The following is a 57,671-nucleotide window of genomic DNA, read 5'->3' as shown; positions in this document are numbered from 1 at the left end:
TTCTTTCGGAACAAAACTCTCTACTTTATCACCATTTACAGCTAAAACCTCTTGATTATTATATTTAAGATTTGCTATACCAGTATCAATGCCACTAGCATTTTTGGCTACATCAGTTGCATTACTTGCTTGTGTTTCTGCGAAGGAAATAGATGAATAATTAATAGTGCATAGACTAACTAATAAACATGCAAGGAACTTTCTTCTTTTAGTGTTTTTCTTAATATTCAGAAAAATCACCCCGTTCTTTTTTTAGTAAAATATGATAATGATTGATAAATGATTGCTAACTAATAAATTTACATAAATGCTTTTAAAAGTTCTTGAATTAACGGGATTACGCCACCTACAAATTTTAAAACTGCCATTGCGATTTCCATATTATTTCCTCCTTTTTATTGCTACGAAAATATGATTTATCTTTATGCCCTCATTATAGTGACCCCTTACACTTTTATCAATACACTCTGATATGCAATATTACATATAAAAAAACAAGCTGAATTCTTTTGAAAAATTATACAGAGATATTTTTTCCACTTGGTACATACTTGAAAAGGTGAAGCATTCTTTTGCATTTTATGAGTAATCACATAAAAAAAGCTGCTGCCTATAAAATACAGACAGCAACTTCAACTAGAGTGTCTTGCATAATCTACGCAAGACATTTTATAACTAATAAACTGCTATTGGCCCATAAGGACCATTAATAATTTCTATTTTTGTTTCAAAAATATCTGTCAAAAGTGTTGAGTCCATAACCTCTTCTACTGTTCCAAAAGCAGCAATTTGTCCATCTTTCATAGCACAAATTTTATCCGAGTATTTAGCTGCAAAATTTATGTCATGCATAACCGTCAAAATTGTTCTTCCAAATTCATTAGCTGCACGTCTTAAATGCTCCATCATTTGAACAGAACGAGCAACATCAAGGTTGTTCAAAGGTTCGTCCAAAAGTACATATTCCGTCTCTTGGCACAGTACCATCGCTACATATGCCCTTTGTCTTTGACCACCAGAAAGCTCATCTAAATATCTATTCTCTAAACTAGTTAAATCTAAGAAATCGATATATTTAGAAATGATAACCTCATCTTCTTTAGTCAACCTTCCCTTTGAATAAGGAAAGCGCCCAAATCCAACTAATTGTCTAACTGTAAGCCTAGTTACAAAATGATTTTCTTGTCGCAATATAGTCAAAACTTTTGCTAAGTCTTTTGATTTGGATTCAGAAACATCCATATTTGCTACCTGAATTTGGCCTTCATCCATATCTAAAAGTCTGCCAATCATCAAAAGTGTCGTTGACTTTCCAGCACCATTTGGTCCAATTAAAGAAGTAAAGCCTGCTTTTGGTATTTCAATATCCAAAGGTCCTATTTTTACCTTATCAGTATAGAACTTTTTAACATTATCAATTTTTATCATAAAGCCCTCTTCCTTAAAACTATAGTTAAGAATATGATTCCACCAAATAATTCAATAATAACTGAAACTACACCTTGAGCATGGAATACATGATACATTAAAAAGTATGCGCTCGTCATTATTAAAAATCCTATAGCAAAAGCCATCGGAAAAATATATCTATGATCATAAGTTGACGCTGCCTGATAACTCAAAGTTGCCACTAAAAAGCCGTAGAAAGTAAGTGGCCCAATTAGAGCTGTTGAAATGGACATTAAAATAGCTACTAATACAAGCGTATAAATTACACTAGGTTGGTATTTAACTCCAAAAGAAGTAGCAACATCTTTTCCTAGTGATAAAACATTCAAATTCTTAGAATGAGCAAAAATTAATACCGCTACAATTATGATCATAGGAATTACAATAGGAAAATATGCAGGATCTGCATGATTAACAGAACCAAATAGTCTTGCTTGTAAAATATCAAATTCTGAAGGCGCAAGTAGTTTTCTCATGAAAGTTGACACAGAATTTAGCCCGGTACCAATAATAATTCCAACTAAAAGCATAAGTTGTAAATTCCCGTATTTACCGGAAAGTAACCATCCATAAAGTATCAAACTCATGAAGACCATAACAACAACTTGGAATAAAAATGATCCAATTCCATTAAAATTTATTAACGCACTAGCACCAAAGAAGAATACTGTACTCGTTTGAATTGCTGAATAAAGTGATTCGAAACCTAAAAGCGATGGAGTAATAATTTTATTATTCGTAATAGATTGGAAAGCAACTGTCGACAAGCTATGGCAAACCGCAGCAATAATCATTGCAACAATAGCTACTATCCTTCTCTTAACGACTGGGATAAAAGAAGGTGAATCTATCGGAACTGGATTGTTATAAACTAAAAGTCCATATGAAGAAAGAAGACCTAAAGCAATCAATGTTATCAGTAAAATCCAATAACGTCTTGCTTCCTTCTTAAACCGAAAAGCGCTAGCTGATCTACTTTCATTATGAAGGCTAGAATCGATTTCGACATTTTCTTTTTTTCTATATTCTAATGTGATCATCGTAGCCTCCTTGGTTTTCTTTGTCTCAATAAAATAGTAATAAACACGACTGCTCCCACTGTTGCAAGTATTAAAGAAACAGGTAATTCAAAAGGCTGTATAATTGTTCGAGAAATGATGTCACAGGCAGTTATTGATCCCATTCCGATCACACAAACCCAAGGTAAATTACTCCTAAGATCATCACCTCTAAACATTGAAACGATATTTGGCACAATTAATCCTAAGAAAGGTAAGTGTCCAATAACAGCTGCAACAATTCCAACTGCAACAGAGATAAGAGCAGTCCCAAAAAGAACAATTCTATTGTAATTAACTCCAAGACTTGTTGCGACATCTTCTCCTAGTCCAGCTAAAGTCAATCTATTAGCATACATAAAAATAAGAAAAGTAATAATAACAATCAGCCATAAATATTCATACCTTCCCACCTGAATGTTAGCAAATGAACCTACAAACCAAGTTTCAATACTTTGCGTCTTTTGAAAAAGGAGTCCTAAAAAAGTAGACACTGCAGAAATTACTGCTCCAAGCATCAATCCAATAATCGGAACAATTAAAGACGAACGAAGCTTAACTCTTCTTAAAAATAGAAAGAAAATCATAGTTCCTATAAAAGAAAAAATGATTGCACCAGTCATTCTTTGAACTAAAGTCGGGGCAGGAAATAATAAATACACAAAAAGCAGGCCTAAGCCTGACCATTCAATAGTCCCCGTTGTAGTAGGTTCAACAAAGCGATTCTGTGTAATGAGTTGCATGACGAGCCCTGCCATCGCCATCGCAGCTCCAGTAAGCATTAATGCAGCTGTTCTCGGAACACGAGTTATGAAAAACATCTCTGTCCCGTCCTCTTGTCCACGTATATCATAAACTCCAGTAAACAGTGATATAATCCCTAAAATTATAACAACTATAACTGCTATTATAAAAGGTTTTGTCCATATTTTATTTTGATTATAAAACTGGGGTTGAGAAATATTCTCAACCCTAGAAATCATATTTTTTGACACTGTTTCGTACCCCTTTACACTACTTAGCTAAAGTTTTTGCCATATTTCCAAATAACTCTATATAAGTTTGAATTGATTCATTTGTGTAAGTATCTTCTGGTGCATAAATAACTTGTTTTTTAGAAACAGCAGTTGTGTTTTGAAGAGCAGGTGATTTAGAAATAACATCCTTAGCAGGTGTTGACTTAGCTGCATCAGATGTTGCAGCATCACGATCTAATACGAAAATCCAATCAGGATTTGTTTGTGCAATAGCTTCAACAGAAACGTCATCACCTTTATGACCTGCAGTAGAATTTGAAACTTCTAACGCTGGAGTCCAACCGAAAATTTCATACATTGGTCCCCAAACACGACCAGAATGTGGAGCAGCAAAACCAATATTACCACCAGTAACGATAACACTCATAACTTTATCTTTTCCGTTATAAGCAGATTTTGCTTTTTCAATAGATTTATCAAAATCAGCTACTAATTGTTTAGCTTCTTTATCTTTATTAAAGATTTTTCCTAAAGTAATTGTAGAATCTTTAAGTCCTTTTACTAAGTTTTCGCCAGGCTTAGTAGCTTTCTCAGAAACATCAAAATTAAGATCAATAACTGCTGCATTTGGTACTAATTTTTTGATTTCTTCGTAATGGTCAGCAAATCTTTGACCAACAATTACAAGTTCAGGATTTGCCGCTGCAATAATTTCTAGATTTGGTTCACGGTGATTCCCAATATTTTGAACTTTTTCATCCTTTTTATATGCTGAATCAGCAGGCATGATATCCTTTGGAGCAGCCGCTAATTTAATTCCCCAATCAGATAAAGTTTCAAACGTTCTGTTATCCAAAGCAACTACATTCTTTGGGTTTACAGGGACTTTAACAGTTCCATGAGCATCAGTGATTTCAACCGTTTTTGGCTTATCACTACCATTATCTTTATTATTAGCCTTCGAAGTTTCTTTACTTGAATCTGAGCAAGCCACTAACATTAAAGTAAAAATTGCTAGAATACTCACTAATTTTAAAAGCATAGATTTTTTCATATGTATACTCCTTATAGTGTGATTTATTTCGAAAATGATGACATCCATAGATTGAATTAGAAGGTAACTTTTATTCAATCGAATCGCTATTGATAATCATTTTCATTTGAACATCCTGTTAATTAGTATAGTCATTAATTCTGTGAAAATCTTGTGAATCGTATGAATTCATAAAATCAAGCATAAAAAGTAATATGTGCGGTCAGGACTGTTGATTAACCTTCATTAAATACTTTCTCAACAAATACGGGACAGAGACCTTCCCTTACAAAATACGCGCAGTAATAGCTAATATTTCACAGAAACTACTTTATTATCTTATTTTTATCATTCAACCATTGAATAGCCTCTGCCATGTATCGTTTGAATATATCTATCTTTCTTCTCGCACTTTAGCTTTTTTCTTACATACCCAATATATAAGTCTACTACATTCGGATTTACTACTACGTCATATCCCCAAACTTGATTCAAAAGCATTTCACGGCTTAATATCGTATTTTTATTCTTAATTAAAAATACAAGTAAATCGTACTCGCGCTTCGTAAGCGAGAGATTTTTGCCACCTTTTTTCACAATATTGCTAGATGCATCAACAAAGAGATCTTTAAACTGAAAAAAGTTTGTCTCATTTTGCTGGTTATAGTCACTTCTTCTTAAAATAGCTTGAACTCTCGCTACTAATTCTTCCTTCACAAATGGTTTTCTAATATAATCATCTGCTCCTGCTTGTAACCCTGCTATGCAATCCTCGCTAGAAATATTGTTGGTCACAATAATGATTGGTGTCGTTTTAACAAGTCGTATTTGTCTACAAATTTCTGGTCCCGATATACTTAATGAATCCCAATCCAATATGATAATATCCCAATCTTGCTCATATGCTATATTTAAACCTTGGTTTTCATTGTGAAGTTTTAAAATGAAATGGCCCTCTTGCGTTAAACCGCTTACGATTTTCTTTGCTGAAGACCGTTCATTTTTAATCACCAACACCTGCTTCACCGATGGTTCACCTCTACTTCAATATAAATTATTTAGATAAAAAATTATCCCGAAAAAATAATTTAAGATTTATAAATTTAAAACCCCTAAATAATCCATTAAAACAGTTTATTAGGAGAACTCTATATAATCTTACAATAGGTATGGATAAAAACACAAAACATATTAAGATTTGAATAAAGTGAAAACTTAATAAAATCTTACCAACCGGGCTTTGACGGGATAAACTTGTAATCATTAAGGGATACGCATTAAGGATAGAATTGAAAGAAGTGAAGAATTAGAAGCATTCTATTTTTAGAATCCTAACTTTTCCACAAACAAAAGAAGTATATTTGCCGTGGGTTAATTATTAACCCATAAACTTGCCGTGAATGTTACAACAAGACAAATAAAAATACCTATTATCAGCATCTGGCAGTTAATCTTACTATTTTATTCATTAAAGCTTTTATACGACAAGTTCAATAACTTTAACAACGGAGTTTTAGTATATAGGCTTAATGATAAAAGTGTTTGTAATGATATCCTTTGCTTTTAGAGGTACCGTCAGGAAAATGCGGATTTACAACACTAAGCCCATTTTCCCGACGATTCCTCCGCTTTCAACAACGTTAAGAAAATTTTATATGAAAGAAAGTTTTGTTCTTTTAACCAAAAACGGTCGTTTATGGTTAGATGAACTACTCACAGCTATTTATGTTATGCCATTTTTTAGATGTAATCAAAGGTAGTACAGTTGCATCATGAATTTGCCAAATTCCTTGTGTCTGTTGTCCCATATGGAAGGATCTCGTATATTTTTGCAGCAAGTGCCTGGGGAGATTCCTTTGCCCCTCTTTTAATCCAATCGTTAACAATATTATAGATCCCGCCTGCTAAAAACAGGATTTGCATTCTGCTTATGTCATGATTGCGCGTAATATCCACTTGAAAGACCTTTTCCATTGTGTAATTCAAATAATCAAGCATCATACTAGATATATTTGCATCAATTAACTTTCCTGACGGCTTCTGTGCAGACACAAAGCCCTCTATAATATATTCAATAATTAGCTGCATACTTTCATACGGATCCAAACTATCAACCTCTTTCAAGAATTGTTGAACAATTTCATCCACAGATACTTGTACGACGTCGTAAACGTTGCGGTAGTATTTGTAGAATGTGACTCTGGCAACTCCAGCCTTTTTGCAAATAGCTGTTACGGTTATATCTTGCAGTTTATGTTCATGCAACAGTGCGCTCAATGCCTCCATAATGTATCTCTGAGAGTGTATACTGTCTTCTCTTGACTTCCTCAAAGCTAACACATCCCTTCATTCTGTTCGTTTTAAGTGCAAATTATCACATTGTGCTTGAAAGATGAAAATTCACTGTTATACTTACACATGTAAGTACAATTGTTAGCATAGTGATAATGTCATTGTATAAAAGGCCATCATTGCTGTCAATGTGTACCATTTTCTTTGTTTCCTACTGGCAATTTTCCGCCATTTTGCAAGCTATAAATAGGTAGGGATATACCGATACAATTTACAATAGATATTTTAAAATCCTTTTATATGAATAATATGTGATTTTGGTGTTTGTGCGTTTCTAGATTACAACGTAAGAACAAGACAAATTTTCAACGAGAGTAGGGTGAGATTTAATTGGCAAAATATCTTTATAAGTTAGGACATTGGGCAGTAAATCATAGGAAAAAGGTTGTATTCAGTGCACTCGCAATTCTTATTGCATTTGTGCTTATTGGAGTCAACATGGGTTCCTCTTTCAATGATGAGATGAGCATTCCGAATACACCGGCAGATAAAGCAGGAAAAGTAATTGAAAAAGAGTTTAAAGCGATGCAACCAGCAGGTGCACAAGTAAAAGTAGTATTTCAAGCACCAAAAAACGAAACCTTGGAGTCAGCGGAAGTACAACAGAAAATTGCAGAAGTTCTAGGTGAGATTAAAAAAGATTCAGCTGTTGATTCTGTGGCAGCACCGATGCAACTGCAGAACCTTAGTGAAAATAAGAAAATCGGATATGCAGTTGTTACGTACAAAGTGAAAGCGGAAAAGGTCACAGAAGCTTCTAAGGATAAGATTTTAGATAGTATTGAAACAACAAGAGATGCCGGCATTCAAACGGAGCTATCAGGAGGCGATATTAAGTTTTCCGACTCAGAGACTTCAGGTATGACTGAAATTGTTGGAGTACTTGTTGCCTTCGTAGTCCTGACATTTACTTTTGTATCTTTTCTAGCAGCTGGACTGCCGATTCTCACTGCGATAATCGGATTAGCGATTGGAATGCTAGGAATCATGATTGGAACCAATTATGTGGAAATCCAATCTGTTTCCTTAACATTAGCTGCCATGCTGGGACTCGCAGTAGGCATTGACTATGCGCTTTTCATTATCAATCGCTTTAGACAGCAACTCGCACAAGGAGATTCTGTTCCAGAATCTATTGCCATTGCAACGGGAACAGCGGGAAGTGCCGTAATCTTTGCAGGATTAACTGTTATTATTGGTCTTTTGGGACTGTCTGTTACAAAGATTCCATTCCTAATAGCGATGGGCGTATCCGCTGCTTTTACTGTGTTCATAGCTGTGGTGGTTTCCGTCGTCATATTACCGGCCATATTAGGAATTATCGGCCATAAGATTGCCCCATCTAAACAAAATCGATTCTTGGAAAAGATGACTGGGGCAGGTAAGAAACGCACTGGTTCAAATAAATGGGGGGAATTTGTCGTAAGACGTCCTCTGGTTGTTTCGATTTTCGCAATCGGACTACTTGCAGTGATTACGATTCCATTTTTCCATATGAACCTTGGGCTGCTTTCTGATGGAACATCAAAGTCCACAGAAACGACAGAACGAAGAGCATATGATTTATTGAGGGAAGCATATGGAGAAGGAATTCATGCCTCTTTAGCGGTAGTGGCAAAATCGGAGGAAGCAACAGCTGAAACGCAAAATGTTATGAACACCATTGCAAAAGAATTGGGTAACCTATCTGACGTGAAAAGTGTGACACCAGCTATCCCTGGTCCTTCTGGAAAGATTTATATGATTTCCGTCACACCAAAAACAGGACCTGACGATACAAAGACGAAGAATTTGGTAAATGCGATTCGGGACAAATCAAACCAGACCGAGAAAGAAAATGGAATTGAACTAATGGTAACGGGCACAGCAGCGATGAATATTGATATTGTGCAAAAGCTGAGTGATGCCTTGCCAGTTTTCGCTGCTCTTATTGTGGGACTCGCATATGTACTCTTAGTTCTAGTGTTTAGATCTCTACTCATTCCATTAAAAGCAGTATTAGGATTTCTACTTTCTCTTGGTGCTACGTTGGGAGCCGTGGTATTTTTCGTGCAGGATGGGCATTTCCAAAATTTATTTGGTTTCCCAGCTGCCAGTCCAATCTTAGCTTTCTTGCCTGTTATTCTGATTGGCATCCTGTTCGGACTTGCCATGGACTATGAGGTGTTCCTAGTGAGCAAGATGCGGGAAGTATATACGCATACAGGCGACCCGAAGAGAGCTATTTTAGAAGGAATGCGAGAGAGCGGTAAAGTCGTAGTCTCAGCAGGATTAATTATGATGGCTGTATTTATTGGATTCATGTTGGCACCTGATAGCATCATTAAATCCATAGGCATGGCTCTTACATTCGGTGTTTTCTTCGACGCATTCATCGTGAGAATGACAATCGTACCTGCGGTCATGGCTCTCATGGGTAAGTCAGCCTGGTACTTGCCAAAATGGCTGGATAAAATTTTGCCTAACATTGATGTTGAAGGAGAAAGCATTATACATCACATGGAAAACAAAAGTGAAAAGATATATAAACAGAACAGTTAAAGTTAATTCATAGTTGTATTCATAAAAAAACCGCTTCCCTATAAAAGAGAAGCGGTTTTTTAGAGAAAGTATAGATTTTCCTTCGCTAATTATGTAAATATATAAAAGGACATGATTGCTGTAAATGTGTGCCATTTCCTTTGTCTCCCATTGGGGATTTACCGCCATTTTTCAAGTTATAAATAGGGAGGAATATAAAAAGTGAAAAAGAAACAACAAAAACAATCAACCTCTTGGCGTCCTAGAGGTTTTATTCAATGGTTTCTGACAGTTCTTACAGTACTAGCATTAGCTTTTATTGGTAGTTTGGCATATTATATTTGGAATCCATCAGATTTTAATGTCACATTAAGAATTTCTAATATAATGAGTCTTTTTGCAATGCTTGCATTGCAAATGCCAATGTTTTTAGTAATTCTAACATTATTTATAATTGTGCTATTAATATTAGCTGTATGGAAAAAAGCTTTAATCGCTCGAGCATTGTTGATTCCTCAATTATTACTAGTATTATTTTTAATAATAGAGCCAATTACTCAGACGTTAAACTATGCTAAAAACGAGAATGTTTCCGTTTCACTTAGTTCTCATTTTTTTGGTAAGACAGAGATAACATCAAAAGTCACACAGGACGTTGTATACGGTACAACCTCTGATAGTGTGGAATTAAAGCTTGATGTGTGGCCAGCTCATGGAGACTCAAAAAAATCACTTCACCCCGCTGTTATCATGTTACATGGAGGCGGCTGGGTTGAGGGTGATAAAGGTGGTTCACCTCATTGGTATCAAAGACTTAGTGAATTAGGATATACTGTTTTTGATGTACAATATCGTATGCCACCTCATGCGGGATGGAAGGATGAAGTAGGTGATGTAAAATCAGCAATAGGATGGGTAGTAGAACATGCGGATACTTACAAAATTGATCCTAAAAAAATAAATGTAATGGGGCAATCAGCAGGGGGGAATCTAGCTATGCTAGCCGCCTATAGTATGGGGGATGAACAGTTACCACCTTCTACTAGCGTTTCACCGGTACCTATTAACTCTGTGATTAATATATACGGTCCGTCTGATATGACAGAGTTTTACAAGAATAAACGAAGTCCTGACTACGCGGAAGATGTATTGAAAAAGTATATAAAGGGTACACCTTCACAATTCCCTGATCGTTACAAAATACTCTCTCCGATCAGTTACATTAATGAAAATACACCTCCTACTATTTCATTTTATGGAACAAGTGACCGAGTTGTCCCAGATGAACAAGGTAAATCTTTAGACAGGAAGCTGAGAGAAAATAACGTTTCACATGAATTCTATCTTCTTCCAGGAGCTGATCACGTTTTTGATGTAAAATCAGGTAGCTTGAATACGCAATTTGCTTTTGAAAAAGTAAAAGCCTTTCTTCAAAAATACAATTAATAAATATAGGTAAAAACAATTTAAGAAGGTTTGTTTGCATCATTGTAAAATATAAAAATAAATGAAACACGCATTTTGAAAAAACTTAATCAAAATGCGTGTTTTTAGTATAAATCTAGTAATTTTATCAATGGGTACAAGTTGCACTTCTAAATTGTGGAAATTCAATGAATATCATATACACGTAAGGTAGTCATTTCCCTGTCAAGTAGACAATAATAAAGATACGGTTTAAAATCTTTTATTTTTGGAAGCATTAGTTTACCACAAACAAAAAGAACCATAACCTCGCCAACCTGGCAAAGTTATGGTTCATATCATACAAAATAAAAAACCACCAAATATGTATTGGTGGAGACGGTGGGAGTCGAACCCACGTCCAAAAATATCGGCACTTAAGCTTCTACGAGTGTAGTCGATATATTAGCATTTCGCGAACTCTTCGGCCTATCGACAGGCTTCCAAGTTGCTAGTCTGGTTGTTCTCTTCCTTTGTCCTCAGACGGCGAACTCCGGCGTAGTCCACTTAGTTTGAGTCCCTTACCCTACCACATGGACGATGGAGGGAGGAACCTTTAGTGCAATTAAGCAGCTAAAGAAAGATTGTTTTGTTTGCCAATTATAGGCTTTGACGTTTTAACGAGGCCGATCCCCTCGACTCGCAACCTAAGCTCGAACTATCCCTGTCGAATCCGTAACGTCCCCATGATAAAAATGGAGCATACGAAGAAAATATCGTGATAGCTACTAAGAGCTGTTTTTCAATGTGCAACAACCTTACATAAATTATTATAACATACGCGCTCCATTTTACAAATGTAAATATCTGTATTACATCTTTTGGCGATCACGGAACGCGCGTGCAATTTCACGTTTAGCTTCTTTCTCTTTTAAATCGTGACGTTTATCGTATTGCTTCTTACCTTTTGCTAAACCAAGTGCCATCTTTGCAAATCCATTTTTCAAATAAATTCTAAGTGGAACTAATGCGTAACCTGTTTCTTTCGCAGCGCCCGCTAGTTTATCAATTTCTTTTTTATGCAGAAGTAATTTTCTCGTACGAAGTGGATCATGGTTGAAACGATTCCCTTGTTCGTACGTATTAATGTGCATATTATGAACCCATACTTCACCATTATGTACACGTGCAAACGCATCTTTCAAGTTTACGCGTCCAGCGCGAATCGACTTAATTTCCGTTCCTTGAAGGACAAGCCCTGCTTCGTATGTTTCTTCGATGAAATAATCATGAAATGCTTTTTTATTCTGTGCAATAACCTTACCTGTACCCTTTGGCATATAACGTCCCTCCTCTATTTTTACTATTGTAACAAATGTTAATAAAAAGCGAAAGTGGCTCGCTCAGAATCTTTGGACATTGGAACTCCCGACAGAGGAGCGCTTTTTGCTTCATCCGAGGGAGTGAAATGGCCAACAGATTCTAGCCACTGTAGCTAGATTCCATCAAAAAGCGAAAGTGGCTCGCTCAGAATGTGAGATGGATGGAGCTTCTGACCTTGAGGCGCTCTTTGCCTCTCGGGAAGAAGTGAAGCCGCCGAACATTCTAGCCACTGTAGCTGGATTCCGATAAAAAGCGAAAGTGGCTCGCTCTCAAGCCACGAAGAAAAAAGAAAACGGCCCCGCTTTTCATCAAAGCGAAGCCACTCTTTTCTTACTTACGCTTTTTCTTTTTCTTCTTGAATCCTGGTACGTTTTCGAAGAATGCTTTTTTCTTCTTACCGTTACCATCTTTTTTTCCCGGCTGGCTAGCAGAAGCGGATGCAGATGCAGATCCTCTTCCTTTTCCTTTACCACCACGGTCAAATTTTCTACCTGTGCCACGTTCACCGCCGCGCTCATTACTGCGCTCGCTACGTCCACCGCGTTTCTTTCTGCCTGTTCTTGGCTGCTCGATAACGACTGGACGATCTTTGAACTTACGGCGAGGTGTGCCTTTCATGCCAACGATTTCAAAGTCGATTGCACGCTCGTCTTTGTTTACCTTAATAACGCGAATTGTAATTTCGTCACCGATGCGGAATACGTTTCCTGTACGTTCTCCGATCATAGCGAAATGTTGCTCGTCATAACGGTAGTAATCATCCGTTAAATAACTAACGTGTACAAGACCTTCAATTGTATTTGGAAGCTCTACGAATAAACCGAAGTTTGTTACAGAGCTAATCATACCGTCATACTCTTCACCGATCTTATCAACCATATACTCTGCTTTTTTCATCTCATCTGTTTCACGCTCTGCTTCAACAGCACGACGTTCCATATTAGAAGAATGCTCTGCAATCTCAGGTAATTTTTCACGCCATTTTGCTTGCGTTTCGTTGTCGACTTTACCGTTAATAATGTATTCACGAATTAATCTATGAACGATTGTATCTGGGTAACGACGAATTGGTGATGTGAAGTGTGTGTAGAACTCAGTTGATAAACCGAAATGTCCTAAACTATCCGCATCGTAACGAGCTTGCTTCATAGAACGAAGCATAACTGTTGAAATAACTACTTCTTCTGGCTGTCCTTGAACCATTTCAAGAATTTGTTGTAGCGCGCGAGGATGCACTTCATTCGCACGTCCTTTTACGGCATATCCGAAGTTCGTTACAAACTCGAAGAAACGCTCTAGCTTATCTTCTTTCGGATCTTCATGGACACGGTACATAAACGGTACGTTCATCCAGTGGAAGTGCTCTGCTACTGTTTCATTCGCAACAAGCATAAATTCTTCAATTAACTTCTCTGATACAGAACGATCGCGCATAACAACATCAGTCGGTTTTCCTTCTTCATCTACTAATACTTTCGCTTCTTTAAAGTCAAAGTCAATTGCACCACGGCGCATACGTTTTTCACGTAGAATTTGTGCCAATTGCCCCATCTCTTTAAACATCGGTACTAATGGCTCATAACGCTTAATTAACTCTTCGTCCTCATCTTCTAAAATGCTTCTTACGTCAGCATACGTCATACGCTCTGTCGTTTTAATCACACTTTGGAAAATCTCGTGTTTAACAACATCACCTAAGTTGTTGATTTCCATTTCACAAGATAATGTCAGACGGTCTACTTTCGGATTTAATGAACAAATACCGTTAGATAGACGGTGTGGAATCATCGGAATTACACGGTCAACAAGATACACACTCGTCGCTCTTTCCGCTGCTTCAACATCAATTGGAGAACCTTCTTGAACGTAATGACTTACGTCCGCAATGTGAACGCCAAGCTTGTAGTTACCGTTCTCGAGCTTCGTTACTGTAACAGCATCATCTAAATCTTTTGCATCTGCACCATCAATCGTTACGATCATTTGGTCACGTAGGTCGCGGCGATCTTTTAAATCTTCTTCTGAAATCGTTTCTGGTACACTGTTTGCATGCTCCATCACTTCCTCAGGGAATGCTAAAGGTAAATGATGTTTATGAATGACAGATAAAATATCTACTCCTGGATCATTTTTATGACCTAGAATTTGAATAACTTCACCTTCTGCGCTTAAACGATTCTCTGGATAGCTCGTAATTTTCACAACTACTTTATGACCTTCTACAGCACCCATTGATGCGCTTTTCAAGATAAAGATATCACTCGTCCAGCGCTTATTGTCAGGTATAACAAATCCAAAGTTTTTCGATTCTGTATATGTACCAACTAGTTCTTTCGTTCCACGTTCTAAAATGCGTACAATAGACCCTTCTTGACGTGAACCACTCGATTGGGAACTAAGGCGTGCTAATACTGTATCGCCATGAAGTGCACCGTTTAATTCTGTAGGCGGGATGAAAAGATCATCGTCTCCTGTTTTCTTCTCATCTGGTACAACGAATGCAAAACCACGTGCATGTCCAATTAACTTACCGCGTATTAAATTCATCTTTTCAGGAAGACCGTAACGGTTGCTACGAGTACGAATAACAAGTCCCTTTTCTTCCATCGTTACAAGTGCCTTTACGAAATCTTTAAAGCCCTCAGAACCTTCAATCCCAAATGCCTCTTCTAACTCTTGTATCGTTAGCGGTTTATACGCTTCTTCTCTCATAAATAATAACAACTTATCAATATGTTCTTGTATGATTTCTTCCAAGCAAAAATACCTCCTTTAAAACCTTATATTATTTAGTGTATCCGAAAGATAGGGGATGTATAAAGTGAAACTTCAATACTCCCCTTATGATTTTTACAGTTTTCACAAAAAATTCCTTATGAAAAAAAGAGGCAACTAGATCTTACCAATCTAGTTGCTCCAAGAAGTTATATACATCCTCATGTAGCTCGTCACGTTGTTTATCAAGTGTAATGACATGCGTAGAGTCTTCATACCATTTAATGTCTTTTAACGTAGATTCTACACCGTTATAAATAATGTTAGCACTATCTGTATTAATCATTTCGTCATGACGTGCTTGTACAACAAATGTTGGTGCATAAATCATATCCACATTGTTACGTACGTCAGCAATTAATTGTTGTAATGCTTTTAATGTATTCATCGGTGTCTTTTGGAATTCCAACATTTCTTGTTCAATTTGTTCAGGTGATTTTTGCTCACGTTTTTTATATTCGCGGGCATATGCCAATATACCTTGGTACATCGTTTCTTCGCTCTTAATATACATCGGTGCACACATTGGTACTACACCTAAAACCGGTACTGTATAACCTAATTTTAAAGAAAATACGCCGCCAAGTGACAATCCAACAACAGCAATTTTCTCAAAACCTTTATCTTTTAAAAGCTGATATGCCTCCGTTACATCTTGCCACCAATCTGTAGGCCCTGTATGAACAAGCTCTTCTGGTGGTACACCGTGCCCTTTATAAATTGGCGCATGACAAGTATAGCCCTTCTTTTCTAAGAAACGCCCTAACATACGTACATCAGCTGAGTTCCCTGTGAATCCATGTAGTAATAAAACAGCGCGGTCTCCACCCTCAAATGTAAATGGTTTCGGAGATGCTAATTTCATCATGTATTTCTCCTCTTTCTCTTCTGTAATCTAGTCGTATTCTTTCTATATCTAGTGTACCATATTTGTATTTCTATAATCTAATTAGAAACATCTTTCAAATAGCAAAACAAAAAAAGAAGAACCATTAGTACCATTCACTAACGCTTCTTCTTTCAATTCTATAAATTGAAGTACGTAACACCAATTGTTAATACAAAGAACAATACAGCTAAAACAATTGTAATACGGTTTAATACCGCTTCAATTCCACGTGCCTTTTGCTTACCAAATAATTGCTCCGCACCGCCTGAAATTGCACCTGAAAGGCCTGAGCTATTACTAGATTGCATAAGTACCATAACAATCATTAAAATCGATACAATAATAAGTAAAACTGATAATAACGTATGCACTTGGCGTACCTCCTACAAAGATTCAGTTATTGTAACTGTAGCATAAATTCTATAGAAAAGCGAGAGCTATAGAGGCGCTCTCGCTTTTCTTCTATTACATAAACATCATCGCAAATAACGGTCCAAGTAAACATGTCAAAATTGCTGTTAATGTCATTGTTACCGATCCAATAACACCTTCATGTTCGTTATTTTTCATCGCTCTCATCACGCCCATAATATGAGAAGCACATCCAAATCCGATACCTTTACCAACTGAGTTTGTAACACGGCTCCATTTTAATAAAAGGGGTCCTGTAATCGTTCCAGTAATACCTGCGATAACAACGAAAGCTGCTGTTAAGGAAGGTACACCACCGACTTGCTCTGAAACACTCATCGCAACTGGCATTGTCACCGATTTTGGTAATGACGATAAGATTAAGCTTTTATCCGTTCCCATAAGTGAAGCAATCGCAAAATCACTAGCGATTGCAACTGTTGTACCTACTAATACCCCGCCAGCAATCGGTACAACATATTTTTGCAGAACATGACGTTGTTTATAAAGAGGAATTGCAAATGCTACAACACCGGGTCCAAGTAGCTTTGCAATCCAGCCACCACCACTTTCCATATAATGTTGATATGGTATATCAAGCACGATAAATAGGAAAGCCATTAATCCAGTTGCTACAAGCATTGGAATGGTGAATGGTGTTGGAAATAATTTATAGATTTTTTTAGATAATTGATATAATAGCACCGTAAAAAGAACCCAACCGACTCCGATTAATATTTGGCTCATCGCGACTCTCTTTCCTTCCTATTCGCAAGATATTGTCCTGTATGTCCTGCGACAATAATAATTAAAAACGTACTCGCTACAACTGTAATGAAAAGAGAAATTCCTTTACTCATAAAAAAAGCACCGTAATTCATTAGGCCAAGCGTTGGCGGAATTAATAAAAACGGCATAATAGCAACGAGTGTTTCTGCTCCTAAATCGAACCATTTCACTGGAAGAACTTTTAGGCTAAGTAAAACAAGTAAGAGGAACATTCCAATCAAACTTCCTGGAATCGGAATATTTAACATTTCTTGCACCCAAGTTCCAACCATATAAAACACGTAAAGAGCAGCAATTTGGACAAGAATCTTTGTAAATTTCATGTTCATCATCCCTCATGTTTATACGATCTTCTGTTAATATCTTTATCATAGTATAAATTGTAAAAAGCTGCAATTTATCAACTTGACAGCAAAAACAGCCTATGTTATACGCTTACAACCTTGATATGACTGCATTTCCAAATGAAAATTACGTCAAAAACCTTGACCTAATATAAAAAGTTTTTATTTTCTGAATTTAAAAGACTATTATTTCAATAAAATAATCTTTTTATCCTTAAACTTACATATATATAAAGTGAAACTTTAATCAATGAGATTTCCCCTCATCCTTATTGATTATTAGCCCTCACCAAGCCGGTTTGTACGGGATAAACAAGATAGGTGGTGAACATATGCCCAAAAAAGTTCTCATTTTTTGTGATCCTGGGATTGATGATACGATGGCTCTCCTCTTAGCATTCTTTATCGATGAAATAGAAATCGTCGGTATCGTTGCTGATTACGGCAATGTTTCAAAAAAAATGGCAGTAGAAAATGCTCATTTTCTTACAAACGAAGTAAAGGATAGAAACATCAAAATCTTTGGTGGATCAGAACGGCCAATTACTGGTGCCCCTCCTGCTTTTTTTACAGATGTACATGGGAAACAGGGGCTTGGGCCAATTATTCCAAAGGTGAATATAACTAACGGAGAAATGGAGAATTTTTTTGAAGTTATTCCTCTTATTGAACAGTATAAAGATGAATTAATTATTGTGAGTTTAGGAAGACTTACCTCCCTAGCAATTTTGTTTATCATGTGCAAACAGTTAATGAAACAAATTAAATCTTACTATGTAATGGGCGGTGCCTTTTTACATCCTGGTAATGTTACCCCTATTTCCGAAGCAAACTTTTATGGCGATCCTACTGCCGCTAATATAGTCCTTCAATCCACAGCTAACATGTACATATACCCATTAAACGTCACTCAATACTCCATCATTACACCAGAAATGGCAGAATACATTGAGGCAAAAGGAAAAGCTCCACTTGTCAAACCGTTATTTGATCATTATTACTACGGATATTATAAAGACACCCTACCACATTTAAAGGGGAGCCCCTTCCATGACACAATACCAATACTCGCTTTACTTGATAACTCTATGTTTACCTATCACAAATCACCTATCGTTGTCATGACAGAATCTTATGCACAAGGGGCAAGCATTGGCGAATTTCGCTCTTTAGGAGAATCTAAACCATTTATTGATTGGCCGAGTCATCAAATAGCAATTGATTTTGATTATAACCGCTTCTTCAAACATTTCATGTCACTTATGACGGGTGAACAATTTTAGCATAAAAAAACAGACCGTGATTTCTCACGGTCTGTCGTTTATTTTCTACAATTATCGTTTGATGTTATAGAAAGATTTGATACCATCGTAAACAGCGATTTCGCCTAGTTCGTCTTCGATGCGTAATAATTGGTTGTACTTAGCAATACGGTCAGTACGGCTCATAGAACCAGTTTTGATTTGGCCAGCGTTAGTTGCAACTGCGATGTCAGCGATTGTAGCATCTTCAGTTTCACCAGAACGGTGAGATACAACTGCTGTGTAACCAGCACGTTTAGCCATTTCGATAGCTTCGAAAGTCTCAGTTAAAGTACCGATTTGGTTAACTTTAATTAAGATTGAGTTAGAGATACCTTTTTCGATACCTTCAGCAAGTTTTTGAGTGTTAGTTACGAATAAATCATCACCAACTAATTGTACTTTATCACCGATACGCTCAGTTAATAATTTGTGACCATCCCAGTCGTTTTCGTCTAAACCATCTTCGATAGAGATGATTGGGAAGTCTTTGCAAAGCTCTTCATAGAAATCAACCATTTCTGCAGAAGTTAAGCCAGTACGGCCTTCGCCTGCAAGGTCATATTTACCAGTTTCTTTGTTGTAGAACTCAGAAGAAGCAACGTCCATTCCTAAGAATACGTTCTCGCCAGCTTTGTAACCAGCTTTTTCGATAGCTTCGATGATTACTTCTAGAGCTTCACGGTTAGAACCAAGGTTTGGAGCGAATCCACCTTCGTCACCTACTGCAGTGTTAAGACCTTTGTCATGTAATACAGCTTTAAGTGCATGGAATACTTCAGCACCCATACGGATTGATTCTTTGAATGTTGGAGCACCAACTGGTAAGATCATGAACTCTTGGAAGTCAACGTTGTTATCAGCGTGAGAACCACCGTTGATGATGTTCATCATTGGAGTTGGTAATTGTTTTGCATTGAATCCACCAAGGTAACGGTATAATGGAAGACCTACGAAGTCAGCTGCTGCGTGAGCTACTGCCATAGATACACCAAGGATAGCGTTAGCGCCTAGTTTACCTTTGTTTGGAGTGCCATCTAATTCGATCATAGCACGGTCGATACCAGCTTGGTCAGTTACATCGAAACCTTCGATTTCTGGAGCGATAATTTCGTTAACGTTGTTTACTGCGTTAATAACACCTTTACCAAGGTAACGAGATTTGTCACCGTCACGTAATTCTACTGCTTCGTGTTCACCAGTAGATGCACCACTTGGTACGATAGCGCGTCCGAAAGCGCCGCTTTCTGTATAAACTTCTACTTCTACAGTTGGGTTACCACGAGAGTCAAGGACTTCGCGAGCATAAACATCAATAATTGTTGGCATAATAAATTCTCTCCTTTTTATATAAGCAAATTATTTAATAATTGTTTTACCTGTCATTTCTTTCGGTTGTTCCACATTTAAAAGTGTAAGCATTGTTGGAGCGATATCTCCTAAAATACCACCTTCACGAAGCTCTACATCATTTTTTGTAACGATGAAAGGAACCGGGTTAGTTGTATGAGCTGTCATAGGACCGCCATCAGCAGTTAACTCCTGATCAGCATTACCATGGTCAGCAGTAATAAGTGCTACACCATCTTTTGCAAGAATCGCTTCTACAACTTTTCCTAAACATTCGTCAGTTGCTTCTACTGCTTTAATTGTTGGTTCCATCATCCCAGAATGGCCAACCATATCACAGTTCGCAAAGTTAAGAATGATAACATCATGTTTATCATTTTCGATTTCATTTACTAAAGCGTCCGTTACTTCGTAAATGCTCATTTCAGGTTTCAAGTCATACGTTGCAACCTTTGGTGAGTTAATTAAGATGCGTTCTTCTCCTGGGAATTCAGCCTCACGACCACCGCTAAAGAAGAATGTAACGTGCGGATACTTTTCAGTTTCCGCGATGCGAAGTTGCTTTAATCCCGCTTGCGCAACAACTTCACCTAAAGTGTTATCAAGGTTCATTGGCTTGAATGCCACGTATCCATCTACAGTTTCACTGAAGTGTGTCATACATACGAATTCTGGAATGTGAGGTACTTTTTCACCACGATCGAACTCACGGAAGTCTTCGTTTGTAAATACACGAGCAATTTGAATTGCACGGTCTGGACGGAAGTTATAGAAGATAACTGCATCATCATCATTGATTGTTGCAACTGGCGTGTTATCTTCGTTAACAATTACAGACGGCAATACGAATTCATCATAGATACCGTTCGCATAAGAGTCTTCTACACACTCTTCTGCTGATTTATAAGTAGGGCCTTCACCATTCACCATAGCACTGTAACATTTTTCTACGCGATCCCAACGCTTGTCACGGTCCATAGAGTAATAACGACCAGAGATAGTCGCGAATTGTCCTACTCCTGTTTCTTTAATTACTTCATTCGTTGCATCGATATAACCTTTTGCTGTTTGTGGTCCAACATCGCGGCCGTCTAAGAATGCATGGATATAAACTTTCTCCACGCCTTCTTTTGCTGCTAAGCGAAGAAGAGCAAACATATGGTTCATGTGACTGTGCACACCACCGTCAGAAAGTAAACCGAATAAATGAAGTGCAGTACCTTTTTCTTTTACGCTTTTAATTGCATTTTGGAAAGTTTCGTTCTTATCGAACTCACCTTCACGAATTGCAACGTTAACGCGTGTTAAGCTTTGATATACTACGCGGCCAGCACCGATATTTAAGTGACCAACCTCAGAGTTACCCATTTGACCTTCTGGAAGACCTACCGCCTCACCACAAGCTGTAAGCGTTGTATGAGGGAATTTGTTCCAGTAACCATCAAAATTAGGTTTCTTAGCTTGTGCTACAGCATTCCCGTAAGTTTCTTCACGAAGTCCGAAACCGTCAAGAATGATTAAAGCTGTTGGCTTTCTCATTTTACCGCCCCCAGAAGACCTAAGAACGAAGCAGGCTCTAAGCTAGCACCGCCAACTAAAGCGCCGTCGATGTCAGATTGTGCCATATACTCTTTAATGTTTTCTGGTTTTACGCTACCGCCGTATTGGATACGAACAGCTTCTGCAGCTTCTGGAGAAACAGCTTCTGCAACAACTTTACGGATGTGCGCACATACTTCGTTTGCATCTGCAGAAGAAGAAGATTTACCTGTACCGATAGCCCAGATTGGCTCATAAGCGATAACAGTTGCTTTAACTTGCTCTTCTGTTAAACCTGCAAGTGCTTTTGTCACTTGACCTGCTACTAGATCAAATGTTTTTCCGCTTTCGCGCTCTTCTAAAGTCTCACCACAACATACGATTGGTGTTAAACCATGTTCAAATGCTGCGATAGTCTTTTTGTTTACTGATTCGTCTGTTTCAGCAAACATTTCACGACGCTCAGAGTGGCCAAGTACTACATAGCCAACTTTTAAGTCGCTAAGTGCTACTGGGCTAATTTCGCCAGTGAATGCACCATTTTTTTCGAAGTGCATGTTTTGTGCACCTACTTGTAAGTCAGTTCCTTCAGTTGCTGCTACAAGACGCTCTAAGAATAGAGCTGGAGAGCAAACTACTGCATCAACAGCTGAAGCTGCTGGGATTTGACCTTTAACTTCCTCTACGAAGCTAACTGCTTCAGATAGAGTTTTATTCATTTTCCAGTTACCTGCGATAATTGGTTTACGCATGCTTTGCACCGTCCTTTTTCTTTGGCTGCTACTTATTTGTCGTTAAGACAAACTACACCTGGAAGCTCTTTACCTTCCATGAATTCTAATGACGCACCGCCGCCAGTAGAAATGTGGCTCATTTTATCAGCCATACCGAATTTTTCAACAGCTGCTGCAGAGTCACCACCGCCGATAACAGAGTATGTATCTTCTGCATCTGCTAATGCTTGTCCTACTGCTTTTGTACCTTCTGCGAATGGAGTCATTTCGAATACACCCATTGGTCCATTCCATACAACAAGCTTAGAATTTTTAATTACATCTGCATAAATTTCACGTGTTTTAGGACCGATGTCCACGCCTTCCCAGTTAGAAGGGATAGAGTCGATACCAACAATTTTAGTTGTTGCAGTTTCAGAGAATTCCTCAGTGATTACAACATCAACTGGCATGTAGAAGTTTACGCCTTTTTCTTTTGCAAGTTGCATAAATTCTTTAGCTAGTTCAATCTTGTCGTCTTCACATAGAGATAGACCAATTTCATGACCTAAAGCTTTAACGAATGTGTAAGCAAGTCCGCCACCGATGATTAAGTTATCTACTTTGTCTAATAGATGACGAATTACACCGATTTTATCTTTTACTTTCGCACCACCGATGATAGCTGTAAATGGACGTTCTGGGTTAGAAAGTGCTTTACCAAGTACATCTAACTCTTTTTCCATTAATAGACCAGATACTGCTGGTAGGTAGTCTGCGATACCTGCTGTAGAAGCATGAGCACGGTGAGCTGCACCGAATGCATCGTTTACGAAGATGTCAGCAAGTGCTGCAAATTCTTTCGCAAGTTCTGCATCGTTCTTTTCTTCGCCCGCATAGAAACGTACGTTTTCAAGAACTAATACGTCGCCTTCGTTCATTGCTGCAACCATTTCTTGTGCAACTGGTCCGAATGCTTCGTCCGCTTTTTTAACATCTTTACCAAGAAGCTCGCCTAAACGTGCTGCTACTGGAGTAAGACGTAATTCTTCTACTGCTTGACCTTTTGGACGGCCTAAGTGGCTTGCTAAAATAACTTTCGCACCTTGCTCTACTAAATATTGAATTGTAGGAAGAGCTGCACGGATACGAGTTTCATCTGTAATTTTGCCTTCTTTCATAGGTACGTTGAAATCAACGCGGCAAAATACACGCTTACCTTTTAAATCTACGTCACGAATTGATTTTTTGTTCATTGGATTTCCCTCCGACTACTAGTTAGGATTGACAAAACCCATTCAAAAGCTTAACACATTTGCTTTTAAAACGAAAGAAGAGAGAGAGGGAACAAACCCTCTCCCTCGTTTTGTCATTGATAACTTATATAATTAAGAATTAAAGACCTTTTGAAGTCATGTAAGCTGCTAAGTCTACTACGCGGTTAGAGTAACCAGTTTCGTTATCGTACCAAGAAAGTACTTTAACCATGTTACCTTCCATTACCATTGTAGATAATGCATCGATTGTAGAAGAAGCTGTACATCCGTTATAGTCGATAGATACTAATGGCTCTTCGCTGTATCCAAGGATACCTTTTAATTCGCCTTCAGCTGCTGCTTTGAATGCTGCATTTACTTCTTCAACTGTTACTTCTTTGTCAAGTTCAACAACTAGGTCAACTAGAGAAACGTTAGCAGTTGGAACACGTACAGCGCCACCGTTTAATTTACCTTTAAGTTCTGGTAATACTAATGCTACAGCTTTAGCTGCACCAGTAGATGTTGGGATCATGTTTTCAGCTGCTGCACGAGCACGACGTAAATCTTTGTGTGGTAAGTCTAAGATTTGTTGGTCGTTAGTGTAAGAGTGAATTGTTGTCATCATTCCGCGTTTTACGCCGAATTTTTCGTTTAATACTTTAGCGAATGGAGCTAGACAGTTTGTAGTACAAGAAGCGTTAGATACTACGTTGTGGTTAGCTGCATCGTATTGTTCGTGGTTAACACCCATAACTACAGTGATATCTTCGTCAGAAGCTGGAGCTGAGATGATAACTTTCTTAACTGATCCACCTAAGTGTTTCTCAGCGTCTGATTTTTTAGTGAAACGGCCAGTAGATTCTACTACTACTTCTACTCCGTAGTCGCTCCATGGTAATTGAGCTGGGTCACGCTCAGCGATAACTTTAATTTCTTTACCGTTAACAACGATGCTGTTTTCGTTAGCAGATACTTCTGCATTTAAAGTTCCGTGAACTGTGTCATATTTTAAAAGGTGAGCTAATGTTTTAGCATCTGTTAAGTCGTTGATTGCTACTACTTCTACCTCAGAGTTGTTAAGAGCTGCGCGGAATACGTTACGTCCGATACGTCCAAATCCATTAATACCAATTTTAGTCATTTGAATTTCCTCCTTGGGGGATTATATTAAAGGGTAAAACCCTTTGTTAACTGTTTTGCTGCACCTTCATCTGTAATTAGAATTGAAGTGTGCCCTTGTTTAATTACAGCCTGTATTGCTTTTGCCTTTGAAGAACCTCCAGCGACTGCAACAACGTGAGATACATTTTGTAAATCCTCTAGTTGCATACCAACTGTTCTTACTTTATGAACAACATTTCCTTCTTCATTAAAGTAGTAACCGAAAGCTTCGCCAACTGCTTCGCTTGCCTGAATCTTTAACCAATCTGCTTCTGAAGTACTTCTACGACGTGCCATTGTTAACGCATCACCTATTCCATGAATGACGATATTGGAAGATCGAATCAACTCAAGAACTTCTTTCACGGAAGGCTCTGTCACAATAGACGCATATGCTTCGCTACTAACATGGTCTGGAACATACAATAAGCGATAATTACTCATCGTATTTTGCGCCATCTTGGCACAAATGGTATTGGCTTCTAATTCGACGCCTTCTCCAATTCCACCACGTGCTGGGACAAATAGCATATGTAAATCTTTGCAATCAAGTTGCATCATGTCCGCAGCAGCAGCTAGCGTAGTTCCTCCAGCCACAGCAACGATATTATTCGCTGTCAGACGGTCTTTTATACAAGTCACACAAGCACGGCCCATCTCCAGTTTGACCCAAGGTGATTCATCACTATCACCAGGGACAACGAAAACTTCATCCAAGTCTAATGTTTCCTTAAGTTGCTTTTCTAAAACCTTTAACCCGGAAATTTCTTTCATAAAGTCTTCCAAAGCAAGAACTAAAGCTGTTCCTTCTTCTGTCAAAGTCATTCCAGAAGAAGCGACGTGAACTAAGTTTTGTTCTTTCAAAACTTGAACTTCACTTCGCAATACTCGTTCTGTCATACCGAGACTTGCTGATAAGTTTCTTCTTCCAATCGGCTGCATGAGCCTAATGTATTGAAGAATTTGCATTCTCGTTTGCATAACAGGTAGCAGATCAGGTAATAATTTTTTTGTGTTCTGAATCCATGAGCGCATATCTTTTCTCCTCACTACATCGGTTCATTTTTCCTTCGTGGTCACTTTACGTCCCGTAGTGACATTTTGTGTCCCACATAGGTTAAAAAAATAATCCCTGCTACGTGTATTATTGTAACAGGAGATAGAAACTTATTCAACTCTTAACTGCATTCTTTATATAGTTTATTATGACACCTTTGTGAATGTTACCATATTCTACTTGTTTTCCGTCCATTTCTACAACCGGAATCATTAAGTGATATTTTTCTAAAAGGTCATTATCTTCATATATATCTATTTCCTCGATTTGAAAAGAATATTCACATTGTACTTCCTGTAAAACTTGTTTTGCCTTCACGCAAAGGCCACAATCTTTTTTAGTATACAGTACAACTTTCATCTTCTTCACCTATCCGATCGTTTTTCGTAATGACGAAGCTGGGATATGCATTTGTTCTCTATACTTCGCCACTGTTCTTCGAGAAATAACAATTTCATGCTCTTCTTCTAATAATTTTGAAATCTTTTGATCTGAAAGTGGCTTTTTCTTATCCTCTGCCCCAATTAACGTTTGAATAAATTGTTTTACACGTTTTGTAGAAACTGCTTCATCTTCAGTCGTCGAAACGGCATTGCTAAAGAACGATTTCATCTCAAATAAACCGTGTGGTGTTTGCACATATTTATTTCGCGTCGCACGACTAATTGTCGATTCATGCACACTTAACTCTTCAGCTACCTCTTTTAAAGCGAGAGGTCTTAAATACTCTGGACCTTTCCAGAAGAAATCACGTTGTTTTTCCATAATAATGTTCATTACTTGCAGCAATGTCTGTTTTCTCTGCTTCAAACTGCGCATAATCCACTGCACATGCTGATACTTCTCTGATACGTAAGATGCTACTTCACTTTCACTATTATTAAGAAGCGCACTATATTCAGAGTGAATTTCAATTCTCGGCATATTTCTCTCATTCATTTGTAAAACGAGGCGATCGCCATCTTTTTTCACCGCCATATCAGGCACAATATAAAGTGGTTTATCTGAAGAAAACGCAAGACCTGGTTTTGGTTGTAATGACGTTATACAATTTACCGCACTCTGTAATTCCTCATTACTACATTTCAACACTTGAACGAGCTTTCGCCAATCTTTCTTCACAAAATAAGCGAAATGATCTTCTACAACCTCTTCTGCTAATCCATTCCGTCTTTGTAAGCGCTTCAATTGCAAGGTTAAACATTCCTGAATATTACGCGCCCCTACCCCTGCTGGTTCCAGTGATTGGACAAGCTCTACAGAGCGGTCGACTACATGAATATGCGCAGAAAGGAGCTCTGCTAACTCTTCATTCGTTTCTTGTAAATATCCATTTCCATCCATGTTCATAATAATGAAAGAAGCTACTTTTCGCTCTTCTTCATCTATTTTATAATACTGTATTTGATTTAATAAATGTTGCTGAATCGTTGTAGAATCCACACTGTAGATCTCCATCTGATTCTCGACTTGTTTGCTGGTACTTTTACTGTTGTTAGAGCTCTTTTTCTTCTCCCTCTCAAAACCACCTAACTCAATAAGGGGATTCTCTAACGATTGCTCATACAAAAACTCCGATAATTCTTGTACATTATACTGGAGCATTGTAATCGCTTGCCTTAACTCTTGTGTCATTGCCAAACGTAAGCTTTGTTCTTGTAAAAGACTTGCCTTCAAACTAATCTCCCCCTTGTTTCTATTGTACAATAAGTTTGGTAAAAGGAGAATCCTCACGCAGACACCCATTCCAAAATATTATTAATTTATATGTATTAATGAGATTTACAACTTACAACCTAAATTTGAATAATATTGAAAGAAAATAATAAAATTAAAAATTATTATCAAGTACTAATAGTAAATCTTATTACTAGATATAACAAGAGGGAAATAAAAAAAGTCCTAACCTACAAAACGTAAGTTAGGACTTTTTGACGCGCCCAGAGGGATTCGAACCCCCGGCAGACGTGGTACCGGAAACCACCGCTCTATCCGACTGAGCTATGGGCGCATGATTATAGAAAACACTTCATTTTCTTCTCATAATAATAGCAATAAAATCCATCTAAATCAATAAAAATATCCCCGTAATACCTTATGCATCTTAGCTAAAAGCATATAAAATCTATTTCACCCCTAAATTTTCCAATCATAAATTCACCCCAACTCACAAATTATAATCTTTGAATTGATATTCCAAAGGGGGCTTCATTCAATGACTGTAATTACGAAACTAAAGCAAACTGTTTCTGGATTAAAAAGTGCACAAGCTAGCTTAGAGGGATTCGCTCTTGATACGGATAACCAACAAGCGAAGCAACTTTTCCAAACAGCTGCGCAGCAAACACAAACGATTATCGATTCTTTAAACCCACGCGTTGAAGAAGTCCAACAAGAAGAACCACAATACTCACAGCAATAACAAATCAGTCTTGCTGTGAAATAGAAAAAGGATGATATGCAGTCATCCTTTTTCTATCACATTACATATTGTAATAGAAATGGAATGATAATTATGCGAAAACTCGGCCTCATAACCGCATTATTTGCACTTCTATTTAGCTCTTTTACCGGATGTGATAATAGTCCTTTAGATAAAAAAGTGAAAGAAGAAGCAAAACGAACGGAGAAAGAAAAAGGTCCAAAGTTAACAAAGACGAGTACGGAATCCTTTAATCAATCTATATCACAAGGAGCGAAGAAAAGAGCTCTCGCTATGGATGAAATTATAAAAAGCACAGCAGTGAATTCAAATTTAGATCTCTACATAGCAGTTACACCCGAGCATCACGAAAGGTTTGGATTAAAACCTCTTCGTAAAAAGCTTCAAAAGCAGCTAAGTGATGAGCATCCTACTTTCGATGTTCGTGTCAGTACAGATAAAAAAATCTTTATGTTACTCGAAAAACTCGAAAGAAAAATTAAGGAAAAAGAAGTATCTAAAGATGAAATTAATAAACAATTAAAATTCATTGGTAAAAAAATGGAGTCTAACACTTAACGCTTTTTAAAAGAAAAGGAAGGATTGCAATGTCTAGTAAAGATAAAAACTTAACCCCTGTACAACAGGAGTATAAAAAATTCGAACAAGAACGCGAACCGAAAAGACCTGTCTTAAAAAATTGTATAAAAGCCTTTTTCGTCGGTGGTTTTATTTGCTTCATCGGACAACTCATTTCTACTTTTTATATCACATATTTTGATTTCACTGAACGCTCAGCAGGAAATCCGACAGTCGCAACTCTTATTTTCATTTCTATGTTACTAACTGGATTTGGTATATACGATCGTTTTGGGCAGTTTGCTGGTGCTGGCACAGCTGTACCTGTTACTGGATTTGGTAACTCTGTTATTGCCGCATGTATTGAGCATCGAACGGAAGGATTTGTCCTTGGCGTTGGCGGCAATATGTTTAAACTAGCTGGTTCTGTTATTTTATTTGGTGTATTTTCCGCTTTCGTCATCGCACTTATTAAAACTATTCTCGTTCAATGGGGAGGGCTATAAATGTTACAAGGACACCGAACGTGGGTATTTGAAAACAAACCAGTCATTATCTCAACAGGGGTTGTCGGTGGACCATTTGAAGCAAAGGGGAACATCCCAGAAGACTTCGATATCCTTCATGAAGATTTATGGCTTGGACAAGATTCCTATGAAAAAGCACATAAAATTTTATTCGAAGAAGCTTGTAGCCGCGCTACTGAAAAAGCAGAACTTCGTAAAGACGATATTCAATTCGTACTCGCAGGAGATTTAATTAATCAAATCACTCCAACAAGCTTTGCTTGCCGCACACTTGGCACTCCTTATCTCGGACTATTCGGGGCTTGCTCTACTTCTATGGAAGGTTTAGCACTTGGGGCAAGTATCGTAAATGCAAAAGGTGCAAAATATTTATTAACTGGAGCTTCAAGCCATAATACTGCTGTAGAAAAACAATTCCGCTACCCTACCGAATACGGCGGACAAAAGCCGCCTACTGCACAGTGGACAGTAACCGGAGCAGGAGCCGCTATTTTAAGCGATACTGGACACGGTCCAAGAGTAACCTCTGCAACAATCGGACGAGTGATTGATATGGGATTAACGGATCCGTTTAATATGGGAGGCGCAATGGCTCCAGCTGCAGTTGATACAATTGAAGCCCATTTACGTGAACGCCAAATTGATGCCTCTTACTACGATTTAATCGTAACAGGCGATCTCGGACATGTAGGACGCGAAATTGCTTATGACTTACTACATAAACACGGAACGAAAGTAACGAGCGAACAATTTCAAGATTGCGGAATTATCATTTACAGAGAAGGACAACCTGTCATAGCTGGTGCTAGCGGGCCTGGATGTTCCGCAACAGTCGTTTACGGTCATTTATTAAACCGAATGAAAAGAGGAGAGTTCAAAAAAATACTTGTCGTTGCGACAGGCGCTTTACTATCTCCACTTACATTCCAACAAGAAGAAACGATTCCGTGTATCGCTCATGCCGTTTCGATTGAATTTGGAGGTGCAACGCAATGATTTTTTTCTGGGCTTTCGTCATTGGCGGACTCATATGTGTAATCGGCCAACTTATGTTTGATGTCGGCAAACTAACACCCGCTCATACAATGGCAACACTCGTTGTTGCTGGAGCTATATTAGATGGATTTAATTTGTATGAGCCATTAATTGATTTCGCTGGAGCCGGGGCAACTGTACCTATTACAAGCTTTGGTAATGCCCTCGTTCATGGCGCAATGGAAGAAGCTGCAAAACATGGCATCGTTGGCGTTATTACCGGCATGTTTAAAGTAACGAGCGCCGGTGTATCAGCAGCTATTATTTTCGGCTTCATTGGAGCATTATTATTCAAACCGAAAGGATAAGAGGTGTTTATATGACTGTTATCGCTAGCGTAAAAACTTGCCTTGCTAGTGTAAGGGGCGCTCAAGCAAGTTTAAGCTCCCTTTCATTAAATTCACAAGACGAAGAATCAAAACGCGTATTTCATGAATGTATGTTAGAAATGGACAGCGTCATCGCTGATTTAAAGGATAGAATTTCAGTATTAGAACGTGAAGAACCTCAATATAAAGGGTTTTAAGTAGACTGGAGGAAACGACTATGTCTCACCTGCCGGAATGGACACTTGTCATTCTTCGCTCTGTATTCATATTAATTATTTTATTCGCTATTACGAAATGGTTAGGGAAAAGACAAATCTCTCAGCTTTCCTTTTTTGAATACATAGCCGGAATGACGATTGGTGACATCGCTGCCCAAGTATCTACAGGGCTCGATTCAAAATTTTTTCACGGCGTCTTTGCGATACTCATTTTCGCTGTGGTACCTTTTTTAACAGGAATCCTCTCTTTAAAGAACAAAACAGCTCGGGACTTCTTTGAAGGAAAATCTACCGTATTAATAAAAGACGGAAAGATACTCGAAGATAATTTAAAGAAAGAAAAATATACGAGTGACGAATTACTGGAACTTCTCCGTGGAAAAAGTGCGTTCAGCGTAGCTGAAGTCGAATTTGCTGTCTTAGAACCGAGCGGAGAATTAAATGTATTATTAAAGAAAGATTCTCAGCCACTTACAGCAAAAGACATCGGTTTAAAAGTACCAAACGAGAAAGAACCACAAACTGTTATTATGGATGGAAATGTACTAGATGAACCTCTTTCAGCAAGCGGACATAACCGCGCTTGGCTACATTCAGAATTAGAAAAAATCGGTGTTGTTATTGAAAATGTCTTCCTCGGTCAAGTGGATTCATACGGACAACTTACTATCGACATTTACAATGACAAACTCCAAATGCCTTCTCCTCAAAATAAACCTTTATTATTAGCATCTTTAAAAAAATGTCATGCTGATCTTGAACTATTTTCCCTAGAAACAAAGTCGAAATCAGCAAGCGAAATGTATAGTAAAAACGCGAAACAAATCGAAAAGATTTTAAATAAAGTAACCTATCTTTTAAAAGACTAATTATCGAAAGAACGCTTCAGTTAAAAGGCGTTCTTTTCTTTTTTCTCCAGTTTTCGTAACGTTTAAATTTATGTAATTCGGTTATGATGTTGAAGATACATAAGCAGGGAATTTCGAAAACATAGCGAATATTTCATGGTACAACTACATATTTTTTTGATTTAAAGTGGTTTCGTTTGACCTTTATTGACCATAATTGTATTATAAGACTAAGAAAGCTTTATAAGGAGGAAATAACAGATGAATTTAATTCCTACAGTAATTGAACAAACAAATCGTGGAGAACGCGCTTACGATATTTACTCTCGACTATTAAAAGACCGCATCATTATGCTTGGTAGTGCAATTGATGACAACGTAGCTAACTCAATCGTTTCCCAGCTTTTATTCTTGGAATCTCAAGATCCAGAAAAAGATATTCACATCTACATCAACAGCCCTGGTGGTTCTATCACAGCGGGTATGGCAATCTATGATACAATGCAGTTTATTAAACCACAAGTATCAACAATCTGTATCGGTATGGCTGCATCTATGGGTGCATTCTTACTTGCAGCAGGTGAAAAAGGAAAACGTTATGCACTTCCAAACAGTGAAGTAATGATTCACCAACCACTTGGTGGAGCACAAGGTCAAGCGACTGAAATCGAAATCGCTGCAAAACGTATCCTATTCTTACGTGAAAAACTAAACCAAATTCTTGCTGACCGCACTGGTCAACCACTTGAAGTACTACAACGCGACACAGACCGCGACAACTTCATGACAGCAGAAAAAGCTTTAGAATACGGTTTAATCGATAAGATCTTTACAAATCGTTAATAACTAAAAGCGGAAGCGGCTCGTTCAGAATCGCAGGGCGATGGAGTCCCTGATTCCGAGGCGCTTTTTGCCTCGAATGAAGGGGCGAAGCGACCGGAGATTCTAGCCGCTGGAGCTAGATACATAAAAAAGCGCCCTATTACAGGGCGCTTTTTTATTATCATGCACCTCCTTCTGGATACCCACCCTGGTATTCATCTAAATATATCAACGATTTTTCAATTATATCGAACAAAACTTAAATTATATCAACGATTTTTTTAATATATCAACGGTTCGACACAACATATCGATTTACCGACAATCTACGACAAGGACAAACCACCTACATACCCCCTATCCCGAAAACTCCCTTTAAGTAAACCGCAAAAACAAAAAGCTATCGCATATACGCGATAGCTTTTTATTGTACATATGCAGCTAATGCTTCTAAAGCCTCTTCTGCATCTGAACCTTCTGTTGTAATTGTTATCATGCTTCCAGTTCCAATTGCTAAGCTCATAATCCCCATTATGCTCTTTGCATTTACTGTCTTTCCATCTTTCTCGATGAAGATATCTGCATGAAAGCGATTTGCCTCTTGTACAAACAACGCAGCCGGACGTGCTTGTAAACCGTTTTTTAATGAAACCTGAACTCGTTTTTGAACCACAGCTCCATTTCCCCTTTAACCTCTTATTTTTTTACTAACGTTTCCCCCGCGCGTAATTTCTCTGCGATTTCATCGATTTTACGCAAACGATGATTAATACCCGACTTACTAATCTTCCCCCCGGATACCATCTCACCTAACTCTTTCAATGTTACATCTTGATAATCTCTTCGTAATTGTGCAATCTCTTGTAATTTATCCGGCAAAATATCAAGACCAACTGTCTCATCAATATAACGAATATTTTCAATCTGTCTTAGTGCTGCACCAATTGTTTTATTTAAATTAGCTGTTTCGCAGTTCACTAAACGATTTACAGAATTACGCATATCACGTACGATTCGAATATCTTCAAATCTTAAAAGTGCATTATGAGCACCTATAATATTTAAAAACTCTGTAATTTTTTCTGCTTCTTTCAAATACGTAATGTACCCTTTTCTTCTTTCCAACGTCTTACTATTTAAATCAAATCCGTTCATCAGTTCACATATAGCATCATTATGTTCCTTATATAACGAAAAGATTTCTAAATGATAAGATGATGTTTCTGGGTTATTTACTGAACCACCTGCTAAAAATGCGCCACGTAAGTACGATCGTTTACAACATTTCTTCTCAATCAATTCTTGTGATATATTTCGAATAAATGAAAAGTCATCTCGAACGATATGAAGATCAGCTAATATTTCGCGAGACTTCTCAACAAGCCGCACAATATATACATTATTTTTCTTCAAGCGCATTTTTTTACGGACAAGCAATTCTACCGTCACGTCATATCCTTTTTTCAAAAGCGTATAAATCCTTCTTGCAATTGCCGCATTTTCCGTTTGAATATCGATAGATAGACGACGGTTTGAAAAAGAAAGCGACCCGTTCATTCGAAGTAACGCTGATAATTCTGCTTTCTCACAGCATTCCTTCATCTCAAGATTCGTCAACTCTTTCTTTGTTTCTGATGCAAATGACACAGTCAACACCTCCTTATACGATTATTATGGAACAAAATTCTTGTCCTATATGAATGAGGAGCGCTACCTCAAACGAGGCAACGCATATTTATAACAATGAATATAAAATGGACGCTAACTTTAACGTATCATGCCTTACAACATGATCATCATACTTCGCTAATCCCTCTTGAATAACATCAATATTATTTTCAACAAAACGTTCTTCATCCACTACAACTGGTGTAGACATTTCTTCCTCATATGACTTGCGTAATTCACAAGGAATCTCACGGTTATTTACAATTGCAGTATTGATAAATGGTTGCCCTAAATGATCGTGTAACGCCTGCACATGATCAAAAGCAGTATATCCCATCGTTTCACCCGCTTGTGTCATAACGTTACATACATATACCTTCTTCGCCTTTGCAGCAAGAACAGCGTCTCCAATTTTGTTAACAACTAAATTGGGCAATATACTCGTATACAAACTTCCAGGACCGAAAACAAGTAAATCAGCTCGTTTAATCTCAGCCAACGTTTCATGCAATGGCTCTACATCTTCTGGAGTTAAAAAGACACGATTAATCTTCTTTCCGTAATAAGGAATCTTTGATTCACCTGTTACAATTTCCCCATCTTCAAGTTCCGCATGAAGTACCGCACTTTGATTCGCTGCTGGTAATACACGTCCTCTGACATTTAATACTTTACTTGTTTCTGTAATTGCATGGAAAAAGTCTCCTGTAATCGAGGTCATACCTGCCAACAATAGATTTCCTAACGCATGACCTTTCAGTCCGTCTCCTGTTGTGAAACGGTGCTGAAATAAAGCTTCCACCAGTGGCTCTACATCCGATAACGCAACAAGTACGTTACGGATGTCACCTGGAGGTGGAATTTCTAGCTCATCACGTAATCTACCCGAACTGCCACCATCATCAGCAATTGTAACAACTGCTGTAATATCAACAGGATATTGCTTTAATCCCCTTAATAAAACAGAGAGTCCAGTTCCGCCTCCCATGATGACAATTTTAGGCTTTCTCTCTTTTTTCATCCCTTAATGGCCCTTTCTCTTCTCCACATCACGATGAGATACATGAACACTATACTCTGGTTTCAAATGTTTCCCAAGGTATTCTGTAAGCGTAACAGAACGATGCTGTCCACCTGTACATCCAATTGCAATTACAAGTTGACTTTTGCCTTCTCTTTTATAATGAGGCAGCATGAAAGTAATCAGATCCGTCAACTTCTCTAAAAACTTATGTGTCTCATTAAATTTCAGTACATACGAAGAAACTTCTTCATCTAGTCCTGTTAATGGCTTCATGTGTGGAATGTAATATGGATTTGGTAAAAAACGAACATCAAATACTAAATCTGCATCAATTGGAATACCGTACTTAAATCCAAATGACATAACATTTACACGAAATGCTTGCTCAGTTTCTGTTGAGAACAAGTGAACAATTTTTTCACGTAATTCTTTCGGTTTTAAATCCGATGTATCAAGCACAATATTCGCTCGTGCCTTCATATCTGTTAATAAATTACGCTCTGCTTCGATTCCCTTTAACGGCAAACCAGTTGGTGCAAGTGGATGCGAACGTCTCGTTTCTTTATAACGAGTTACAAGCGTACTATCTTTCGCATCTAAAAATAAAATATGAGGAATAATCCATGTACGTTCTGATAAATCATCAAGTGCTCCCCATAAATGTTCGAAAAACTCGCGGCCACGTAAATCAATACCAAGTGCCACTTTATTCATTTTCCCTTTTGAATCCGCCATAAGCTCAATAAACTTTGGCAATAACATCGGTGGTAAATTATCCACACAAAAATATCCTAAATCTTCAAAACTTTGTAAAGCTACTGTTTTTCCAGCTCCAGACATCCCTGTAATAATTACCATTTTTATATCATTATTCTCTGTCATTGTATCCTCTCCTTGACGGTTTAACTCGGATCTAATCGATATGAAAGCAACTCAAAATCTGGGGTATATACAAATGTACCGTAGATTATGCCATTTCCTTTAATTAAATAATCAATAATGTGATAATCTCCTGGCGCCATTGCTAAATCATCAATTTTATCAAATGTATGCCAACCAATGATGCCTTCTTCGCTCTCTAGTTTGTTTTCTCCTGCAAAATCTGTCGCTAAAAAGGAGAACATCATCCATTCAGAAACAACTTTATCACCTTCTTGGATGACAAAGGTGAAGACCCCCTTTAACGCTGGGTTTTTCAAATAAATACCTGTTTCTTCACGATACTCGCGAACAACGGAATCTCTTACAGTCTCACCACGCTCCATTTTCCCGCCTGGTGCAACCCACCAATTTCGGCGAGGTTTTTGGAGTAAGAGTACTTCATTATCTCTAATTAACACACAGTTTGTCACTCTTTGCATGTTTCTTCACCTCAGCTACTTGCAGTAAAATTTCTCACTGCATACTTCTTTCATTATACTATCAAAAACAGTTTGCTACAACGAAGGAGCCAGTCCTCTTTCGCTAAGCATATGCTACTCAGCAATTTTAAAAAAGCTTTCTATAACAAGCAATGTAAATGCTTATACTTTGAATGAATAGCATGAAAAATCCCCTTAACGATTTTTATCGCCAAGGGGATTAAAGTACTTATTTCTTACCGAAATAAGTAACAATCGCAAATCCTAAAATAAAGGTAATAATTGAACTTATAATTGAAAATCCGCCAGTCGGAATCCCAGGGAATACAATTACAATCGAACCGATTACAAGTCCAATAATTGCCGCAAATGTCATACTTTTATAACGATCTAATAAAAAACTAATGCCTTTACTACTTACAACAAATCCAACCATAACACCAGCACCGATAACCACGATTAAAGGTAAGTTAAGTGTAGTTAAAGCGTTAATTGCTGTTGGATACACACCAATAATTAATAAAATAAACGATCCACTAATTCCAGGAAGCAGCATGGCCATACTAGCCATCCATCCTGCGAAAAATAAACCAATTGCATTTAAAATTGTTAACGTCGTAATTGGATCTGCTGCCTTATCTGGTTTAAAGAAAGCTGTAATCGCAACAAGAATTGCTGCAACTATTAATAAAACGATGTGCTTACCTTTAAACGACGACTTTGCATCAGCTTCCCTCATTAACATCGGTAATATACTAATAATTAAACCGAGGAAGAAAAATTGAGTCGGTTCATAATGATTTGCAAGTAAATATTTAATAACGTGACTTAACGTTAAAAATGCCGCTGCCACACCAGCTGCAAGTGGAATTAAAAATCCTAAATGTTTTTTCCATTCACGACTAAAGAATCCACTAATTGCCGCAAGCAATTGTTCATAAATCCCTAACACAACAGCGATTGTACCGCCGCTCACACCAGGAATTAAATCACTAACGCCCATACAAAATCCACGATATATATTACGCCATTCCATACTGAATAAATTCCTCATTTCTTATAGTGATTTTTCCCGTAAAGTCCAGTATATCAATAAGAAAGCTTATAATCCTTATATTTTTTGACAAAACTTTGACATTTTCACACAAAAAAGAAGAAAGCTCCTGTCGGTAGCTTTCTTCTCACAAGGTATATTATCCCTTATTTTTCTGATACAGTTTTTAATTCCTCTAATAATTCTTCTACGTAATGTTGTGCACTTTGCGCTGCAATACTACCGTCACCTGTTGCAGTTACAATTTGACGAAGCATTTTTTCACGAACATCACCAGCTGCGAAAATACCAGGAATTTTCGTTTCCATACGCTCGTTCGTTTCAAGGTAACCATTTTCATTTGTAATACCTAGTTCAACAAATGGTTTTGATAAAGGTAACATACCGATGTATACGAATACGCCGTCAGTTTTGACTTCTTTCTCTTCTCCACTATTTACGTCCACAAGTGTTACACTTCCTACTTTACCACTTGCTTCGTTGATTTCTTTTATCGTGTGGTTCCAAATGAAATCTACTTTTTCGTTTTGGAAAGCACGGTCTTGTAAAATTTTCTGTGCACGAAGCGTGTCACGACGGTGAACGATCGTTACTTTTGATGCGAAGCGCGTTAAGAACACACCCTCTTCAACAGCAGAATCTCCGCCGCCAATTACGATAAGTTCTTTTCCTTTAAAGAATGCTCCGTCACATACTGCACAATATGATACACCGCGGCCACCAAGTTCTGTTTCACCCGGTACACCAATTTTTTTATACTCTGCACCGCTTGCAACGATAATTGCACGTGCTTTATATTCTTTTTTACCAGCAATAATTGTTTTGTATTCCTTACCATCGATGACTTCTTTCACATCACCGTATGCATATTCAGCACCAAATTTCTTCGCATGCTCGAACATTTTATTTGATAAATCTGGTCCTAAAATAGACTCATAACCTGGGTAGTTTTCTACATCTTCCGTGTTTGCCATTTGGCCACCTGGAATACCACGCTCAAGCATTAATGTGCTTAAATTTGCACGAGATGTATATACTGCAGCTGTCATACCAGCTGGTCCTGCACCAATAATAACGACATCATAAATTTTTTCTTCTGACACACTATTCACTCCTATCCATTCCTACACAATTAAGTTACCCTCATTATACTGTTAGCATCATTTTTTTCCCAATGATTTGCTTATCTTATGTGTGCGTACGCTTAACAGCTTGCACATACTTTCGGACAGTCGCTACAGATACATTATATACATCTCCAAGCTCCGACTGTGTCATTTTATTTCCTTGTTCGCCGCGTACAATGTATTCAATCGCAGCTGACCAGCCGTACACATTTGTAAATATGTCTCCAGATGTATATAAACGTATGAACGTACAAAACCAAAAGTGTAAACACTCTTCAATTAATTCATCATCTTTTTTCGTATAATTGTATAATGCATCCGCGATTCTCGCGCACTGCTCAAATTGCTGTAAATCAGCTGGAATACTCTTATGACTATTAAGTAAAAAGAAGTACTTTGCAAGTTGTGATACGATGGGAACACCGTTCTTCGCTTGCGTTATATCAAAGAAGAATCCCACCTTCTCCGGCGTTGACAATTCATTCATTAAATATAAAGCTAGCATTTGTTCTTCTAGCGTCGCACTTTGCTGAAATGATTTTCGTAATTCTTCAAATAACACGTTTTGTCCTTCATCTGCTAAATTCAGCGCATTCCACGGTTCTTTTCCCTTTTTATCAGGATGCAATTCCACGACATATTGCCACATTTTTTCAGCTAGTTGCTGATCTTTCACCATATAAGCAGAATATGCAAACCAATAATAAAAACTAACGTCTCCCTCATATCCTTGACGCTTTAATAGTTTGAACCATTTATATGCATGCTCGAAATAACCAATTGTTGCAAGTGTAGTTCCCAGTTTCAAACGATGTTCAAATGAAATTGGATATACTGAAACTAGCTGTCCCGCTAATGCTTCTACTTGTTTATGCTCTCCAATTGAATATAGAAAAATAAGTGTATTACAAAGCGCATGTATATTACCAGGATTTTTCTCTAAAATCATTTCTGTTAACTTCAGCGCTTTGTCTACATTACCCGATTGAAAATGTGCAATGGCTAAATTATTATAACCTGACCAAAATTCCGGATAATCTTTCGTAACAATTTCTAATGTAGCAATTGCTTCTTCTAATTGTCCATTACGAATATAACGATTCGCTTCTTCCTGCATAACAATTAAATCATCTTCATCTTCAATCTCTTCCGCACCCATTGCTTCTTCTTCCATAATCTCTAGAAGTTCTAATGTATCTTCTACGAATTCCTTCTCTTTTGCAACTTCTAAATAGCGATCCGCATATTTCTTCGCCTGTTGAAATAACCCCATATATGCATAATTATTTGCAATAAAATAATAGCACTGTTCAAGTTCAGGATTAGATCTAACTAACTTTAAGAAGGTTTGATTCGACTCTTGATATTCACCAGCCTCAGATAATACTGTTGCTAATTGACATAAAATAAACGGCTCCTTCTCACTTTGTGCCGCTCTTCGAAAATATTTAATTGCATCTTGCAATTTTTGTCCTTTGTAAGCTCTCATCCCTTTTTTATAAAAGAAGTCCGCTAATTGATTAAAAGAGATAACTTGTCCGTTCTCCTTATATATCCTTTGATTTTTCCCCATATATCCTCCAGTTTTTTGTTTTCTTCGTTCACACATTCTTCTATCTATAAGTATAAACGATTCCGTAAAAAACAAAACAGTATATTATACTCAATTATTTCCTTTTTATTCATAAAAAAAGAGGAGAAATGTTACATTTTCACCATGAACCTTCTCTGGCGGTCATTTGCTCTTTCGTATAAATAATACGCATTGGATTTCCACCTACGAAAGCACCGCTCGGTACATCTCTATGAACAAGTGTGCCAGCTGAGACAGTCGCACCGTCTCCAATTTTCACACCTGGTAATATTGTTACATTCGCTCCAATCATCACTTCATTTCCAATGACGATTTCCCCAAGTCGATATTCACGAATTAAATATTCATGTGCTAAAAGCGTTGTGTTATAGCCAATAATCGAATTCTCTCCCACAGTTATCTTTTCTGGGAACATAATATCCGGCATTACCATAAGCGCAAATGATGTTTTCTTTCCTACTTTCATCCGTAAAAAAGTGCGGTACAACCAATTCTTCACAGATAAAAATGGCGTGTAACGTGCAATTTGGATAATAATAAAGTTTTTCATTACCTTCCAAAAAGACACTGTTTTATACACATTCCATAATGAATTTTCTCCTGAAACAGGATAGCGCGTTGTCCGTCGCACTTAGCTCGCTCCTCTACTAACTTACTTGGACCTTTATGAACGGTTCATATTAGACAAAATCGGTAGCAAATCACTCATTTTATCTAGCATAAAGTCCGGCTTGCAAGCCTCTAAATACGCTCTACCTTTCAACGTCCATGAAACCGCAGCTGTTTTCGTCCCCGCATTTTGACCACCGACAATATCATGATGATTATCCCCAACCATCAATGCTTCTTCTGGTTTTGCATCTAATAATTCAAGCGCTTTTTGAAGGGGCTCTGGATGTGGTTTCACATGCTCTACATCATCAATTGTCACGACAACATCAAAAAATTCATCAAGCTTTGACAACTGTAATCCCATCTCAACGGTTTGTCTCGCTTTCGTTGTAACAATACCAACTTTATAACCTTGCTTCTTCAACTCTCGAACTGTTTCATATACAGTTTCATATTCTTCTACTAATTCATCATGATGATCATGGTTAAATTCGCGATAACTTGTAATCATCTCTTCAACCTTACTTTCATCAATCTTACTGAAAGTATCATGCAAAGATGGACCGATAAATGGCAACACATCTTCACGCTTATATTGATTTGGATAATATGTATTTAAAGTATGTAAAAAAGAAGAAATAATAAGTTCGTTTGTATTAATTAAAGTTCCATCTAAATCAAATAAAACTGTATTTATTCTCATCGACTTAGTCCTTTCGCCTTCCTGAATATGAAAGAAGCAGCATCTTATAATAAGATGCTACTTGTCTCTAATTTTCTAAATATCTTTTATCAGCTTGCCCCATTTTTCGTCTCACAATAATGAAAATAATAGAAATAACAACAAGTCCAATTGACATTACTTGTGCAATACGAAGTGGTCCTAGCATTAAACTATCTGTACGTAAGCCTTCTACGAAGAAGCGTCCTACTGAATACCAAATTAAATATGTGAAGAATAATTCCCCGCGACGTAAATTCACTTTTCTTAATGCAAGTAGTAAAATTACGCCTGCAAAATTCCATAATGATTCATATAAAAACGTCGGATGATAGTACACACCCTCAATATACATTTGATTAATAATAAAATCCGGTAAATGAAGACCTTCTAAAAACTGTCTCGTTACTTCATCACCATGCGCCTCTTGGTTCATAAAGTTTCCCCATCGGCCAATTGCTTGTCCTAGTAAAATACTTGGTGCAGCAATATCAGCCAACTTCCAGAAAGAAAGTCCGCGTCGTTTCGCAAAAAGAACACCTGTAATAACAGCCCCGATTAAACCACCATGAATCGCCAAACCACCTTGACGAATATTAATAATTTGACTCGGATTTTGTGCGTAATATTCCCATTCAAAAATAACATAGTACATTCTCGCAAAAAGAATAGCGATCGGTACTGCAATTAATACAAGGTCAACAAATGTATCTTTTGGAATACCTAGCCTTTCTCCCTCGCGAGTTGCCAGCCAAAGACCTAATAGCACACCTGTACCGATAATAATCCCGTACCAATACACAGGAAACGGCCCAAGTTGGATAGCTACACGGTCAAGCTGTGGTACAGAAGCTAACAGCATATGTATATGACCTCCCTCTCCAAAGTTTACTCCTGATTTCCTAACTCAATTGCACTCATTAATCGTTCAGAGAACTGCTGTGCTGCATTGACTCCCATACGTTTTAAACGGAAGTTCATCGCTGCTACTTCAATAATAACAGCCAAGTTTCGACCAGGACGAACTGGAAGTGTAATCTTCGTAAGCTCTGTATCAATAATTTTCATTTTCTCTTCATCAAGACCTAAGCGATCGTAATTTTTCTTTTGATCCCAAATTTCAAGATTAATAACAAGTGTAATACGCTTGTAATTTCGTACTGCCCCTGCACCGAATAACGTCATAACGTTAATAATACCTAGACCACGAATTTCTAATAAATGCTCGATTAAATCTGGTGAGCTTCCGACTAACATGTCTTCATCTTCTTGACGAATTTCTACACTATCATCCGCAACAAGACGGTGACCACGCTTTACAAGCTCAAGAGCTGTCTCACTTTTACCAACACCACTTTGACCTGTAATTAAAACACCAACACCGTAAATATCTACTAACACACCATGAACAGCAGTTGTTGGTGCTAACTTACCTTCTAAATAGTTTGTTAAACGACTTGATAATCTAGTTGTCGTTTGAGAAGAACGTAATAAAGGCATACCTGATTCACGTGATGCTTGTAATAACTCATCTGGTACATCTTGATTACGAGTTACAATAATACATGGCGTCTCCTCAGTACAAAGCGCTTTCATTCTCTCTTGTTTTTGCTCTGACGTTAACGTGTCAAAGAACGTAAGCTCCGTCTTTCCAAGAAGCTGCACACGATCTGCTGGATAATATGTAAAAAATCCTGCCATTTCAATTCCCGGTCGTGATAAATCACTTGTATCAATCGGACGATGAATGCCTTCTTCACCACTGATTAACTCCAATTGAAATTGTTCAATTAAATCTTTTGTCCTTACTTTCGGCATATGTATAAACCTCCACTCCGCTGCGGGTTCAGTCTCGTTTGATGTAAAATTCCATTCTATCGGATATTGTACCATTTTTTTCTGGAAACAAGAAATACGGTTTCTAATAAATAAAAAAAAACATTTCATACGAATAATGAAATGTTTTTCTTTTTGTCACTTTCTCTTTTTTTCATATAGAGGTTCAACAATTGCCTTTTCAATTATCATATTAAAAATTGAAATACAAATTGCCGCAACAATCGCTACACCAAATCCTGATATATTAAAAGCATCTCCTAATAATGAATCTGCCATTTTTAACGTAATCGCATTAATAACAATTAAGAAGAAGCCGAAAGTTACAACAGTAATTGGTAGCGTAATTAAAATTAAAAACGGCTTTACGAACACATTTAAAACCGCCAATATAATACTAGCAATAATTGCAGTTTGTATATTTGCTACGTAAAATGCATCTGGTGCAATCCCTTTTAAAAGTCCCGATACAGCGATTAACACAACGCTATTTACAAGAAGTGATACAATCCATCTCATTTCGTCACACATCCTTTTAAACATATATATTTCATCATACGCTAATAGATAATAAACGCAAGTATGATACAAACACTTATATCAACTTATTCTATCTTTCATGCTTGTATACCTACTAACATGCTTACCAGTTTTTCCTCGTAAAATAAAAACCGAGCGTCATTTCCACTCGGTTTTCATCAATAAACTTATTGCGATAACTCTACTTCTTTTATTTTCTCTTTCATTCTTGCTTTATCACGATTTAAAATCTCTTTTAAATACTTACCTGTGTATGAGCGTTCTTCTTTCACTACTTGCTCTGGCGTTCCGGAAGCAACGATTTGTCCACCTTTATCTCCGCCCTCTGGCCCAAGGTCAACGATATAATCAGCTGTTTTAATTACATCTAAATTATGTTCAATTACAAGTACCGTCTCACCGCTCTCAACCAGACGTTGCAGCACTTCTAGAAGACGTGCAATATCATGCGCATGCAAACCAGTCGTTGGCTCATCTAAAATGTATAACGTACGACCTGTAGAACGACGGTGTAATTCAGAAGCTAATTTCACACGCTGTGCTTCCCCACCAGATAATGTTGTTGCTGGTTGACCTAATTTCATATAACCAAGCCCAACATCTACAAGCGTTTGAAGTTTACGCTTAATTTTAGGAATATTGGCGAAGAATTCTACTCCATCTTCAATTGTCATCCCTAACACTTCAGAAATATTCTTATCTTTATATTTCACTTCTAACGTTTCACGATTATATCGTTTACCATGACAAACTTCACACGGAACATACACATCTGGTAGGAAATGCATTTCGATTTTAATAATTCCATCACCACGGCACGCTTCACAACGGCCACCTTTTACGTTAAAGCTGAAACGTCCTTTTTGATATCCGCGCACTTTCGCTTCATTCGTTTGTGCAAACACATCACGAATATCATCGAATACACCTGTGTACGTCGCTGGATTAGAACGTGGTGTACGACCAATTGGTGATTGATCAATATCAATTACCTTATCTAAATGTTCAAGACCTTTAATCTCTTTATGAGTACCTGGCTTCGCTTTCGCTTTATATAACTTTTGAGCTAACGATTTATATAATACTTCATTAATCATCGTACTTTTACCAGAACCAGATACCCCTGTTACCGCTACAAACGTACCGAGTGGGAATGACATTTTCGCATTCTTTAAGTTATTCTCTTTTGCGCCGACAATCTCTACTTTACGTCCATCACCTTTACGTCTTTCAAGTGGAACTGGAATAAACTCTTTACCACTTAAATACTTCCCTGTTAATGAATTCTCATCTTGCATAACTTCAGCCGGCGTCCCCGCTGAAACGACCTGTCCACCGTGAATACCTGCACCAGGCCCTATATCAAGTAAATAGTCAGCAGCCATCATCGTATCTTCATCATGTTCAACAACGATTAACGTATTACCTAAATCGCGCATTTCTTGCAATGTACGAATAAGACGATCGTTATCACGCTGGTGTAAACCAATTGAAGGCTCATCAAGAATATAAAGTACGCCAGTTAGACGAGAACCAATTTGCGTCGCTAAACGAATACGCTGCGCCTCACCACCTGATAAAGTTCCTGCAGCACGACTTAACGTTAAATAATCTAAACCAACGTTCACTAAGAATCCAACGCGCTCCTGAATTTCTCTTAAAATTAAATGAGCTATTTTTTGTTGCTTCTCCGTTAGCTCTACATTCGAGAAGAATTCTTGTACTTCTTGAACTGAATACTTCGTTACGTCAGCAATCGTTTTATTGCCAACAAATACAGCTAAACTCTCAGGCTTTAAGCGTCCACCTTTACACTTTGGACAAGCTTGTTCTGCCATATACTTTTCCATTTGCTCACGAATGTAATCGGAACTCGTTTCACGATAACGACGTTCAATGTTTGGAATAACACCTTCAAATAAAATCTCATTTTCCTTTACTTGACCAAATTCATTTACATAGCGGAAATAAACCTTCTCTTCCCCGCTTCCGTACAACACTTTATCAAATAAATCTTTCGGTATATCTTTCACAGGAATATCCATATCAACGCCGTAGTGATTACATACAGATTGTAAAAGTTGTGGATAGTATTGTGAACTTGTCGGTTCCCAAGGTGCAATCGCATGTTCATTTAATGATAAATCCCAGTTAGGAATAACAAGCTCTAAATCTACCTCTAGCTTTGAACCAAGTCCATCACAAGAAGGACATGCTCCGAACGGACTATTGAATGAGAACATACGCGGCTCTAATTCTCCAATTGAAAAACCACAATGCGGACAAGCGTGATGTTCGCTAAACAGAAGTTCCTCTTCTCCCATAACATCGATTAACACTCGTCCCCCGCCAAGCTTTAATGCACTTTCAAGTGAATCAGCAAGACGGCTTGCGATTCCTTCTTTTACAACAATACGGTCAATTACAACTTCAATGGAATGCTTCTTGTTTTTATCTAACGCAATATCTTCAGATACATCAAGCATTTCACCGTCAACGCGAACACGAACATATCCTTGCTTCTTAATATCTTCAAGTACTTTTACATGCGCACCTTTACGCCCAGAAACGATAGGCGCTAACACTTGTAATTTCGTACGTTCAGGATATTCAAGAACGCGGTCTACCATCTGCTCTACTGTTTGTGACGTAATTTCAATGCCATGATTCGGACAAATTGGCGTACCAATTCGTGCAAATAATAAACGTAAGTAATCATAAATCTCCGTTACCGTTCCGACAGTTGAACGTGGGTTACGACTCGTCGTTTTTTGATCGATTGAAATTGCTGGTGACAATCCTTCAATCGTGTCCACATCCGGCTTATCCATTTGTCCTAAAAACTGGCGCGCATACGCAGATAACGATTCTACGTATCTGCGCTGCCCTTCTGCATAAATCGTATCAAATGCTAATGATGATTTCCCCGAACCAGACAATCCCGTTACAACGACAAGCTGATTTCTCGGAATGGTTACATCAATATTTTTTAAGTTATGTGCTCTAGCACCTTTTACAACGATAAAATCCTTGCTCTTACTCACTTTTTTCACCCTTCCGCTTTTAATTCTAATAGTAAATCTCTTAGTTCAGCTGCACGCTCGAAGTCTAACGCTTTTGCTGCTTCTTTCATCTCTGCTTCCATCTTCGCAATTGTCTTTTCGCGCTCTTTTTTCGTCATTTTCTTAGCAGGAGTTGCTTCGTATGTTTCTGTCTCTTCAGCAGCTGTCGTTGCACGGATAACATCACGAACGCCTTTTTGAATCGTTTTCGGCGTAATACCATGCTCTTCATTGTAAGCTTCTTGTATACTACGACGACGCTTCGTTTCTTCAATCGCAATTCCCATAGATTTCGTTATACGATCTGCATACATAATAACGCGGCCGTTTTCATTACGCGCGGCACGACCGATTGTTTGAATTAATGAACGTTCTGAACGCAAGAACCCTTCCTTATCAGCATCTAAAATAGCTACAAGTGATACTTCCGGAATATCTAATCCTTCTCGCAATAAGTTAATGCCGACAAGTACATCAAATTTACCGAGGCGAAGATCACGGATAATTTCAATACGTTCTAACGTTTTAATTTCAGAGTGAAGATAGTTAACTTTAATTCCTACATCTTTTAAGTAATCCGTTAAATCCTCTGACATTTTCTTCGTTAAAGTCGTAATTAATACACGTTCATTTTTTGCAATACGATCTTGAATCTCTCCTAATAAATCGTCAATTTGCCCTTCAATTGGTCGTATATCAATTGGTGGATCTAAAAGCCCTGTTGGACGAATAATTTGTTCTATTACTTCTGGCGACTGCTCTAACTCATACGGTCCTGGCGTTGCTGAAACATAAATAACTTGATTCGTTTTCTCTTCAAACTCATCGAATGTGAGCGGTCTATTATCTAAAGCTGACGGCAGACGGAATCCATGATCCACAAGCACTTGCTTACGCGCTTGGTCCCCGTTATACATCGCTCTTACTTGCGGTACTGATACGTGCGATTCATCCATAACGATTAAGAAATCTTTCGGGAAATAGTCTAATAGCGTATACGGCGTTGCCCCCGCTGGACGAAGTGTTAAATGACGGGAGTAGTTTTCAATACCTGAACAAAATCCCATCTCGCGCATCATTTCTAAATCATAACGTGTACGCTGTTCTATACGCTGCGCTTCTAACAACTTGCCGTTATCATTTAATTCCTTTAAACGCTCTTCTAATTCTTTTTCGATATTTTCAATAGCAACCTTCATCTTTTCTTCACGTGTAACGAAGTGAGATGCTGGGAAGATTGCTACATGATCACGTTCTGCTAATACTTCACCTGTTAACGCATTTACTTCACGAATACGATCGATTTCATCACCGAAAAATTCGATTCGAATACAATGCTCATCAAGTGATGCCGGGAAGATTTCAACTACATCTCCTCGCACACGGAATGTACCACGCTTGAAATCAATATCATTACGTCCATACTGTACATCAACAAGTTCACGAAGCAATTGATTACGGTCTTTTTCCATACCAACTCGAAGCGAAACAACTAGCTCGCGGTATTCTTCTGGAGAACCTAAGCCATATATACAAGAAACACTCGCAACAATAATTACATCGTCCCGTTCAAATAATGCAGACGTTGCCGAGTGACGCAATTTATCAATTTCATCATTAATTTGCGCATCTTTTTCAATAAACGTATCTGTTTGTGGTACATACGCTTCTGGCTGATAATAATCGTAGTAACTAACAAAATATTCAACTGCATTATTCGGGAAAAAGTCTTTCAACTCACTATATAACTGCCCTGCTAACGTTTTATTATGAGCCATAACAAGTGTTGGCTTTTGCACTTCTTTAATGACATTTGAAATCGTAAATGTCTTACCCGTTCCTGTTGCTCCAAGCAACACTTGCTTTTTCTTTCCACTATTAATTCCCTCTACAAGCTTCTCTATAGCTACCGGCTGATCACCTTGCGGGGAATACGCTGAGACAATTTCAAATTGACGTTCCAAAAAAATCCGACCTCCTCATAAAAATCTGTATTATTATTTTACCACGAATACCTATAAAAAACCTAAAAAAACGAACAGATATTCGGTAAAGTTTTCGACAATATACACATAGAAAAAGGAAGGAGTAAATACTTCCTTCCTCTACTAACTCTATTTTTTGATACATATAATAAGTCATATCCATTGCGTCCATCTTCATTCGTACAATCTGTTAACCGATAAGTACTTTCTGATTCGCGCTGCTCTTTAACAATACTTTTACAACTATCTTTATGTAATCCTTTATGGTCACCAGCAAACTTGTCTTGTCTACTATCTAACACATAAAGGATATCTTTCCCACTATGCTCTAACGTTTGAAAAACCGGGTCACCTTCATCGGTATACTGTACAATTCTTATTTTATCAACTTCCCCTTGATCAACGTTCATAACGAACTGTTCGAATTTATCTAGATTGGAAGTTCCTACTCCCTTTACAATGACATCATTCTTCTTATCAATTGTAGTGCTAGATGGTGAACATGCTACTAAACTAAAGAGAAATAGACATATACAGCTGATTCTTTTTTCTATTGTCATCCTCTCCTAGAAAAATTATTTGTATACCAGAAAAGCTACTTTCAACTATGAAAGTAGCTTTTCTTTTCCTTTCTCCTTCTTCGGAAAAATCACATATGAAAATGAAATTGCTGTATCAACTAAAAATACAATCGCCCACACTTGGCTCACGCGACTTGCAGCTTTATTTAAAACGATTCCCGATTCTAACCAATTACCCCATTGTTCAAATGGAATAAATCCATACGCGAAGAAAAAGAATATGTGCACACCAACGAATAAAACAAGATGTAATACCCAATTTTTTATTTCCTGCTTTGCATAGGCCATGCCTATTAATTCTACCTGTTCTTCAATAATAGGCGCCGGTTCATTACACCATTTCGCAACTGATTTTTGTGCAAATATATCAAGCTTCTTCAAATCCTTTTTCCCGTAGAAAACTGCATACAATAAAATAATTACAGTAATAATTTGAAAGTTAGAGAACTTTCCTGTTTGATAATAGTCCACTACTCCTAAAGTTAAAATAAACACTTCATTTACGAGGAGGACAATTCCCATAATAAAACTCGCCTTTTTCAAACGGAATCCGTAGCGAAGTAAAAAGAAACCGATAGCTGATAACCAAAATACAATTTCTGCCCCAATTAAAAAATACCAACGATATTCTGCGAGTATGCTCATTTATCCTTCTCCCTTTCATCATAAATACGAAAAGCCTCATCCATATACACTAAAAGTTCTTCTTCAATTGGATACATGCTCATTTTCTGTGAATCTTCCTTCGATTTTCTAACTTCCCATAACTTATCTAAAAACGCTTCATCACCATTGGCCATTTCTAAACACTTCTGCATTAATCTCTTCATTGCCCCTTGTACCTCATCACTAGCAGCTTCTTTACCGTCTTTCATAAAAGTGCGTAATTGCTTTAATAAATCTACCCATTCTAAAACATTCGGATCTTCCTTACTCATGTTTGGTAAATTATGAAGTAATTTTTGTTCTTCCTTTGAAAATACTTCATTTTGAAATATTTCACGTATACGAGGAGACTGCTTCGAAAGCTGAATCAGTTCAAACATAACTTTCCAATCGAGTTCTCCCTCCACATCTACCGAATAAACAACTGCTTGTAAAACACTCTCCATTCGATTAAATTTCTTTTGTTCTTCCTGTACAAACCGAAGTTGTTTTTCAAGCGAATTTTTTAAATCCAGCTCACCTTTTACTAACATATTCGCAGTTTCTTTTAATGAAAATCCCATTTCTTTTAAAAATAAAATTTGTTGCAAACGAATAACGTCATTTTCACTATATAACCGATGTCCACCCTCTGTTTTTCCGCTCGGCTTTAATAAATCTATTTGATCATAATAACGTAGTGTACGTACTGTAACCCCTGTTTCTCTCGTCAATTCTTGTATTGAAATCACTACCATCACCTCTTCCCTTTCATTATAAAAGATGACGTTACGTAACTTTCAAGCTTTTTGTAAAAAAAATACAAAAAGCTGTTTATACAAAATGTATAAACAGCTTTTATGGAAATAACCCCTTTTGTATGGCGCGCCCACAAAATAAAATAAGTGCTCCAACAACAACACTCGTTGCCGTTTTATGATAATGGGCTAATAATAATAAATAATACGATAAACCTACAGTACCAATCATAATACAAATACTCGGCACTGGATTACGAGAAAAGTTTTGCATTCCCCAAAGAAGCGAAAATATAGCTGTAGCGACACATAACACCGGTAATCCCATCCCAGTTCCCCTTTTTCTATCTATTATTCCTTGTTGCTAACACGCTCGTTGATGCGATACTAATTAATAAATCAAAACCAATCCTTATATATTTAAACGTTTACTCTAATTGAAATCTCTCAAGCTTATCATTTATTTTCTTTCTCCTTACTCCAGCGTAAATATTTCCTCCACCTTCACTCCAAAATATTTGGCAATTTTTAAAGATAACTCTAGACTCGGATTGTAATGATGATTTTCAATCGCCACTATCGTCTGCCGCGTCACCTGCATCACCTTTGCCATTTCAACTTGTGTTATATGATTTTGCTTTCTTAACTCTTTTATTTTATTTTTCACACCCATAGGATCCACCTTCAAAAGTAAAGATATCTTTACTTAAATTATAAATATTTTCCAGTTATAAGTAAAGATATCTTTACAAATTTTAGAAAAATGTTTCATTGAACATCTACTCTAACAAAGTACAAGAGTAATTCAATTTATATCAGCGATTTTCTAAATATATCAGTGCAACTTGAAATATATCGGCGATTTCCCAAATATATCAGCGCAACTCCATTTATATCGGCGATTTTCCAAATATATCGACATCCGTAGCGCTACTATAATCATAAGAAAAAGCTGTCCCCAAATACCTTCGGGAACAGCTTTCTCCTCTACTACATAAATCCTAACGCATATACAAGAACGTATCCAAGAACCGATAAGCAAACCGAGCCAATCAGCCCCGCCACAAATGCTTTACTTCCTAATTTACGGAACGTTTTAAACTCTACATTTAAACCGAGCCCTGCCATCGCCATTGCGATAAGCATGTAAGCAAGAACAACAATGTATCCCGCAACAACTTCTGGAATAATCCCGAGCGAATGCACTGCACTCATCGCTAAGAACCCGAAAATGAACCATGGTATTGGAAGTTCGCGCCACGATTTCTTTTCTTTGCTACCTTCACTCTTACCAAACCATAGACCAATTAAAATCGCTACTGGCACAAGCATTGCTACGCGCGTTAACTTCACAATAACTGCGATGTCTACAGCAGTACTTCCTCCTGGCGCCGCAGCTGCGATGACATGAGCGATTTCATGAAGCGTCGCACCTGAGAATACACCATAACCGTACGGAGATAAACCAAGCACTGGATATAATAACGTATAAATAAGCGTAAATATGGTACCTAAAATCGCGATGATTGCTGCCCCAACTGCTGTTTCATCGTCCTTCGCTTTGACTTGCGGTGCAATTGCCACGACCGCGGCTGCGCCGCAAATTGCCGTACCGCATGCTGTTAAAATCCCAAGTTTCTTTTCTACTTTAAATACTTTCGTTAGTCCGTATACAACAAAAATAGTAAATGTAATAACAACCGCCGCGATGACCAATACTTTCGGTCCCGCCTTCGCAATATCAACAAGATTTAATCGCATTCCAAGTAAGATGATCCCAAAGCGCAGCAACTTCTTGCTCGCAAAGTTCGTTCCTGCAATCGCATCATGAGGAACTCCAATTGCAGCGCGCCAAACCATCCCAATTAGAATAGCAATTACTAATTGTCCCATAATATTTAAAAATGGAAGCTCTGCTAAATATTTCGCGGCAACTGCGATTAATAATGTAATCCCAATTCCTTGCGAAAATCCAAAGCCCTTCTTCTTTTGTATAACAAGTGTTTGTTCCACCTTGTACCACCCCAATAATCGTATTGGAACATGCATGTTCTTTCTACTTACATTATAAGAGAGTTTCTATAATAAGTTTAATACCAATACCAAATCTCTATCATCAGAAATACTTATGATAAGATGAAAGAAAAACGAAAGGAGCTTTGCAAATGAACGTAGACATTTTAAAAATTTTTGTTACTGTCGTTGAACAGAAACACTTCTCTCGTGCAGCGGAATTATTAAATCTTTCACAGCCTGGCGTAAGTATGCATATACGCAACTTAGAAAACGAATTTGGAACTACACTCATTCAGCGATCTCCGAAACATGTCCAAGTCACGGAAGCTGGAAATATATTATATATTCATGCAAAGCAAATGCTCTCTCTTTACGAAGATGCTAAGCAAGAAATTAATGAACTACATAACGTTGTAACAGGAACACTTCGCATCGGTGCTAGTTTTACAATTGGCGAATACTTACTTCCAAAAATACTCGCTAACTATGCGAATGAAAATCCACGCGTCGAAGTGCATACCTTTATCTCAAATACAGAAGAAGTTTTGCAAAGTCTTCGCTCTAATCAAATTGATATCGGCTTAGTGGAAGGGCAAGTCGTATACGCTGATGTTAACGTTGAAACATTTATGCAAGATGAAATGAAGCTCGTCGTTCCGCCAAATCATCCACTACTCCGCACAAAGGAAATAAATGAAAGCACACTCCAAGATCAAGTATGGGTACTAAGAGAAAGTGGTTCTGGTACACGCGCTTATAGTGACCGCTTTATTCATCAACACCATTTAAAAATGAAACGATTCTTTACATTCAGTAGTATCCAAAGTGTAAAGGAAGCTGTTAGTGCCGGTCTTGGCATCGCTATACTTTCTGATTGGACTGTACGGAAAGAGCTACTAGCAAAAGAACTATTCCACGTCGAAGTTCCAAATGAACAACTAATCCGTCCGTTTTCCATCGTACGCGGTAAATATTTCATTCCATCTAAAGCCATTCAAGTGTTCTTAAATCATGTAGATTCTTTTGCGAAAAAACAGAGTTGACCCTCACATTAGTGTGAAGGTTTACAATACATGTAGAAGGAGTGAAACGCATTGCGAATTGGAGAATTATCAAAAGAAACTGGCGTTAGTGAAAGATCACTAAGACATTACGAAGAAAAGGGCTTACTCCCTTCTAAGCGCCTCGCAAATGGTTACCGTGATTTTGATGAAAGTGCCATCGAAAAAGTGGAGCTTATTCAAATGTACTTACAAATTGGCTTAAATTTAGAAGAGACGGCAAGGATGCTGCGCTGCCTTGAAATTGAACCGCACCTGTACGACAATCCGTGTAGCAGTATCCTTACGCTTTACGAAGATAAACTCAATGAAGTAACAAAGCAAATCACATTACTTTCCAACATCCAAGCGAATTTGCAAAAACACGTTTCACTCCTAAAACAAGCAAAAGAAAAGGAATGATTACATGTTTGTTATACATGGCAGTTCAAGACAAAACGGAAATACAGAAGCTTTAACACATATGATGATAGAGGACATTGAAACAGAACAAACTTATTTGCGTGATCATACCGTCTATCCTATTACAGACCAACGTCATGATGCAGAAGGATTCCAATCCGTAAATGATGACTATGAGCAGTTAACCAAACGCATGCTAGAGCACGACACGATTATCTTTGCTACACCATTATATTGGTACGGAATGAGTGGACATATGAAAAACTTTGTTGATCGCTGGTCACAAAGCTTGCGCGATACATCTCTTCATTTCAAAGAAAAAATGAAAGGCAAAAAAATGTATGTTGTCATCGTTGGCGGGGATAATCCAAAGCTAAAAGCATTACCGCTTATTGCTCAATTCCAATATATCTTTGATTTTGTTGGTTCTTCATTTGAAGGTTATGTTATTGGAGATGCGAATGGACTGGATGAAATTAAAAACGATGCTGAGGCGCTGGCAAAAGCACAATTGTATAATAATAAATTCAAAAATAGCGAACAGAAATAAGTTTGACAAACCATTTTGTATGCGCATACAATAAAAGTAATATTATGAAAGGAAGGTACTTTGACCAATGAAGTTCTAATTCTCTTATTTATTTCATCCATCACAAATAGTGAACAAAAATGATGAAAACTAGCAGGGGATTAGTCTGTCCATTTGTCGATACTTTCTTTCGAAACGATCATGTAAAAAATCGTTTATTTATGTACGATTTTTTACATACAAGGGCGACATTTATCCTCTCTAGTGAAACTAGGGAGGTTTTTTTATGACTATTTTATTCGCACGTAATATTGAAAAGAGCTTTGGTGATCGCACACTATTTACATTACCATCACTGGAAATTCAAGCACAGGATCGCATAGGAATTGTCGGAGTCAACGGAGCTGGTAAATCTACGTTATTGCAAATATTAAGTAAAGAAATAGAAGCTGACAGAGGCTTAGTAACTCATCATAGTTCTATCGCCATCATTCCTCAGCTCAGCGAAGAACTACCGGAAACCACTTCTTCTCTCGCAAAAGGAAAATGGAGTATTTCAAACGTTACCGACGCAATGAGCGGCGGTGAACGAATGCGACTAAAGATTGCGCATGCTCTCGAACAAAATGCAGGCATTTTATTCGCTGATGAACCAACAAGCCACTTAGATATGGTCGGTACAGAGCAATTAGAAAAGGCACTTTCATCTTATAAAGGGGCACTTGTTTTAATATCGCATGACCGTGAATTTCTAGATAATATATGTACCAAAATTATTGAAATTGAAGACGGTATTATTCAAGAGTACAAAGGTAATTATTCAAACTATCGAAAACAAAAAGAACGTGAACGAATACAAAAACAAGCAGAATATGAGCAATATATACAAGAAAAAAATCGTTTAGAACAGTCCATTCTACAAAGAAAGCAACGTGCTTCTAACATGAAAAAAATCCCAACACGGTTCAGTTCATCTGAATCTAGACTTTATAGGTTAAGTGGGGCTCATGGCCAAGAACAGGTTAGTAAAGCAGCGAAAGCATTAGAGACACGTCTCGAAAAACTAGAAAAGAAGGAAAAGCCAAAGGATCTTTCTCAAGCTCAATTTGACGTGCAATACCATACACCCATTCATAGTAAGGTGGCAGTACAATTCAATAAAGCAACAAAGAAAATAGGCGACCGTATACTATTTAAAAATATGAATGGAACTATTGCCCCTGGTGCAAAGCTTGCCGTTTTAGGGGCAAATGGAAGCGGCAAAACCACTTTGTTCAACATGCTTCTCACAAACGAGCGTGGCATGCAGCTATCGAAAAGTTGTAAAATTGGATACTTCGAACAAACATTATCTATTTTAAAAACAGATAAAACCATTTTAGAAAATGTTCTAGAAGAAACAAACTATACAGAAGCATTCGTTCGCACAATACTTGCACGACTTCTATTCCGCCGTGAGGATGTTCATAAACCTGTGCACGTTCTAAGCGGGGGTGAACGAATGAAGGTTGCACTCGCAAAAGTATTTTTAGGAAACTATAATATGCTTCTGCTAGATGAACCGACAAACTATTTAGACTTAGCGACGCAAGAAGAATTAGAAACCATGTTACAAGAATATCCTGGCACAATACTTTTCATTAGCCATGACCGTGCCTTTATTCGCTCTGTTGCAGACCATATTCTACAAGTAGATGAGAGTGAACCAAGAATCTTCCACGGTAATTACGAGCAATACACAAAAAGAACCACCGAAGATTCTGTAAACGTTACTGAGCAAGAATTGTTACAATTACAAACAAAATTAACAGAAGTCATCGGCCGGATTTCCATTCCAAATCATCACGATGACATCACATCTCTCGAACAAAAATACGCAAAATTATTAACTCAAATTCAAAAATGTAAAGAAGCACTCTAATGTCTTCCCTATATATCGACGGGGCATTCCACATTTCCCAAGAAATATTGAATCTTCGACATAGAATACAAAAAGCCGTGCATCAGCACGGCTTTTCATTTTAGATACGGACAGCAGTCCCGCTCACAGCAACCATTAGCATTCCTTCGCGAACTACCTCGTAATCCACGTCGATACCAACAATTGCATTTGCATTTTTTTGTCTTGCGAAAGTTTTCATCTCTTCCATTGCGATGTCGCGTGCTTCTTTTAATTTACTTTCATAAGCACCCGCACGACCGCCGACAACGTCACGGACGGAGGCGAAAAGGTCACGAACGATATTCGCACCCATAATCGCTTCTCCATTGACAATATCGATATACTCAATAATTTCTTTTCCTTGAATTGTAGACGTTGTTGTTACAATCATACTTTATAGCCTCCCATATGAGATTTTTACCTACTTATGGTGCACTAATTCTGTACAAATTATATTTACGAACTAAACTGAGCTTCGTATAACCTACTGTACCCTCCGCCTTGCTCAATTAATTCATTATGTGAACCTTGTTCTGCAATACCATCTTTATTTACAACGACGATGCGATCTGCATTTTTAATCGTTGCTAGTCTGTGAGCGATAACTAA

58 protein-coding genes, 1 tRNA gene, 1 other RNA gene and 1 pseudogene (2 of these 61 cut by a window edge) are annotated in these 57,671 nt (G+C 37.6%); 15 read left to right on the top strand and 46 right to left on the bottom strand.

Annotated elements, in window-relative coordinates:
* From alo to MR112_RS11065, 7 genes are all read right to left on the bottom strand, one after another.
* Positions 1–240, bottom strand: partial view of an anthrolysin O/cereolysin O family cholesterol-dependent cytolysin Alo gene (alo, locus tag MR112_RS11095; RefSeq protein ID WP_242244956.1) — the beginning only. 1,299 nt of this gene lie to the left of the window's left edge; 240 of the gene's 1,539 nt are visible here — the first part of the coding sequence; it begins with the start codon at positions 238–240; the stop codon falls past the left edge of the window.
* 435 nt (positions 241–675) lie between these two features.
* On the bottom strand, positions 676–1,428 hold the full coding sequence (locus MR112_RS11090; protein WP_000590071.1) for an iron ABC transporter ATP-binding protein: 753 nt from the start codon (positions 1,426–1,428) through the stop codon (positions 676–678).
* Entirely contained in the window at positions 1,425–2,489 is a 1,065-nt protein-coding gene (locus MR112_RS11085) for an iron chelate uptake ABC transporter family permease subunit (protein WP_242244955.1), read from the bottom strand. The genes MR112_RS11090 and MR112_RS11085 overlap by 4 nt, the downstream gene beginning before the upstream one ends.
* Entirely contained in the window at positions 2,486–3,502 is a 1,017-nt protein-coding gene (locus tag MR112_RS11080; protein WP_000042077.1) for an ABC transporter permease, read from the bottom strand. Before MR112_RS11080 ends, MR112_RS11085 begins: the two co-directional genes overlap by 4 nt.
* 19 nt (positions 3,503–3,521) lie before the next feature.
* On the bottom strand, positions 3,522–4,538 hold the full coding sequence (locus tag MR112_RS11075; protein ID WP_063246369.1) for a siderophore ABC transporter substrate-binding protein: 1,017 nt from the start codon (positions 4,536–4,538) through the stop codon (positions 3,522–3,524).
* Positions 4,539–4,865: 327 nt separating this feature from the next.
* Positions 4,866–5,543 carry a response regulator transcription factor gene (locus tag MR112_RS11070; RefSeq protein WP_000815809.1) on the bottom strand — a complete coding sequence of 226 codons (678 nt, stop codon included), beginning with the start codon at positions 5,541–5,543 and terminating at the stop codon, positions 4,866–4,868.
* 744 nt (positions 5,544–6,287) lie between these two features.
* Positions 6,288–6,803 carry a TetR/AcrR family transcriptional regulator gene (locus tag MR112_RS11065; RefSeq protein WP_370658489.1) on the bottom strand — a complete coding sequence of 172 codons (516 nt, stop codon included), beginning with the start codon at positions 6,801–6,803 and terminating at the stop codon, positions 6,288–6,290.
* Between the two features lie 396 nt (positions 6,804–7,199).
* Between MR112_RS11065 and MR112_RS11060 the strand changes: the two genes are divergently transcribed.
* A complete protein-coding gene (locus MR112_RS11060; protein WP_242244953.1) occupies positions 7,200–9,410 on the top strand; it encodes an MMPL family transporter in 2,211 nt (736 codons plus the stop codon).
* 201 nt (positions 9,411–9,611) lie between these two features.
* Positions 9,612–10,835 (top strand): alpha/beta hydrolase fold domain-containing protein, encoded by a 1,224-nt coding sequence (locus MR112_RS11055; protein WP_163093247.1) that lies wholly within the window; start codon positions 9,612–9,614, stop codon positions 10,833–10,835.
* Between the two features lie 349 nt (positions 10,836–11,184).
* Here MR112_RS11055 and ssrA read toward each other — a convergent pair.
* The 7 genes from ssrA to MR112_RS11020 all read right to left on the bottom strand — a co-directional run bounded on the left by ssrA (position 11,185) and on the right by MR112_RS11020 (position 17,363).
* Positions 11,185–11,539: a transfer-messenger RNA gene (gene ssrA / locus MR112_RS11050) on the bottom strand.
* Positions 11,540–11,665: 126 nt separating this feature from the next.
* Positions 11,666–12,133, bottom strand: coding sequence for an SsrA-binding protein (gene smpB / locus MR112_RS11045; RefSeq protein ID WP_001123919.1), 468 nt, complete (start codon positions 12,131–12,133; stop codon positions 11,666–11,668).
* A 373-nt stretch (positions 12,134–12,506) separates the two neighbouring features.
* On the bottom strand, positions 12,507–14,933 hold the full coding sequence (gene rnr, locus MR112_RS11040) for a ribonuclease R (protein WP_242244952.1): 2,427 nt from the start codon (positions 14,931–14,933) through the stop codon (positions 12,507–12,509).
* 142 nt (positions 14,934–15,075) lie between these two features.
* Positions 15,076–15,816, bottom strand: coding sequence for a carboxylesterase (gene estA / locus MR112_RS11035; RefSeq protein WP_000761986.1), 741 nt, complete (start codon positions 15,814–15,816; stop codon positions 15,076–15,078).
* Between the two features lie 161 nt (positions 15,817–15,977).
* Positions 15,978–16,211, bottom strand: coding sequence for a preprotein translocase subunit SecG (gene secG, locus MR112_RS11030; protein WP_000557264.1), 234 nt, complete (start codon positions 16,209–16,211; stop codon positions 15,978–15,980).
* Positions 16,212–16,305: 94 nt separating this feature from the next.
* Positions 16,306–16,998 (bottom strand): LrgB family protein, encoded by a 693-nt coding sequence (locus MR112_RS11025; protein ID WP_000078309.1) that lies wholly within the window; start codon positions 16,996–16,998, stop codon positions 16,306–16,308.
* A complete protein-coding gene (locus MR112_RS11020; protein ID WP_000673222.1) occupies positions 16,995–17,363 on the bottom strand; it encodes a CidA/LrgA family holin-like protein in 369 nt (122 codons plus the stop codon). The genes MR112_RS11025 and MR112_RS11020 overlap by 4 nt, the downstream gene beginning before the upstream one ends.
* A gap of 353 nt (positions 17,364–17,716) precedes the next feature.
* On the opposite strand from MR112_RS11020, the gene MR112_RS11015 reads away from it, so the two are divergent.
* On the top strand, positions 17,717–18,667 hold the full coding sequence (locus MR112_RS11015; protein WP_071740929.1) for a nucleoside hydrolase: 951 nt from the start codon (positions 17,717–17,719) through the stop codon (positions 18,665–18,667).
* Between the two features lie 51 nt (positions 18,668–18,718).
* Here MR112_RS11015 and eno read toward each other — a convergent pair whose 3' ends face one another.
* The 9 genes from eno to MR112_RS10970 all read right to left on the bottom strand — a co-directional run bounded on the left by eno (position 18,719) and on the right by MR112_RS10970 (position 27,775).
* Positions 18,719–20,014, bottom strand: a complete 1,296-nt coding sequence (eno, locus tag MR112_RS11010) for a phosphopyruvate hydratase (protein WP_001142111.1) — start codon at positions 20,012–20,014, stop codon at positions 18,719–18,721.
* A gap of 30 nt (positions 20,015–20,044) precedes the next feature.
* Entirely contained in the window at positions 20,045–21,574 is a 1,530-nt protein-coding gene (gene gpmI, locus MR112_RS11005) for a 2,3-bisphosphoglycerate-independent phosphoglycerate mutase (protein ID WP_001231158.1), read from the bottom strand.
* On the bottom strand, positions 21,571–22,326 hold the full coding sequence (tpiA, locus tag MR112_RS11000) for a triose-phosphate isomerase (RefSeq protein WP_001231038.1): 756 nt from the start codon (positions 22,324–22,326) through the stop codon (positions 21,571–21,573). Before tpiA ends, gpmI begins: the two co-directional genes overlap by 4 nt.
* Before the next feature lie 32 nt (positions 22,327–22,358).
* A complete protein-coding gene (locus tag MR112_RS10995; protein ID WP_001036331.1) occupies positions 22,359–23,543 on the bottom strand; it encodes a phosphoglycerate kinase in 1,185 nt (394 codons plus the stop codon).
* A gap of 139 nt (positions 23,544–23,682) precedes the next feature.
* Positions 23,683–24,687, bottom strand: coding sequence for a type I glyceraldehyde-3-phosphate dehydrogenase (gene gap / locus MR112_RS10990; RefSeq protein WP_000161236.1), 1,005 nt, complete (start codon positions 24,685–24,687; stop codon positions 23,683–23,685).
* Positions 24,688–24,713: 26 nt separating this feature from the next.
* Entirely contained in the window at positions 24,714–25,742 is a 1,029-nt protein-coding gene (gene cggR / locus MR112_RS10985) for a gapA transcriptional regulator CggR (protein WP_001258185.1), read from the bottom strand.
* 136 nt (positions 25,743–25,878) lie between these two features.
* On the bottom strand, positions 25,879–26,124 hold the full coding sequence (locus tag MR112_RS10980) for a glutaredoxin family protein (RefSeq protein WP_000869730.1): 246 nt from the start codon (positions 26,122–26,124) through the stop codon (positions 25,879–25,881).
* A 9-nt stretch (positions 26,125–26,133) separates the two neighbouring features.
* On the bottom strand, positions 26,134–27,441 hold the full coding sequence (rpoN, locus tag MR112_RS10975; RefSeq protein ID WP_000647953.1) for an RNA polymerase factor sigma-54: 1,308 nt from the start codon (positions 27,439–27,441) through the stop codon (positions 26,134–26,136).
* A 258-nt stretch (positions 27,442–27,699) separates the two neighbouring features.
* Positions 27,700–27,775, bottom strand: a tRNA-Arg gene (locus tag MR112_RS10970).
* A gap of 204 nt (positions 27,776–27,979) precedes the next feature.
* On the opposite strand from MR112_RS10970, the gene MR112_RS10965 reads away from it, so the two are divergent.
* The 8 genes from MR112_RS10965 to clpP all read left to right on the top strand — a co-directional run bounded on the left by MR112_RS10965 (position 27,980) and on the right by clpP (position 32,565).
* On the top strand, positions 27,980–28,186 hold the full coding sequence (locus tag MR112_RS10965; RefSeq protein ID WP_000216166.1) for a DUF1657 domain-containing protein: 207 nt from the start codon (positions 27,980–27,982) through the stop codon (positions 28,184–28,186).
* 93 nt (positions 28,187–28,279) lie between these two features.
* The gene (locus MR112_RS10960) at positions 28,280–28,765 is read left to right on the top strand and encodes a YhcN/YlaJ family sporulation lipoprotein (protein ID WP_001228545.1); all 486 of its coding nucleotides are present in this window, start codon (positions 28,280–28,282) and stop codon (positions 28,763–28,765) included.
* Between the two features lie 29 nt (positions 28,766–28,794).
* Positions 28,795–29,271 carry a stage V sporulation protein AC gene (gene spoVAC, locus MR112_RS10955; protein ID WP_000095399.1) on the top strand — a complete coding sequence of 159 codons (477 nt, stop codon included), beginning with the start codon at positions 28,795–28,797 and terminating at the stop codon, positions 29,269–29,271.
* Positions 29,272–30,288 carry a stage V sporulation protein AD gene (gene spoVAD / locus MR112_RS10950; protein WP_000938970.1) on the top strand — a complete coding sequence of 339 codons (1,017 nt, stop codon included), beginning with the start codon at positions 29,272–29,274 and terminating at the stop codon, positions 30,286–30,288. It begins immediately after the preceding gene.
* Complete coding sequence (gene spoVAE, locus MR112_RS10945; RefSeq protein ID WP_000575919.1) at positions 30,285–30,635, top strand: stage V sporulation protein AE; 351 nt, start codon at positions 30,285–30,287, stop codon at positions 30,633–30,635. The genes spoVAD and spoVAE overlap by 4 nt, the downstream gene beginning before the upstream one ends.
* An 11-nt stretch (positions 30,636–30,646) precedes the next feature.
* Entirely contained in the window at positions 30,647–30,853 is a 207-nt protein-coding gene (locus tag MR112_RS10940; RefSeq protein WP_000215909.1) for a DUF1657 domain-containing protein, read from the top strand.
* A 20-nt stretch (positions 30,854–30,873) separates the two neighbouring features.
* Positions 30,874–31,743 (top strand): DUF421 domain-containing protein, encoded by an 870-nt coding sequence (locus tag MR112_RS10935; RefSeq protein ID WP_000018922.1) that lies wholly within the window; start codon positions 30,874–30,876, stop codon positions 31,741–31,743.
* A 240-nt stretch (positions 31,744–31,983) separates the two neighbouring features.
* Positions 31,984–32,565, top strand: coding sequence for an ATP-dependent Clp endopeptidase proteolytic subunit ClpP (clpP, locus tag MR112_RS10930; protein WP_001049162.1), 582 nt, complete (start codon positions 31,984–31,986; stop codon positions 32,563–32,565).
* A 403-nt stretch (positions 32,566–32,968) separates the two neighbouring features.
* On the opposite strand, the gene MR112_RS10925 is transcribed toward clpP, so the two are convergent.
* From MR112_RS10925 to MR112_RS10825, 21 genes and pseudogenes are all read right to left on the bottom strand, one after another.
* On the bottom strand, positions 32,969–33,217 hold the full coding sequence (locus MR112_RS10925) for an HPr family phosphocarrier protein (RefSeq protein WP_000250307.1): 249 nt from the start codon (positions 33,215–33,217) through the stop codon (positions 32,969–32,971).
* Positions 33,218–33,240: 23 nt separating this feature from the next.
* Positions 33,241–34,191 (bottom strand): DNA-binding protein WhiA, encoded by a 951-nt coding sequence (gene whiA / locus MR112_RS10920; protein WP_000006558.1) that lies wholly within the window; start codon positions 34,189–34,191, stop codon positions 33,241–33,243.
* Between the two features lie 88 nt (positions 34,192–34,279).
* Positions 34,280–35,233, bottom strand: a complete 954-nt coding sequence (locus MR112_RS10915) for a gluconeogenesis factor YvcK family protein (protein WP_000712188.1) — start codon at positions 35,231–35,233, stop codon at positions 34,280–34,282.
* 3 nt (positions 35,234–35,236) lie between these two features.
* On the bottom strand, positions 35,237–36,118 hold the full coding sequence (rapZ, locus tag MR112_RS10910) for an RNase adapter RapZ (protein WP_000138459.1): 882 nt from the start codon (positions 36,116–36,118) through the stop codon (positions 35,237–35,239).
* 20 nt (positions 36,119–36,138) lie between these two features.
* On the bottom strand, positions 36,139–36,597 hold the full coding sequence (locus MR112_RS10905) for an NUDIX hydrolase (protein WP_001190080.1): 459 nt from the start codon (positions 36,595–36,597) through the stop codon (positions 36,139–36,141).
* 229 nt (positions 36,598–36,826) lie between these two features.
* Positions 36,827–37,633 carry a DUF368 domain-containing protein gene (locus MR112_RS10900; RefSeq protein ID WP_000455196.1) on the bottom strand — a complete coding sequence of 269 codons (807 nt, stop codon included), beginning with the start codon at positions 37,631–37,633 and terminating at the stop codon, positions 36,827–36,829.
* 164 nt (positions 37,634–37,797) lie between these two features.
* Entirely contained in the window at positions 37,798–38,754 is a 957-nt protein-coding gene (trxB, locus tag MR112_RS10895; protein ID WP_001288078.1) for a thioredoxin-disulfide reductase, read from the bottom strand.
* A gap of 85 nt (positions 38,755–38,839) precedes the next feature.
* Positions 38,840–40,351, bottom strand: coding sequence for a tetratricopeptide repeat protein (locus tag MR112_RS10890; protein ID WP_063246360.1), 1,512 nt, complete (start codon positions 40,349–40,351; stop codon positions 38,840–38,842).
* 139 nt (positions 40,352–40,490) lie between these two features.
* On the bottom strand, positions 40,491–41,003 hold the full coding sequence (locus tag MR112_RS10885) for an acyltransferase (protein WP_001255070.1): 513 nt from the start codon (positions 41,001–41,003) through the stop codon (positions 40,491–40,493).
* A 33-nt stretch (positions 41,004–41,036) separates the two neighbouring features.
* Positions 41,037–41,687: a pyrophosphatase PpaX gene (gene ppaX, locus MR112_RS10880; protein WP_242244951.1), complete on the bottom strand. Its 651-nt coding sequence runs from the start codon at positions 41,685–41,687 to the stop codon at positions 41,037–41,039.
* Between the two features lie 67 nt (positions 41,688–41,754).
* A complete protein-coding gene (lgt, locus tag MR112_RS10875; RefSeq protein ID WP_000922849.1) occupies positions 41,755–42,567 on the bottom strand; it encodes a prolipoprotein diacylglyceryl transferase in 813 nt (270 codons plus the stop codon).
* Between the two features lie 26 nt (positions 42,568–42,593).
* Positions 42,594–43,523 carry an HPr(Ser) kinase/phosphatase gene (gene hprK, locus MR112_RS10870; protein ID WP_001127250.1) on the bottom strand — a complete coding sequence of 310 codons (930 nt, stop codon included), beginning with the start codon at positions 43,521–43,523 and terminating at the stop codon, positions 42,594–42,596.
* 156 nt (positions 43,524–43,679) lie between these two features.
* Positions 43,680–44,060: a phage holin family protein gene (locus MR112_RS10865; RefSeq protein ID WP_001267313.1), complete on the bottom strand. Its 381-nt coding sequence runs from the start codon at positions 44,058–44,060 to the stop codon at positions 43,680–43,682.
* 188 nt (positions 44,061–44,248) lie between these two features.
* Positions 44,249–47,125, bottom strand: coding sequence for an excinuclease ABC subunit UvrA (gene uvrA, locus MR112_RS10860; protein ID WP_000045559.1), 2,877 nt, complete (start codon positions 47,123–47,125; stop codon positions 44,249–44,251).
* 5 nt (positions 47,126–47,130) lie between these two features.
* Positions 47,131–49,107 (bottom strand): excinuclease ABC subunit B, encoded by a 1,977-nt coding sequence (gene uvrB, locus MR112_RS10855; protein ID WP_000441059.1) that lies wholly within the window; start codon positions 49,105–49,107, stop codon positions 47,131–47,133.
* Positions 49,108–49,262: 155 nt separating this feature from the next.
* Positions 49,263–49,688, bottom strand: a pseudogene (locus MR112_RS10850) (DUF4362 domain-containing protein); the annotation flags it as partial.
* A 45-nt stretch (positions 49,689–49,733) separates the two neighbouring features.
* Positions 49,734–50,354, bottom strand: coding sequence for a hypothetical protein (locus MR112_RS10845; RefSeq protein WP_242244950.1), 621 nt, complete (start codon positions 50,352–50,354; stop codon positions 49,734–49,736).
* Positions 50,351–51,112, bottom strand: a complete 762-nt coding sequence (locus MR112_RS10840; RefSeq protein ID WP_000260344.1) for a MerR family transcriptional regulator — start codon at positions 51,110–51,112, stop codon at positions 50,351–50,353. The genes MR112_RS10845 and MR112_RS10840 overlap by 4 nt, the downstream gene beginning before the upstream one ends.
* 100 nt (positions 51,113–51,212) lie before the next feature.
* Entirely contained in the window at positions 51,213–51,440 is a 228-nt protein-coding gene (locus MR112_RS10835; protein ID WP_000524139.1) for a hypothetical protein, read from the bottom strand.
* Between the two features lie 147 nt (positions 51,441–51,587).
* Positions 51,588–51,785, bottom strand: a complete 198-nt coding sequence (locus MR112_RS10830) for a helix-turn-helix transcriptional regulator (protein ID WP_000538370.1) — start codon at positions 51,783–51,785, stop codon at positions 51,588–51,590.
* Positions 51,786–52,102: 317 nt separating this feature from the next.
* Positions 52,103–53,125, bottom strand: coding sequence for a YeiH family protein (locus tag MR112_RS10825; RefSeq protein ID WP_242244949.1), 1,023 nt, complete (start codon positions 53,123–53,125; stop codon positions 52,103–52,105).
* A 152-nt stretch (positions 53,126–53,277) separates the two neighbouring features.
* Between MR112_RS10825 and MR112_RS10820 the strand changes: the two genes are divergently transcribed.
* The 4 genes from MR112_RS10820 to abc-f all read left to right on the top strand — a co-directional run bounded on the left by MR112_RS10820 (position 53,278) and on the right by abc-f (position 57,041).
* Positions 53,278–54,171 (top strand): LysR family transcriptional regulator, encoded by an 894-nt coding sequence (locus MR112_RS10820; protein ID WP_001100009.1) that lies wholly within the window; start codon positions 53,278–53,280, stop codon positions 54,169–54,171.
* A 51-nt stretch (positions 54,172–54,222) separates the two neighbouring features.
* Complete coding sequence (locus tag MR112_RS10815; RefSeq protein ID WP_001219204.1) at positions 54,223–54,591, top strand: MerR family transcriptional regulator; 369 nt, start codon at positions 54,223–54,225, stop codon at positions 54,589–54,591.
* A gap of 4 nt (positions 54,592–54,595) precedes the next feature.
* Positions 54,596–55,141, top strand: a complete 546-nt coding sequence (locus MR112_RS10810; RefSeq protein WP_242244948.1) for a flavodoxin family protein — start codon at positions 54,596–54,598, stop codon at positions 55,139–55,141.
* A 265-nt stretch (positions 55,142–55,406) separates the two neighbouring features.
* Positions 55,407–57,041: a ribosomal protection-like ABC-F family protein gene (gene abc-f / locus MR112_RS10805; RefSeq protein ID WP_242244947.1), complete on the top strand. Its 1,635-nt coding sequence runs from the start codon at positions 55,407–55,409 to the stop codon at positions 57,039–57,041.
* 100 nt (positions 57,042–57,141) lie between these two features.
* Here abc-f and MR112_RS10800 read toward each other — a convergent pair whose 3' ends face one another.
* Together MR112_RS10800 and MR112_RS10795 are read right to left on the bottom strand one after the other, a co-directional pair.
* Positions 57,142–57,453: a heavy metal-binding domain-containing protein gene (locus MR112_RS10800; RefSeq protein ID WP_000637523.1), complete on the bottom strand. Its 312-nt coding sequence runs from the start codon at positions 57,451–57,453 to the stop codon at positions 57,142–57,144.
* Between the two features lie 65 nt (positions 57,454–57,518).
* Positions 57,519–57,671, bottom strand: the 3' portion of a protein-coding gene (locus MR112_RS10795; protein WP_000944620.1) for an ABC transporter ATP-binding protein. 1,563 nt of this gene lie beyond the right edge of the window; 153 of the gene's 1,716 nt are visible here — the last part of the coding sequence; the start codon falls outside the window, past its right edge; its stop codon occupies positions 57,519–57,521.

Origin of the sequence: Bacillus cereus group sp. BfR-BA-01330 (genome assembly GCF_022663885.1) — a bacterium.
Taxonomy (GTDB): Bacteria; Bacillota; Bacilli; order Bacillales; family Bacillaceae_G; genus Bacillus_A; species Bacillus_A cereus.
The sequence above is the reverse complement of the archived record's forward strand: the minus strand, read 5'-3'. Positions and strand labels throughout refer to the sequence as shown.

Coding starts and splice junctions, on each gene's coding strand:
- MR112_RS11090 (WP_000590071.1), bottom strand. CDS start 1,428: ATGATAAAAATTGATAATGTTAAAAAGTTCTATACTGATAAGGTAAAA.
- MR112_RS11085 (WP_242244955.1), bottom strand. CDS start 2,489: ATGATCACATTAGAATATAGAAAAAAAGAAAATGTCGAAATCGATTCT.
- MR112_RS11075 (WP_063246369.1), bottom strand. CDS start 4,538: ATGAAAAAATCTATGCTTTTAAAATTAGTGAGTATTCTAGCAATTTTT.
- MR112_RS11065 (WP_370658489.1), bottom strand. CDS start 6,803: ATGGAGGCATTGAGCGCACTGTTGCATGAACATAAACTGCAAGATATA.
- smpB (WP_001123919.1), bottom strand. CDS start 12,133: ATGCCAAAGGGTACAGGTAAGGTTATTGCACAGAATAAAAAAGCATTT.
- estA (WP_000761986.1), bottom strand. CDS start 15,816: ATGAAATTAGCATCTCCGAAACCATTTACATTTGAGGGTGGAGACCGC.
- MR112_RS11025 (WP_000078309.1), bottom strand. CDS start 16,998: ATGAGCCAAATATTAATCGGAGTCGGTTGGGTTCTTTTTACGGTGCTA.
- MR112_RS11020 (WP_000673222.1), bottom strand. CDS start 17,363: ATGAAATTTACAAAGATTCTTGTCCAAATTGCTGCTCTTTACGTGTTT.
- MR112_RS11015 (WP_071740929.1), top strand. CDS start 17,717: ATGCCCAAAAAAGTTCTCATTTTTTGTGATCCTGGGATTGATGATACG.
- eno (WP_001142111.1), bottom strand. CDS start 20,014: ATGCCAACAATTATTGATGTTTATGCTCGCGAAGTCCTTGACTCTCGT.
- gpmI (WP_001231158.1), bottom strand. CDS start 21,574: ATGAGAAAGCCAACAGCTTTAATCATTCTTGACGGTTTCGGACTTCGT.
- tpiA (WP_001231038.1), bottom strand. CDS start 22,326: ATGCGTAAACCAATTATCGCAGGTAACTGGAAAATGAATAAAACTCTA.
- MR112_RS10995 (WP_001036331.1), bottom strand. CDS start 23,543: ATGAACAAAAAATCAATTCGTGACGTAGATTTAAAAGGTAAGCGTGTA.
- gap (WP_000161236.1), bottom strand. CDS start 24,687: ATGACTAAAATTGGTATTAATGGATTTGGACGTATCGGACGTAACGTA.
- cggR (WP_001258185.1), bottom strand. CDS start 25,742: ATGCGCTCATGGATTCAGAACACAAAAAAATTATTACCTGATCTGCTA.
- MR112_RS10980 (WP_000869730.1), bottom strand. CDS start 26,124: ATGAAAGTTGTACTGTATACTAAAAAAGATTGTGGCCTTTGCGTGAAG.
- MR112_RS10965 (WP_000216166.1), top strand. CDS start 27,980: ATGACTGTAATTACGAAACTAAAGCAAACTGTTTCTGGATTAAAAAGT.
- MR112_RS10960 (WP_001228545.1), top strand. CDS start 28,280: ATGCGAAAACTCGGCCTCATAACCGCATTATTTGCACTTCTATTTAGC.
- spoVAC (WP_000095399.1), top strand. CDS start 28,795: ATGTCTAGTAAAGATAAAAACTTAACCCCTGTACAACAGGAGTATAAA.
- spoVAD (WP_000938970.1), top strand. CDS start 29,272: ATGTTACAAGGACACCGAACGTGGGTATTTGAAAACAAACCAGTCATT.
- spoVAE (WP_000575919.1), top strand. CDS start 30,285: ATGATTTTTTTCTGGGCTTTCGTCATTGGCGGACTCATATGTGTAATC.
- MR112_RS10940 (WP_000215909.1), top strand. CDS start 30,647: ATGACTGTTATCGCTAGCGTAAAAACTTGCCTTGCTAGTGTAAGGGGC.
- MR112_RS10935 (WP_000018922.1), top strand. CDS start 30,874: ATGTCTCACCTGCCGGAATGGACACTTGTCATTCTTCGCTCTGTATTC.
- clpP (WP_001049162.1), top strand. CDS start 31,984: ATGAATTTAATTCCTACAGTAATTGAACAAACAAATCGTGGAGAACGC.
- MR112_RS10915 (WP_000712188.1), bottom strand. CDS start 35,233: ATGAAAAAAGAGAGAAAGCCTAAAATTGTCATCATGGGAGGCGGAACT.
- rapZ (WP_000138459.1), bottom strand. CDS start 36,118: ATGACAGAGAATAATGATATAAAAATGGTAATTATTACAGGGATGTCT.
- MR112_RS10905 (WP_001190080.1), bottom strand. CDS start 36,597: ATGCAAAGAGTGACAAACTGTGTGTTAATTAGAGATAATGAAGTACTC.
- MR112_RS10900 (WP_000455196.1), bottom strand. CDS start 37,633: ATGGAATGGCGTAATATATATCGTGGATTTTGTATGGGCGTTAGTGAT.
- MR112_RS10890 (WP_063246360.1), bottom strand. CDS start 40,351: ATGGGGAAAAATCAAAGGATATATAAGGAGAACGGACAAGTTATCTCT.
- ppaX (WP_242244951.1), bottom strand. CDS start 41,687: ATGAGAATAAATACAGTTTTATTTGATTTAGATGGAACTTTAATTAAT.
- lgt (WP_000922849.1), bottom strand. CDS start 42,567: ATGCTGTTAGCTTCTGTACCACAGCTTGACCGTGTAGCTATCCAACTT.
- hprK (WP_001127250.1), bottom strand. CDS start 43,523: ATGCCGAAAGTAAGGACAAAAGATTTAATTGAACAATTTCAATTGGAG.
- MR112_RS10865 (WP_001267313.1), bottom strand. CDS start 44,060: ATGAGATGGATTGTATCACTTCTTGTAAATAGCGTTGTGTTAATCGCT.
- MR112_RS10845 (WP_242244950.1), bottom strand. CDS start 50,354: ATGAGCATACTCGCAGAATATCGTTGGTATTTTTTAATTGGGGCAGAA.
- MR112_RS10840 (WP_000260344.1), bottom strand. CDS start 51,112: ATGGTAGTGATTTCAATACAAGAATTGACGAGAGAAACAGGGGTTACA.
- MR112_RS10835 (WP_000524139.1), bottom strand. CDS start 51,440: ATGGGATTACCGGTGTTATGTGTCGCTACAGCTATATTTTCGCTTCTT.
- MR112_RS10830 (WP_000538370.1), bottom strand. CDS start 51,785: ATGGGTGTGAAAAATAAAATAAAAGAGTTAAGAAAGCAAAATCATATA.
- MR112_RS10820 (WP_001100009.1), top strand. CDS start 53,278: ATGAACGTAGACATTTTAAAAATTTTTGTTACTGTCGTTGAACAGAAA.
- MR112_RS10810 (WP_242244948.1), top strand. CDS start 54,596: ATGTTTGTTATACATGGCAGTTCAAGACAAAACGGAAATACAGAAGCT.
- abc-f (WP_242244947.1), top strand. CDS start 55,407: ATGACTATTTTATTCGCACGTAATATTGAAAAGAGCTTTGGTGATCGC.
- MR112_RS10800 (WP_000637523.1), bottom strand. CDS start 57,453: ATGATTGTAACAACAACGTCTACAATTCAAGGAAAAGAAATTATTGAG.